The sequence below is a fragment of the Trichloromonas sp. genome (assembly GCF_041583255.1).
Classification (GTDB): domain Bacteria; phylum Desulfobacterota; class Desulfuromonadia; order Desulfuromonadales; family Trichloromonadaceae; genus Trichloromonas.
Window position 1 is genome coordinate 1 of record NZ_JBFHGD010000001.1, and the last position, 46,687, is coordinate 46,687.

39 protein-coding genes, 1 tRNA gene, 1 other RNA gene, 1 pseudogene and 1 riboswitch are annotated in these 46,687 nt (G+C 59.4%); of the genes and pseudogenes, 12 read left to right on the forward strand and 30 right to left on the reverse strand.

The genetic code is table 11. From position 1 onward, the window contains the following. Window positions 1–68 precede the first annotated feature (68 nt). Window positions 69–1,010, reverse strand: coding sequence for a class 1 fructose-bisphosphatase (locus tag ABYV89_RS00005; protein ID WP_432820856.1), 942 nt, complete (start codon window positions 1,008–1,010; stop codon window positions 69–71). A 170-nt stretch (window positions 1,011–1,180) separates the two neighbouring features. Between ABYV89_RS00005 and ABYV89_RS00010 the strand changes: the two genes are divergently transcribed. Then, window positions 1,181–1,540, forward strand: a complete 360-nt coding sequence (locus tag ABYV89_RS00010; RefSeq protein WP_432820857.1) for a hypothetical protein — start codon at window positions 1,181–1,183, stop codon at window positions 1,538–1,540. A gap of 62 nt (window positions 1,541–1,602) precedes the next feature. Here ABYV89_RS00010 and ABYV89_RS00015 read toward each other — a convergent pair whose 3' ends face one another. From ABYV89_RS00015 to ABYV89_RS00060, 10 genes are all read right to left on the reverse strand, one after another. Beyond that, entirely contained in the window at window positions 1,603–1,821 is a 219-nt protein-coding gene (locus ABYV89_RS00015; RefSeq protein WP_432820858.1) for a hypothetical protein, read from the reverse strand. Window positions 1,822–1,939: 118 nt separating this feature from the next. Then, entirely contained in the window at window positions 1,940–3,211 is a 1,272-nt protein-coding gene (locus ABYV89_RS00020) for a tetratricopeptide repeat protein (protein WP_432820859.1), read from the reverse strand. 129 nt (window positions 3,212–3,340) lie between these two features. Next, window positions 3,341–4,132 (reverse strand): TIGR00266 family protein, encoded by a 792-nt coding sequence (locus tag ABYV89_RS00025; protein WP_432820860.1) that lies wholly within the window; start codon window positions 4,130–4,132, stop codon window positions 3,341–3,343. A gap of 88 nt (window positions 4,133–4,220) precedes the next feature. After that, the gene (locus ABYV89_RS00030; RefSeq protein ID WP_432820861.1) at window positions 4,221–4,997 is read right to left on the reverse strand and encodes an inositol monophosphatase family protein; all 777 of its coding nucleotides are present in this window, start codon (window positions 4,995–4,997) and stop codon (window positions 4,221–4,223) included. A gap of 28 nt (window positions 4,998–5,025) precedes the next feature. Further along, entirely contained in the window at window positions 5,026–5,796 is a 771-nt protein-coding gene (gene cysZ, locus ABYV89_RS00035) for a sulfate transporter CysZ (RefSeq protein WP_432820862.1), read from the reverse strand. Between the two features lie 86 nt (window positions 5,797–5,882). Next, window positions 5,883–6,674 carry a radical SAM protein gene (locus tag ABYV89_RS00040; protein WP_432820863.1) on the reverse strand — a complete coding sequence of 264 codons (792 nt, stop codon included), beginning with the start codon at window positions 6,672–6,674 and terminating at the stop codon, window positions 5,883–5,885. Window positions 6,675–6,770: 96 nt separating this feature from the next. Continuing rightward, window positions 6,771–7,532 (reverse strand): TorF family putative porin, encoded by a 762-nt coding sequence (locus ABYV89_RS00045; protein WP_432820864.1) that lies wholly within the window; start codon window positions 7,530–7,532, stop codon window positions 6,771–6,773. Between the two features lie 159 nt (window positions 7,533–7,691). Then, a complete protein-coding gene (gene amt / locus ABYV89_RS00050) occupies window positions 7,692–8,999 on the reverse strand; it encodes an ammonium transporter (protein WP_432820865.1) in 1,308 nt (435 codons plus the stop codon). Between the two features lie 31 nt (window positions 9,000–9,030). Then, entirely contained in the window at window positions 9,031–9,369 is a 339-nt protein-coding gene (locus ABYV89_RS00055; protein ID WP_432820866.1) for a P-II family nitrogen regulator, read from the reverse strand. Window positions 9,370–9,661: 292 nt separating this feature from the next. After that, window positions 9,662–11,248: an ATP-binding protein gene (locus ABYV89_RS00060; RefSeq protein ID WP_432820867.1), complete on the reverse strand. Its 1,587-nt coding sequence runs from the start codon at window positions 11,246–11,248 to the stop codon at window positions 9,662–9,664. Window positions 11,249–11,506: 258 nt separating this feature from the next. On the opposite strand from ABYV89_RS00060, the gene ssrS reads away from it, so the two are divergent. Continuing rightward, window positions 11,507–11,686: non-coding RNA, 6S RNA (gene ssrS / locus ABYV89_RS00065), on the forward strand. A gap of 105 nt (window positions 11,687–11,791) precedes the next feature. On the opposite strand, the gene ABYV89_RS00070 is transcribed toward ssrS, so the two are convergent. Then, window positions 11,792–11,998, reverse strand: a complete 207-nt coding sequence (locus ABYV89_RS00070) for a hypothetical protein (RefSeq protein ID WP_432820868.1) — start codon at window positions 11,996–11,998, stop codon at window positions 11,792–11,794. A gap of 159 nt (window positions 11,999–12,157) precedes the next feature. Here ABYV89_RS00070 and ABYV89_RS00075 point away from each other — a divergent pair, with 159 nt between their 5' ends. Beyond that, window positions 12,158–13,333 carry a TraB/GumN family protein gene (locus tag ABYV89_RS00075; RefSeq protein WP_432820869.1) on the forward strand — a complete coding sequence of 392 codons (1,176 nt, stop codon included), beginning with the start codon at window positions 12,158–12,160 and terminating at the stop codon, window positions 13,331–13,333. On the opposite strand, the gene ABYV89_RS00080 is transcribed toward ABYV89_RS00075, so the two are convergent. From ABYV89_RS00080 to ABYV89_RS00105, 6 genes and pseudogenes are all read right to left on the reverse strand, one after another. Beyond that, the gene (locus ABYV89_RS00080) at window positions 13,283–15,010 is read right to left on the reverse strand and encodes a L,D-transpeptidase family protein (RefSeq protein WP_432820870.1); all 1,728 of its coding nucleotides are present in this window, start codon (window positions 15,008–15,010) and stop codon (window positions 13,283–13,285) included. The two genes, ABYV89_RS00075 and ABYV89_RS00080, sit on opposite strands and share 51 nt — an antisense overlap. Window positions 15,011–15,261: 251 nt before the next feature. Beyond that, the gene (gene mscL, locus ABYV89_RS00085) at window positions 15,262–15,687 is read right to left on the reverse strand and encodes a large conductance mechanosensitive channel protein MscL (protein ID WP_432820871.1); all 426 of its coding nucleotides are present in this window, start codon (window positions 15,685–15,687) and stop codon (window positions 15,262–15,264) included. 128 nt (window positions 15,688–15,815) lie between these two features. Next, window positions 15,816–17,423 (reverse strand): aldehyde dehydrogenase (NADP(+)), encoded by a 1,608-nt coding sequence (locus ABYV89_RS00090; RefSeq protein ID WP_432820872.1) that lies wholly within the window; start codon window positions 17,421–17,423, stop codon window positions 15,816–15,818. A 34-nt stretch (window positions 17,424–17,457) separates the two neighbouring features. Next, window positions 17,458–18,411: pseudogene (locus ABYV89_RS00095) on the reverse strand (aldehyde ferredoxin oxidoreductase C-terminal domain-containing protein); the annotation flags it as partial. Between the two features lie 12 nt (window positions 18,412–18,423). Beyond that, entirely contained in the window at window positions 18,424–19,284 is an 861-nt protein-coding gene (locus ABYV89_RS00100) for an aldehyde ferredoxin oxidoreductase N-terminal domain-containing protein (RefSeq protein ID WP_432820873.1), read from the reverse strand. A 43-nt stretch (window positions 19,285–19,327) separates the two neighbouring features. After that, window positions 19,328–19,552, reverse strand: coding sequence for a MoaD/ThiS family protein (locus ABYV89_RS00105; protein WP_432820874.1), 225 nt, complete (start codon window positions 19,550–19,552; stop codon window positions 19,328–19,330). 179 nt (window positions 19,553–19,731) lie between these two features. Here ABYV89_RS00105 and ABYV89_RS00110 point away from each other — a divergent pair, with 179 nt between their 5' ends. The 6 genes from ABYV89_RS00110 (at window position 19,732) to ABYV89_RS00135 (ending at window position 26,367) form a co-directional block, all read left to right on the forward strand. After that, complete coding sequence (locus ABYV89_RS00110) at window positions 19,732–20,541, forward strand: rhomboid family intramembrane serine protease (protein ID WP_432820875.1); 810 nt, start codon at window positions 19,732–19,734, stop codon at window positions 20,539–20,541. Between the two features lie 11 nt (window positions 20,542–20,552). Continuing rightward, a complete protein-coding gene (gene ybaK, locus ABYV89_RS00115; protein ID WP_432820876.1) occupies window positions 20,553–21,035 on the forward strand; it encodes a Cys-tRNA(Pro) deacylase in 483 nt (160 codons plus the stop codon). 63 nt (window positions 21,036–21,098) lie between these two features. Further along, window positions 21,099–21,926, forward strand: a complete 828-nt coding sequence (locus ABYV89_RS00120; RefSeq protein WP_432820877.1) for an SIR2 family NAD-dependent protein deacylase — start codon at window positions 21,099–21,101, stop codon at window positions 21,924–21,926. A gap of 26 nt (window positions 21,927–21,952) precedes the next feature. Beyond that, window positions 21,953–23,401: a nicotinate phosphoribosyltransferase gene (locus tag ABYV89_RS00125; protein ID WP_432820878.1), complete on the forward strand. Its 1,449-nt coding sequence runs from the start codon at window positions 21,953–21,955 to the stop codon at window positions 23,399–23,401. Between the two features lie 162 nt (window positions 23,402–23,563). Next, a complete protein-coding gene (phnD, locus tag ABYV89_RS00130; RefSeq protein WP_432820879.1) occupies window positions 23,564–24,502 on the forward strand; it encodes a phosphate/phosphite/phosphonate ABC transporter substrate-binding protein in 939 nt (312 codons plus the stop codon). Beyond that, window positions 24,502–26,367, forward strand: a complete 1,866-nt coding sequence (locus ABYV89_RS00135) for an ATP-binding protein (RefSeq protein ID WP_432820880.1) — start codon at window positions 24,502–24,504, stop codon at window positions 26,365–26,367. Before phnD ends, ABYV89_RS00135 begins: the two co-directional genes overlap by 1 nt. Window positions 26,368–26,424: 57 nt before the next feature. On the opposite strand, the gene ABYV89_RS00140 is transcribed toward ABYV89_RS00135, so the two are convergent. The 4 genes from ABYV89_RS00140 to ABYV89_RS00155 all read right to left on the reverse strand — a co-directional run bounded on the left by ABYV89_RS00140 (window position 26,425) and on the right by ABYV89_RS00155 (window position 32,312). After that, a tRNA-Arg gene (locus tag ABYV89_RS00140) sits at window positions 26,425–26,501 on the reverse strand. 11 nt (window positions 26,502–26,512) lie between these two features. Beyond that, the gene (locus ABYV89_RS00145; protein WP_432820881.1) at window positions 26,513–26,923 is read right to left on the reverse strand and encodes a DUF3617 domain-containing protein; all 411 of its coding nucleotides are present in this window, start codon (window positions 26,921–26,923) and stop codon (window positions 26,513–26,515) included. Between the two features lie 41 nt (window positions 26,924–26,964). Continuing rightward, the gene (locus tag ABYV89_RS00150) at window positions 26,965–29,904 is read right to left on the reverse strand and encodes a PAS domain S-box protein (protein ID WP_432820882.1); all 2,940 of its coding nucleotides are present in this window, start codon (window positions 29,902–29,904) and stop codon (window positions 26,965–26,967) included. A gap of 11 nt (window positions 29,905–29,915) precedes the next feature. Beyond that, the gene (locus tag ABYV89_RS00155) at window positions 29,916–32,312 is read right to left on the reverse strand and encodes a PocR ligand-binding domain-containing protein (RefSeq protein WP_432820883.1); all 2,397 of its coding nucleotides are present in this window, start codon (window positions 32,310–32,312) and stop codon (window positions 29,916–29,918) included. Between the two features lie 100 nt (window positions 32,313–32,412). Between ABYV89_RS00155 and ABYV89_RS00160 the strand changes: the two genes are divergently transcribed. After that, window positions 32,413–34,245 (forward strand): diguanylate cyclase, encoded by a 1,833-nt coding sequence (locus ABYV89_RS00160; RefSeq protein ID WP_432820884.1) that lies wholly within the window; start codon window positions 32,413–32,415, stop codon window positions 34,243–34,245. A 3-nt stretch (window positions 34,246–34,248) separates the two neighbouring features. On the opposite strand, the gene ABYV89_RS00165 is transcribed toward ABYV89_RS00160, so the two are convergent. Together ABYV89_RS00165 and ABYV89_RS00170 are read right to left on the reverse strand one after the other, a co-directional pair. After that, a complete protein-coding gene (locus ABYV89_RS00165) occupies window positions 34,249–36,855 on the reverse strand; it encodes an ATP-binding protein (RefSeq protein ID WP_432820885.1) in 2,607 nt (868 codons plus the stop codon). Between the two features lie 195 nt (window positions 36,856–37,050). Continuing rightward, a complete protein-coding gene (locus ABYV89_RS00170) occupies window positions 37,051–37,800 on the reverse strand; it encodes a carbonic anhydrase (protein ID WP_432820886.1) in 750 nt (249 codons plus the stop codon). Between the two features lie 271 nt (window positions 37,801–38,071). Between ABYV89_RS00170 and ABYV89_RS00175 the strand changes: the two genes are divergently transcribed. Next, window positions 38,072–39,535, forward strand: a complete 1,464-nt coding sequence (locus tag ABYV89_RS00175; protein WP_432820887.1) for an NAD-binding protein — start codon at window positions 38,072–38,074, stop codon at window positions 39,533–39,535. Between the two features lie 9 nt (window positions 39,536–39,544). Then, a complete protein-coding gene (locus ABYV89_RS00180; RefSeq protein ID WP_432820888.1) occupies window positions 39,545–40,717 on the forward strand; it encodes a cation:proton antiporter in 1,173 nt (390 codons plus the stop codon). Between the two features lie 19 nt (window positions 40,718–40,736). Here the strand turns inward: ABYV89_RS00180 and ABYV89_RS00185 are convergent, their stop codons facing one another. The 6 genes from ABYV89_RS00185 to ABYV89_RS00210 form a co-directional block, all read right to left on the reverse strand. Further along, entirely contained in the window at window positions 40,737–41,552 is an 816-nt protein-coding gene (locus ABYV89_RS00185; protein WP_432820889.1) for a ZIP family metal transporter, read from the reverse strand. Between the two features lie 461 nt (window positions 41,553–42,013). After that, window positions 42,014–43,969, reverse strand: a complete 1,956-nt coding sequence (locus ABYV89_RS00190) for a glycoside hydrolase family 15 protein (protein WP_432820890.1) — start codon at window positions 43,967–43,969, stop codon at window positions 42,014–42,016. A 120-nt stretch (window positions 43,970–44,089) separates the two neighbouring features. Next, window positions 44,090–44,533 (reverse strand): DMT family transporter, encoded by a 444-nt coding sequence (locus ABYV89_RS00195; RefSeq protein WP_432820891.1) that lies wholly within the window; start codon window positions 44,531–44,533, stop codon window positions 44,090–44,092. A 52-nt stretch (window positions 44,534–44,585) separates the two neighbouring features. Then, the gene (locus ABYV89_RS00200; RefSeq protein ID WP_432820892.1) at window positions 44,586–45,032 is read right to left on the reverse strand and encodes a hypothetical protein; all 447 of its coding nucleotides are present in this window, start codon (window positions 45,030–45,032) and stop codon (window positions 44,586–44,588) included. Window positions 45,033–45,100: 68 nt separating this feature from the next. Then, complete coding sequence (locus tag ABYV89_RS00205) at window positions 45,101–45,574, reverse strand: YbaK/EbsC family protein (RefSeq protein ID WP_432820893.1); 474 nt, start codon at window positions 45,572–45,574, stop codon at window positions 45,101–45,103. A 155-nt stretch (window positions 45,575–45,729) separates the two neighbouring features. Then, entirely contained in the window at window positions 45,730–46,248 is a 519-nt protein-coding gene (locus tag ABYV89_RS00210; protein ID WP_432820894.1) for a DsrE family protein, read from the reverse strand. 93 nt (window positions 46,249–46,341) lie between these two features. Beyond that, window positions 46,342–46,429: riboswitch (cyclic di-GMP riboswitch) on the reverse strand. Window positions 46,430–46,687: the final 258 nt, after the last annotated feature.

Consider the following 46,687-nt stretch of genomic DNA (forward strand, 5'->3'; position numbering starts at 1 on the left):
CTCAGCTATAAAAAAAGCCCCCGGCAGATACACTGCCGGGGGCTTTTTTTTTGAAACAATTGAAGAATTCATCCTTGTTTTGCGATAAATTCCTCGGCCCGGGCCACGTCGTCTTTCGCCCCGATAAAGACTGGCGCCCTATCGTCAATACTCTTCGGCTTCAGGTCAAGGATACGTTCCCTGCCGGTTGAAGCCGCACCGCCGGCCTGCTCGATCAAAAAAGCCATCGGGTTGAGCTCAAACAACAAGCGCAGCTTGCCGTTCGGAGCATTTTTCAGATGCGGGTACATGAAAATTCCCTTGCCCTTCATCAGCACCTGGTTGATATCCGGCACAAACCCACCGCTGTAACGCAGCTTGGAACCGCGAGCTTCGAGGTCCTGAACGAAACTTTCAGTACCAGCACTATAGAGATTGCGCTGGCCGCCGGGTGAGTAGATCCCTCCGGCGTTCGCCATGGTAACGTTCTCACGTATCAGGGTGTATTCACTCAGGGCATTCATGGCAAATTCATGCACACCATTGCCCGTGGAATAGACGAGGGTGCTGCGCGGACCATAGAGGATATACATGGCAGCCACCTGGTTGCGGCCAGGCTGAAACACATCGCCCCCCTCATAAATCGACACAATCGTTCCGACTGCCAGATTGACGTCGACCAGCGACGACCCGTCGAGGGGATCAAACGCCACCGAATACTTTCCTGCACTCTCGGTGGAAACGGTAATAATATCGGGACGCTCCTCCGAAACGATATTGGCTACCACGCCGGAGTGAGAAAGTCTTTTCTGCAGAATCCTGTCCGACAGAACGTCTAGAGCCAGTTGTTCTTCTCCATACAGGTTGGAGGTACCGGCCACGCCCAGGTCCCCGGTCCGGATCGAATGAACGATATACTTGGACGCGTCGGCGATTTCACAGATCAGACGGGTCAGATCGCGATTTTCGTCGGTCTCCCGCAAGTGCCGGCGTAAGTCTACCTGGAACTTGGTCTTGCCCGGTTCAGACATCAGCTACTCCTTGTTGTTAGTATAGTCCGCATAGAAATCGTTTAAACTCCGGCATATTAAATCAAAACAACGAACCCGGCAAGGACAAAGTCCTCCAAGTCGGGCTAACTTGACTTCCCCCCCTGCAATGATAGGCTTCTAAGAAGAAGCTCTCAGAGAAGGAGGATCAAATGCAAGAGGAGCAAAAACATCACGAAGAAAAAACCGAGAATCTGTGGGATACCACCCTGAAAACTTTCCATAACGTCACTAACCAGGCGAGCCGCTATACCCGGCAGGCCCAGAAAAAAATGGACCTGGCCTCCCTGCACAAAAAAATATCGAACGCTCACAGCGATCTGGGTAAATTGATTGACGAGTGCCGGAATTCAGGGATTGCCGACATCTTTGAAAACGTTGGAGTCAAGGCGGTGCTGCAAAACCTTGACAGCCTGAATCAGAGTGCAGCCAAATTGAACGAGGAAATTGAACTTCTCAAAAAAGAACCGCCGACAGATGCTTCCGACAAGTCGGAGCCAACCAGGCAATAATCGGCAGCGAGTTAACAACCCAAAAAAGGCCCCGTGATTCGGGGCCTTTTTTGATTGGCATCTTATCTCATATGTTTTCTCGGCCGGGGTACGCTGTGCAGGCGCTCATCCTTGTATTCCCGGTCCCACTTACGCATTGATTCGCGTATTCCGGTTTCAGCCTCGGCAAGTTCGGCTGCATGCCGGTCCATGATCTTAAGATCTTCATCCAATCGTTCAAGGTTTCTGTCGAAATCGGGTTGAGTGGTAAACATTTTTTCATCTCTGTTCACCTCGGTCATGATACCTCCTTCCACCAGGGGGCCCGCCTGCCCATTCGACCCTTTGTCGAAGGGGTTTTAGCGAGCTGATGCAACCTTTCTAGACTCGCATTATAGCATAGCTCCTGAAGACTGTCCGTCATGGAATGATTTGCAGCAGGCCATGAAGGTCAACCGCCTGCGCATGCCACTCGGCTTGCAGCACTTGGTAATCGACCTGGAACTGGCCGTAAACACCCTTTACCGCCAGGTCAATGTCACCGGTCCGGGCCGCCTCGACAACCAGGTCATTAAGGGTATGCCTGCCGTAACGATCGATCAGGTAGGCGACCATCAAATAACTCTGATAATAGGCGCTTCGAATGAGGTCTTCGTCCAGCCCTTCGAAAGTCTGTTCCAGGCGGGACCATTCAATAAATGGCTGCGGCATCTCCGCCACAGGGGGAGTAAAGAAACGCCGGCCGGCAACTTCGGCCAATCCTTCGTTCAACCACAGGGGAATCCGTCCACGGGCCATGAAATGGACCAGGACATGACTGTATTCGTGGTACAGCAGGGCCTTGAGATGGGGCGGCAGATGCGTGATGCCGCCAACCGGAATCCTGATTTTACCGTCATAAACACCCCCTGACCATGCCGGAGCGCTAGTCAACCTGTCGTAGACCTCCCGGGAATAAACCAGTACGGGAACCTGCACCGACGGATAGTAACCGAAGGCGGAGCCGAGTTCATTGTAGGCATCCTCGAGAACATCGAGGATCTCGTCGCCGAGGTTTTCATTGAGATCACCGTCGCAGGCAACGGAAAAATTCCCTCCCTGCGTACTGGCCATGCGCTCTTCAACGGGCAGCTCGCGGTTCACCCGCTGCAAAAGGTCTGCAATCCGGGCATCCTCGGGCCGGCGGGCGGATGCCTCCTCAAGCACCTGCCGGGCACGGTAAAGCTCCCCGGTGGAATAGTACAACTCACCGAGCAAAAAGAGAATATGCGGATCATTGTCGGACAGGGCCAGCGCTTCATTGAATTCGGCTTCCGCCCCCCCGGCATCACCTGCTTTCATCTGGGCCACCCCACTGTAAACCCAGAAACGAGGGTCTTCGGCGGCGTGTTCCTTACCCTGGCGGAAAAACTCGACAGCCCGCTCGTAGTTTCGGGTCCCCAGCATTTCGAGGCCCAGCTGCAGGTAGCATTCTGCGAGATTGCGGCGGATGACCGGTTCATAGGGAAGCGCGCGGGTGGCTTCGATCAGCTTGGGCAGGGCTTTTTGCGGAACCCCGTCGGCCAGATGCTGCACCGCCTCGGCATTGAGGTCTGCCGGTGAAACGGAGAACGCCAAGGGGGCCGGCAACAGGATAACCGCGGCCAGAAGAAAAAAAAGGACCGGGAAAAAGGAGACACCCCGCAGGATCATAATTCGTCCGAAAGAAGAATAAGACATAGAGTGACGCTAGCACAGCCCGGGCAACCAAAACAAGCCCCCATGAAAAAAGCCGTCCGGCATTTTGCCCGGACGGCTTTTGAATTATAAGGCTTAAACCGGTCAATCACCGTCCAGCAGACGACCAATCCCGCCCAGAACCGACCCTTCGCCACGACTGCTTCCGCCAGCGGACGGGGCATGGGCCAGGATGCGATCGGCCAGGCGGGAAAAGGGAAGGCTCTGCATCCAGATCCGGCCATGACCGCTCAAGGTGGCCAGGAACAGCCCTTCGCCGCCGAAAAACATGCTCTTGAGATTGCCGGCCCGCTCGATGCTGTAGTTGACAGTCGGTTCAAACGCGACCAGGCAGCCGGTATCGACCCGCAGGGTTTCTCCCTTGAGCTCGCGTTCGACGATAGTTCCGCTGGCATGGATGAAAATCATGCCGTCCCCCTGCAGGCGCTGAAGGATGAATCCTTCGCCGCCGAAAAAACCGACCCCGAGCTTGCGTTGAAAAGCGATCCCCACCTTGGTCCCGAGGGCGGCACACAAAAACGCATCCTTCTGGCAGAGGATCTCCCCTTTCATCCGCCCCAGGTGCATGGGAATGATCTTGCCCGGATAGGGGGCGGCAAAGGCGACATGGCGCTTGCCACCGCCGTTGCTGTTGCTGAAATGGGTCATGAACAGGGATTCCCCGGTGATGGCCCGCTTGCCGGCACTGAGCAGCTTGCCCATCAGGCCCTGGTCGCCGGCCGAGCCGTCGCCCATGCGGGTTTCGAAAACGATGCCGTCTTCCATGTAATTCATGGCGCCGGCTTCGGCGATCACCGTTTCGCCCGGATCAAGCTCGACCTTGACCATCTGCATGTCATCGCCGACAATTTCATAATCCACTTCGTGACAGGTCATCATCGCTCCTTGGTGGTTAGTCTCCCGTGCGGCTAATTCATTCCTTCAAATTTCGGTAACTTGTGCGACAAACTAGCCGCACGGAACACTAACGGGGCCAGCGCCCCTGCTTCAGAACGTCCTGCATCGGCTCATGAATAAGTCCGTTACTGGCCAGGCATTCCCGGCCATAGATATCGAAGGGCTGACCGTCAAAGTCACTGATGCTGCCGCCGGCCTCTTCGACCAGCAGCTTGCCGGCAGCCACATCCCAGGGTTTGAGTTTCATCTCCCAGTAGCCGTCGAATCGGCCCGCGGCCGTGTAGGCCAGATCGAGGCTGGCGGCACCGGCCCGGCGGCAGGCCTGGGCCGCCTGCTGAAAATTGACGAAATGGTCGTAGTTGTTCACCGGGCTTTCCTTGCGGTCATAGGGGAACCCGGTCGCCAATAGAGAATCGGACAATTTTCCAGTTGTTGAAACGAAGACCTGGATGTCGTTAAGAAAGGCGCCCCGCCCCTTTTCGGCGACGAACATCTCACCGTGGAAAGGATTGTAGATTACCCCGAGGCAGACCTCGCCTTCAACTTCGAGAGCGATCGATACGGCAAACCAGGGAAAGCCGTGGGCGTAATTGGTGGTTCCGTCGAGGGGATCCACGATCCAGCGGTAGTTCGAACCTCTGCAACCGTAATCGGCCTCTTCGGCGAGGATGTCGTGACGCGGGAAGGTCCCCCGCAGCACGCTGACGATGGCCGCTTCCGCCTCCCTGTCGGCATCGGTCACCAGGTCGACCGCTCCCTTGCGGGCAATAGAGAGAACCCGGCCGAACTTCTGCATCAACACCTGGCCGCCCTTGAGTGCCGCCTGAACAGCTATTTCTTTCATAAAAGCACCCGCAGCCCAGAGATCGTGATCATTCATCCCCCTCCAGTTCATCACACCACAACCGGGTTGCGCTGACGACGGCGAGCGGAATACAGACGAATTGCAGAAAGGGAATTGCCAGCAGGGCCAGCACCCCCATGCCGAAGCCGAGCATGGTCGTCTTACGGGAAAAGATGTACCGGCGCTGCTCGCCGAAATTCATGCGTTTGCGCGAAAAGACAAACCCCATGTATTCCACCACCAGGAAAAACAGGGTCAGCATAACCGCCAGTACCGAATAGGCGATGCTGCCGACTCCCGGAATCAGGTTGAGCAGCAGCAGGAAAAGCATCAAAAACACAAAAACGGAAATTTTCTTCACTTCGACAAAGAGCGTTCGCAGGGCGTCCTGCCAAAAACCCTTGAGCGAAAAGGGGGTATCATCCCCGGCCCCGGTGAGCAGCCGTTCGGTTTTTTCGGAAAGCAGATCGTTGAAGGGGGATGAAATCAGGTTGCCGACCACGGTGAAGGAAAAAAAGACCATTACCGCAGTCACCGCAACGGCCAGGATCCAGAGGAAATAATAGATCACGGCCCAGTACCAGGCCTCCCCCTGCGGGATCAGGTGAACGACACTGTCATTGAAGAAATCGAGGCCGAGATAAATCGAACCGGAGAAGACGAACAGGTTGATCAGGAACGGGATGAGGACAAATCTCAACAGCCCGGGGTGCTGCATGAGGAAACGGGCACTGCTGAAGAGAGAGAAAAAACCCCGTGAGAAGTTACTGACGGGTTTGACCGTTTGCGAAAAATTCATGCTGCCAGACTCCTGATAGAATAAATGACCCTGATGGGCGCGATTATCCTAGCATAAGGCTGAAACAATTCCAATGTACTAAGTCTTCAGAGGCTGCGGACAAAGAGCGTCCCACAGCCCCCGAACTGCTGGGTCCGCCAGGGGTTCGGCCGCCGGGCATGAACGCCCTGGCCAGCAAGCCATGCGTGCAGTTCGTCGATTTTTTCAGCGGGGGGGCTGACATAGACTGAATCCGCCACCGGGTTGCAGGTCAACAGATGCAGGGTGAGCTCCGGGAAGCGATGGAACAGGGGGATCAGGGGGAGTAACTCGGCTCGCTCATCGTTGACCCCCTGCAGCAGCAGGTAGTTGATCCCCACCTTTCGCCGGCGGCGCCGGGACAGGGTCGCCAAGGCCTGTTCCAGAACCTCAAGCAGACCGTCCAAGGGCGGAGCATGGGGTATCAGCTCCCGGTGGGTGGCCGAGGTGCCGGCATGCAGGGACAGCATCAGGCCATTGTGAGGCCATTGCAGGGCCTCCCTGAAACGGGCAAGGGGGCCGCCGGTCGTTGTCAGTGAAACAGGAAGCTTAACATCCCGGCAGCGCCCCATGAAGGCCAGCATGGGTGGGAAATTATGCAGCGGTTCACCGATACCCGAAATGGTGACCCGCAACGGCTGATACCCGGAAGACCAGGCATACTCAACCTGCTGCCACATTTCGGCAGCACTCAGGTTGCGCAGCAGACCGCGAGATCCGGAGGCGCAAAAGGGGCAACCGACGGCACAGCCGGCCTGGCTGGAGATGCAGAGGGTGCCACTGCCGTAATAGACCGCCTCGACGGAAAGTCCGTCAGCAAGCGGCACGAGAAATCTGGTATTTTCCGTCGCCTGGCTCATGCAACCCCTGTAAATAAAAAATGCCGCCACCCATTATAAACAGGTGGCGGCAATGTGTCGACAGGAGGCAAAAACTATCGACATTCAGGACGTTGTTTAGAAAGCGAAGGTTACGGTCACGCCGCCTACGGTTTCGCTGTCGATTGCCCACTTGGCTTCGGTGCTGATCGGCGCGGAGTACATGAAGGAGGGGCTGACGGTGAAGTTGTCGTTGATGGCATAATCAACTCCGACGCTCAGTTCGTAGTTATGCCAGTCGCTGTAATCCTGCCAGTCGTCGTTGGAGTCGTAATACCCGACAGCGTAGTCACTTTCCTGGTTGTAGCTGATCAGACCGCCCAGGCTGAGGGAAAGGCCCTCGGCAAGGTCAAAGCTGTGGCCAACCGCTGCCGTGAAGAACAGGCCGTCCTCGGTGCACTCATCCCAGTCGTAGTACGCGGTCAGAGTCGGCTCGAGAATGGTGTTGAGAGTAACACCAACATAAGCTTCATTGGTGTCGGCAAGACCATCGAGGTGGTAGTAGATGTTACCAACGCTCATCGAAACCTTCTCGCCAAGAGCAAAGGAGTAGTCAAGCACGATATCGGTTTCAGTCGCTTCGCCCGACTTGAACCCATCAGATTTGTCATCATCGGCCTGGATGTTGGTCCAGTAGCTCAGAGTGAAGCCCTTGTGGCTCAGATCCACTCCACCCTGCACAACACCGACGCTGCCGCTCAGGTCGAAGCCTCTCCAGAGGTACTTGTCAAAGAACCCGACATAAGCGTCGCCTTCGACTTCAATTGCAGCTATGGCTGCGGGGGCGGAAACCACGGAGACCATAGCCGCCGTCAGCAGAACAATCAGCAACTTCTTCATCTCATCTTCTCCTTTGTATTTTAGCTGAGGGAAAATCCAGATGACCCCCCTTGGAACCATCCGGGTTAGAATCTTGAATTAAAAGAATCTTACAGCAATCGTTTGGCAATCTGCAATCCCCCCCTGCCGCCATTCGGAAGCAGGGAGGGAAAACAATGGTCAGGAAATGTTGCGCCCCTGGAAGTAGGGATAGGCTTCCATCCCGATTTCGGTCACATCACAGCCTTTGTATTCTTCTTCTTCGGAAACCCGCAGGCCGATGGTGAACTTGACGATCAGCCAGACAATGGTGCTGGTGACTACCACGAAAGCACCGATGGCAGCGACGCCGATCAACTGGGTCATGAAGCTGGTCTCGTCATTGGTAACGGGAACGACCAAGGTGCCCCAGATACCGCATACCAGGTGGACGGAAAGGGCGCCAACCACGTCGTCGATCTTAAGTTTATCGAAAAACGGTACTGCAAGAACCACCAATACGCCGCCGACGGCACCGATCAGGATGGCCGCGCCCGGTGAAGGAGCAGCGGGACCTGCGGTAATGCTGACCAGACCGGCGAGGGCGCCGTTCAAGGCCATGGTCACATCAACCTTTTTGTAGAGAACTTGGACCATGATCATCGCGGCAATCATGCCGCCGCAGGGAGCGAGCATGGTGTTGATGTAAACATTGGATTGCTCGATGGCCGCTCCAGCACTGCCGAGAGACAGTGCGCTGGCACCGTTAAAACCAAGCCAACCAATCCAGAGGATAAAGGTCCCGAGGGTCGCCAGGGGGATGTTAGAACCGGGAATCGGATTGATCTTGCCGCCTTTGCCGTATTTGCCTTTACGGGCACCGAGAATGATGGCACCGGTAAGTGCTGCCCAGCCGCCAACCGAATGGACCAACGTCGAACCAGCGTAGTCGGAAAAACCCATCTCGCTCAGCCAACCACCGCCCCAGACCCAGGAGCCCTGAATGGGATAAATGATACCGGTAAGGAACACACAGAAGGCCAGGAAGGACCAAAGCTTGATGCGTTCAGCCACACAACCGGAAACGACCGAACAGGCGGCGCCGCAGAAGACCATCTGAAAAAACCAGTCCGAGCCGGCCGCATAACCAGCCGAATAATCACCGGCCAGGGCCGCTGCGTCATCGGCACCCCAGATACCGAAGCTGCCGATAAACCCGCCATCCACTCCGGCATACATCAGGTTGTAACCCATCAGGTAAAAGAGGATTCCGGCGATGCCAAACAGGGAGATGTTTTTCAGACAAATGGTGGCCACGTTCTTCGAGCGGACCAGACCGGATTCCAGCATGGCAAATCCGGCGGCCATCCAGAAAACCAACATCCCTCCAACGAGAAAGGAAAAGGTGTTGAGAATATATGCAAATTCGGACAACGGTGCATCGTCGGCCAGGGCCAGTGAGGGAAGAGCGAGCAGCCCGACCGCAATGAGGGAAACAATCCTTTTCATGTTCATACCTCCTGAAAGTCTTTGGGTAGGTTTAAAGGGAATCGGGACCGGATTCACCGGTGCGGATACGAACCGACTGATCCACCGGGCTGACAAATATCTTGCCGTCCCCGATGCGGCCGGTACAAGCTTCCTTCTGGACCGCGGTAACGATATCCGCAACCTGCTCGTCCGAGACAACCAGTTCGATCTTCACCTTGGGAATGAAATCGATCTGGTACTCAGCGCCGCGATAAAGCTCGGTGTGCCCTTTCTGGCGACCGAACCCCCGAACCTCGCTGACCGTCATACCGGCAATCCCCATGTCCGTGAGAACGCTCTTGACGTCGTCAAGCTTGAACGGCTTGATGATGCATTCGATTTTTTTCATGCGTACTGACTCCTTTCCAGAGATAAAAAAACAATAAGGCGCCCGTCCTTCCGCAAGGGAAGAAGGGGCGCCTTTGCCCAACTCTAGAACTCGCCGGAAACGCCGTTGTTTCGAAGCAGTTCTTAATATGCTTAGGAATCGGGTTAATCCTGGCACCCGAAACCGTTTGGCTCTTGTCTAATGAATTAGCACGGGGCGTGCCAAAAACATATTTCCTGTATTTTCGGTGACTTACACAGGCACACCACCTGCCAGTGCACAAAAAAAAATCACATGAATGGCTTGCTGTCCATTAAGTCATCATGTCTGCCAGGGGCAGCACGATCCGAAATACCGTGCCCTGCCCTTCGGCGGACTCAACCGAGATCCGGCCTTCGTGTTCACTGATGATATTGCGACAGATATAGAGCCCCAGACCGGTCCCCTCCCCTTCTTTCTTGGTTGAAAAAAAAGGTTCGAAAATCTGCTCCCGGATGGCTGCGGGGATTCCGCTGCCGGTATCGGCCACCAGGGCTTCAACTTCGGCACCGTTGATCGTCTGGGTCCTGACAGTCAGGGTTCCCCCCTTGGGCATGACGTGGGACGCATTCATGACCAGGTTGATGAACACCTGCTTGATCTTGTTCGCATCGGCCCAGACCAGGGGCAGAGCCCCATAATCCTCCACCAGCTGGACCGAATGCCGGGAAAGCTCGTAACGCACCAGGCGCAACACGTCGCGAAGCACTTCGTTCAGGTCGATCGCCCGCTTCTTGGTTTCCTGGGCGCGGGAAAAGGTCAGCAGGCTGCCGGTCAGGGCCTTGAGACGATCGACTTCACCGTCAATCCGTTCGACGATTTCCTTCTGAAAGGCCGGGATGTCCTCTTCGCGTAAAAGGAGTTGGGCCGCATAGGCGATAACGGAAAGGGGGTTGTTTATTTCATGGGCAATTCCCGCCGAAAGCCGACCGACTTCAGCCAGCTTTTCCGACTGCACCGTCTGGTCCATCAAACGCCTGAATTCAGTAATATCCTCGACAATCACCACGACGCCGGACATCCGGCCGCCATCCCTGAGAGGTGCCAGGCGGCGTTTCTGAAAACGCAGCTCCCCCTTGAAATTGCGGTGCTCGAGACGAATTTTTTCGGCGCCCCCCTTGTCCATCACGCGCAGCACCGAGTCCCGGAACCCCTCGCCAACAAGCTGCGGGAAAAGCTCGAAAAGATCTTTTCCGATGGCGGCGCTTTCGGCCACCCCGCTCATGTCTTCCATGGCGGGATTCCACGAAGAGATCCGCATCTTTGCATCGATGGTATAAATGCCCAGGTTGGCACTTTTGAAAATACGGTCGTTGAGTTGATGCAGCTCCCGATAGCGGCTCGACATGGAGCTGAGATTCTTATAAAGACGGGCGTTTTCGATGGCAATGGCCGCCTGGCAGGCCATGGTCATGAGCGGAGCGACATCGCTCTCTGAAAATGCGTTGGGCAGGGGGCTTTCGACGTTGAAAACGCCGATGATCTTCTCCCGGGCCACCAGGGGTACCGCCAGCTCGCTGCGGGCATCATGAATACCGGGAACATAATCCGACATCTCGGTCAGGTCGGCAATCAGGATAGGAGCTCCCGTAAGAACCACCCGCCCCATCACCCCCCGTCCGACATCGATGTCGCGGCGAACCGCATCCTCTTCGTAGCCATACGAAGCGACCGCCGTCAGCACCTGGCGGTCCTCGTCAAGCAGTCGAATAATGGCGTTCTCAAACCGGAATACTTCCCGCGAAATGCGCAGAATCCGACTCAACAACTCCTCCAGTTCGATGGTCGAAGAAAGTTCCTGGCCGATGTCAATCAGGGCCTGAAGCAGTTTTCCTTGCTGTCCGCCAAATCCGGCCGTCATTCTTTACCCCTTCCTCTGCTGCAAATTCCCCCGCATAACCACAAGGCACAACCCGTGCCATGCTGCAAACAGCAGCAATAACGCGGGACATCAGATTCGCGCGAACATAAAGAACGGAATCCTGCCCATCTTTTAAGTCTGCAAGCTTAACTTTTAAGCAGGCTCCAAGCAGATTTCTGGTATTTTTTACCTTTGGAATTGGGCATTTTTTGCTTGTAAGAGGAACAAGGGTATGGCTATACTGAACTCACTTTGAAACACTCTCTACCCTGCAAGTGTGGTCAGAACGCCCGAGCGGAATACTTTTCAACAGGGATCTTTTCAGGAGCGTTGTGTGCCAGCCCATCATTGAATGGGACGCCTGATATGCTTACAAGAGGTTCCACCTTTTTGGGACTCGCTGGAGGCCCAATGTCCCACGGCAGGCGTGGAGAGTTTTCAAAAAAAGCGCCCACAGATTCTGTGGCGCTTTTCTTTTTCAAGCAGTAAGAGCCGAAGCGGGAAAACCGCCTCGGCTCTTTTTACTAAAGACTGCCAGCAACTTCAATGCTCGGTCTCAACCTCTTCGACCTCGCCGGGCGACCAGGTAGTCACATCCTGACCGACCTTCACCAGAAAAGCCTTGGGCGTCTCACCAAGCAGGCATTGGATTACGGTTCCGATTTCGCCGGTCTTGAGGTTGCGTAACCTGGCCGGCATGTCCTTATGCTCCGTCCTCTGACAGGCATCGATATAGTCCTTTTGTTTCATAAGGTCCTCCATTCTTCATCATTTGTATCATTCTATCACAAAATGAAGGCACCGATGGCTGCGCAGGCGCAAGAATGGGCCGGCCGCCAGAAAAACCTCTCTTTTCCCACCCGACTGTGCTAATATTTAATGTTGAAATCATTAAGAAAGAAGGCATAGATGAACAACCTGTCTCCCTCCGATATCCAGCGCATCAACCTCCCGGGAAAAGAAATCATTCTGGTCGGCACAGCGCACATCTCTCAGGACTCGGTTGACACCGTCCGTCGAGTTATCGCCGAAGAAACGCCCGATGCGGTCTGCGTCGAACTCGACGAGCAGAGATATCAGGCCCTCAAGAACCAGACCCAGTGGGAATCGCTCAACATCATTCAGGTGATTAAAAAAGGGCAGGCGCCCTTCCTGATGGCCAACCTGGCGCTGGCGTCGTTTCAGAAAAGGATGGGACTGCAGACCGGCGTCAAACCGGGCGCGGAACTGGCCGCCGCCGCAGAAGCGGCCGAAGCGAGCAATATCCTCGTCCACCTGGTTGACCGCAACATCCGGACCACCCTGCTGCGGGCCTGGAGAAAAACCGGGTTGTGGAAAAAAATGAATCTGATTGCCACGCTGCTGGCCAGCATGTTCGAAAGCAACCAGATCGACGAAAAAGAGCTGGCCCGACTGCGTCAGAGCGACACCCTTTCAGCCATGCTTGAAGAAATGGGGACGATTTTGCCGTCCGTCAAGACCATCCTGGTCGACGAGCGGGATATTTACATGGCGCACCACATCCGCAACACCGCAGGGGACAAAATTGTCGCCGTGGTCGGAGCCGCTCACCTGCCCGGCATCATGAAACGGCTCGGCGAAGAAACTCCGGCAGCGATCATCGATGAAATATCCAGAATACCCGAGAAATCGACCGTCTCGAAACTCGTTCCCTGGATCATCCCGGCGGTGGTCATTCTGCTTTTCGTCATCGGCTTCTTCTTCGGCGACCAGCAGCGGATTGCCGACGCTGCCATGGCCTGGATTCTGGCCAACGGCCTGCTGGCCGCTCTCGGCACCCTGATCGCCTTCGGGCATCCCCTTACCATCCTGGCCGCCTTCATCGGCGCCCCCATCACCTCGCTCAACCCCACCATCGGGGCCGGCTTTGTCACCGGGGTGGTCCAAGCTTTCGTCGCCGCACCTACGGTCCGCGACATGGAACGGGTCGGCGACGACCTGGCCACCCTGCGCGGCTGGTGGGGCAACCGCATGACCCGCGTCCTGCTGGTCTTTCTCTTCTCCTCCCTCGGTTCAGCGGTCGGCACCCTGGTCGCTTTCAGCTGGCTCAAGGATCTGTTCTGAATTTATCCCTCCCCCGTAACGCCAGTCCTCCAGAGCCGTTTCCATGTCCAGGTCCCGCAGATAGAAATCCCGGCGGAAATTCACCATGCCATCCGGTTCGACCCAAGCCGTCCAGTACAAAAGCTGCACCGGCATCGAACGTTTCAAGGTCATCCGCAGCGGGGCATCCCGCTGCACCGCATCGAGCAACTCGGCGCAACTCACCCCCTGGGGTTCAAGCAGGTACTGGGCCAGGTCGAGCGGACGTTCGATGCGAATGCAGCCTGAGCTGAACAACCGTACCCGCCGCTGAAACAGGTGCCTCTCCGAGGTGTCGTGCAGGTAGATCGAAAAACGGTTCGGAAACATGAACTTGACCTGCCCGAGCGGATTCCATGGGCCCGGCTTCATTCGCAGCGCCCCGGGGAAATTGCCCACGTTCACTTTTTTCCAATCGATGCGGGCCGGATCAACCACCTCCTGCGTGCCGCGCCAGGAGACGATTTCATAGTGGTTTTTTTTCAACCAACCCGGATTCCTCTTGATGATCGGCAGCTTGTCTTCGCGCAGGATGGTCGGCGGCACATACCAGAAGGGCGCGAACTCCAGGTAGGTCATCTCTCCCGAGAAGACGGGGGTTTTCCGATACTCGTTGCCGACGACGACCGGCATCGACATGACCACCTGGTCATTTTCAACCACCTTGAGGGAGAAGTCGGCGATGTTGACCTGCAGGTATCGTTTTTCCAGATTCTTCGGCAGCCAGCGCCAGCGCTCCAGGTTCAGCTCAATCTGGCGGATACGCTCTTCGACCGAAACATTGAGTTCGGCCAGCGTCCTCGGACCAAGCACCCCGTCAGCCCCCAGTCCATGCCGCTTCTGAAACGCCCTCAATGCCCGCACCGCCGGCACATCCAGAAGATCGGGATCCTCCCCGGAAAAGACCGCGACCGGTTCAGTCATCAGCAACCGCGCCTTGAGCAGGCGCACCCGGCTGTCCCGTTCTTTTGGCCGGACCACCGCCCCTGACGGAACTTTCGGCCAGCCGCCCATGACCGCAAGCTGCCGATACTGTTCGAGCTGCTGCATCAGGCGCCGATACCCCGGATGCGCCGGCACCAGGTCGCTGAGTGCGGCCTGGAGCCGCTGCCGTTTCAGGGCGTGGTCAAGCAATTGTGCCGGATCCCCGTCCTTCTCCCGGCGGCTCTGCTGGCGAAGGCCGATAAAGGCCATACGCCCCTGCAGATGATCCGAGGCGTACCAGAGAAACGCGTCGGTCAGCAGCAGCTCAAGCCGGGCCATCCAGTGCGGATCAAACAGGAGGCCGTGCCGGGGGGAATCGTCCGCCAGCCTGAGCAGCGAGGCGAGCAGGTCAAGATGGTAATCCTCGGGGCACAAGCCCTCGGCTGAAGCCTCGCGCAAGGCATCCAGCAGGGTCTCTGCCAACGGCACCTCCCCCTGGTCGCTGACCCAGGCCGGAGTATACCCACGAGCCGAATAGAAATCCCTCAGAGAGGGATGCAGGCGAACCTGGGCCTGCCCCAGAGGCAACTGGCCCGGCTGGGGAACGGGTTCGAGCAGGACGCGCAGCTCGGCTTCGATCTGGGTAGCGAGCGAGGCGGAATAAACGGGGGGCGAAACAGACCACTCAAGGCAGACCAGAAGCAACAGCAGAAAAACAGCAGCGACACGACGCATTGCACATCCCTTCGGGAAAAGAAGACAATGCGTTAATGATACCTGTAATCCGTGCCGGCCGCCAGCCAATCCTGAAAAAATTACCAGTTACAACTCAAACAGCTGCAAAAACGCTAGAGCGCAGAAGATAGCGGTTAAAAAGCCCGCGAGCCCACCTTCCACCGGCGTTTTTGCGTCGCTCCCTGAATTTGCCAGAGCGGCAATCCTTGCTATCGGGCCAGCCGAAATGGTCATTCGGCAGGCCCGCTTAATCAGCCGCGCTTCTGCAGGGAATCCCGGATCTCGCGCAGCAGCAGCACGTCTTCAGTCGGGGCGACTGGCGCAGCGGGAGCCGCCTCTTCTTTTTTGCGCATGGAATTAAGTCCCTTGACCAGCATGAAAATGGCGAAGGCAACGATGATGAAATCGACGACAGTCTGCACGAAGGCACCGTAGTTGAGGGTCGCGGCGCCGGCCTCCTTGGCGGCGGCCAGGGTCGCATACGACTCCTCCCCCAGATTGACGAACAGCCCGGTAAAATCGACCCCGCCCATGAGCTTGCCGATCGGCGGCATGATGACATCGCTCACCAGCGAGGAAACGATCTTGCCGAAAGCGGCGCCGATAATGATGCCGACCGCCATGTCCATGGCATTGCCCTTGACGGCAAACTCCTTGAACTCCTTCATCAATGACATGAATAACCTCCATTTCCGAATAACCAGGTGTCCATGAGTAACTCCCTTTCAATGGATAACCTCTTTTCGGTAATTCGCAAGCAACAAAAAGCCCCCGGGGTATCCGGGGGCGAAGGAGCCTGTATCTCTCAAACTGGGGCACGTCTAGGGAGTTCCCCCCTGCACAGCACACCGTCGATCAACCGCCAGGCCTGAAGGGGACTGCCATCGCGCAGAGTTTCAGGGAGCAGTTCGACGGGAAAGTTCTGGTAGCTGACGGGGCGGAGGAAGCGGTTGATGGCCGCGGTGCCGACCGAGCTGAAACGGCTGTCGGTCGTGGCCGGATAGGGTCCGCCGTGGGTCATGGCGTGACAGACCTCGACGCCGGTGGGAAAGCCGTTAAAAATGAGCCGTCCGGCCTTGCGTTCGAGCACCCGCGCCAGAGCCGGGATGGTGGCCGAATCATCACCCGCCCCATGGATGGTCGCCGTAAGCTGTCCCTTCAGGTGGCGCGCTGCCGCCAGCATGTCGTCGTAACTGTCGCATTCAACGATAAGCGAGGCCGGCCCGAAGACTTCCGTTTCGAGGGTGGGGTTGGCGAGAAAGGTCGGGCAGTCGGTCCGCAGCAGCAGCGCCGCCGCAGCACACCCGCCGCGGCCTGGGGGACCGGTTTCCCCATTCTGCGCGACCCCCCTGACGGCCGCCAGCCTTGTCGCGCCCTCGTGAAAATTCTGCCGGATACCGGCATGCAGCATGATACCGGCCGGCTTGGCCGCCAACTCGGCCTCGACCAGGGAGGCGAATGATTCGAACTCCACCGACCGGATGGCAAAAACAACGCCGGGATTGGTACAGAATTGACCGACACCGAGGGTCAATGCCTCGACGAAGCCGGTGGCGATCTCCCCGCCCCGCTCGCGCAAGGCGCCGGGAAGCAGGAAAACCGGGTTGATGCTCCCCATTTCTGCAAAAACGGGGATCGGTTCGGGCCTTGTCGCCGCCTGGTCGAACAGGGCGCGGCCGCCGGCCAACGAGCCGGTGAAGGCCACCGCTTTGATCAGCGGATGCCGGGCCATGGCAATGCCGACCTCGTGCCCGCTCCCCTGGACCAGGGAGAAGCTGCCCGCCGGCATGCCGCACGTGCGGATGGCTGCGACGATGGCGCGGCCGGCCAGCTCCGAGGTGCCGGGATGGGCGGGATGGCCCTTGACCACCACCGGGCAGCCGGCCGCCAGCGCCGAGGCGGTATCCCCGCCGGCCACGGAAAAGGCCAGGGGGAAATTGCTGGCGCCGAAGACCGCCACCGGCCCCAGCGGCAGGTGCAGCATGCGCACATCGGGCTTGGGCAGCGGCGTCCGTCCGGGGTTGCCGCGATCGATGCGGGCGCCAAGCCAGGAGCCCTCCCGAACCAGCTGGGCAAAGAGCCTGAGCTGGTTGACCGTGCGCCCCCGCTCCCCCTCCAGACGCGCCTTGGGCAGGCCGGTTTCTTCCGCGGCCCGGTTCAAAAGCTGGTCACCGAGCGCGATCAGTTCGTCGGCGACGGCTTCGAGAAATGCCCCCCGACGTTCAAGATCCGTCGCCCGAAAGGCGTCGAAATCGCGCTCGGCCAGCTGCGCCGCCCGATCGACATCGCCCTCGGTCCCTTCGCAAAAAGCGGGAGACAGGCGTTCCCCGGTCGCCGGGTTGACGGCATAAAACACCCTGCCCTGTGAATCCGTACGTTCCGTCCCGATCATCTGCTGGCCGGTCAGGCTCATGGTATCCCCTTCCATTTATCAACCATCACAGCGACTACAGCTTGGGCATTTCCTTTTCAAAGACCGCCCAGACCCGCTTTTTCAGCTCGGCGAAGAATTCGGCCGTCACAAATGGAGGCAGCTTGACGTTGGGGTTGGGCTGGTCGAACACCTGGGCAGGCAACGCGTACTCCCCGTCGCCGTAGCCCTGCTTGCGTTCGAGGGCGAGGCCGAGCAGGTAAGCCCGGCGCACGGCGGCAGTCAGGTCATCGGCGGTTACCACAAGCCCGGTCGCCGCCTTGACCGAATCGACGATCAGCCTATGATTGATCCCCACGCCGACGAATTTGCACAGGCCGATCATGTCGTAGCCGACAATCAGCAGGCCGCTCTGGGTGATGGCGTTGACCCAGTAGTCCAGAGAGGTTTCCCCCTGCCGCACCAGAAGCAGGTAGGTGCCCATCGACATATGCCCGCCGGCGATGGCCCAGGGGTAGCCGGGGTTGGTTTCCGGCAGGTAGGCCGGCAGTTCCAGCCCCTTGACCTGGATGGCATAGCCGGTTTCGCCAAGCTTTTCGGAAAGCCGCTTGGAGCCCTGGCCGATCTCCGGGGCCTTGCCCGCTCCGGTCAACCGGACCAGTTCCTTGATTTTGTCGAACTGGCCGAAAGTAGCGCCGTTGAACAAGGGCTTGTCCGGGTGACGGCCATTGTAGTCGAGCACATAGGCGATGGTGGTGCCGAGCGAGATGGCGTCCATGCCGAAATTATCGGCCAGCTGAATCAGCTCGCCGGCCATCGCCCCGTGGTGCAGCCCCAGGTTGGTGCCGAACAGGTTGAGGGGTTCGAAGTCGAACTTGGCCAGGAACTCGCCCCGGCTGCCGTCCGGCTGCCGCCGGTAAATGTTGTTGTGGCAGCGGATGCCGCAGCGGTAACAGCCGGCCGAAGCGACATCGAGATCCTTGATCACGTTTTCGCGAAAGACGTTCTCGACCCCGTCGTTTCCCTTGGGCTGAAAATTTTTTTAGGGGACCGCGTAAAACGCCTGCAGCACCTCGTACGAGGCCCAGGTGCCGCCATTGCCCCCCTGGGATATCGGCTGAAACCGGGCCGACCCGCCCCCCTTGACGATCTCCTTGTTGATCTCGGCGATTTCCGGTGACGGCTTGGCCCGCTTGTCAGGGCCCTGCGCCACCAGCGCGAGGAGATTCTTGTATCCCATCAGGCTCCCCATGCCGCCGCGACCGGCAAAACGGCACTTGTCGTCGCCGGTCTTGAGCTGGTTTTCGGTGGAGAGCGCCACCGCCCCCATGAAGACTTCGCGGTAATTCTCCCCGGCCTGGCCGATGGCGGCAAAATGCGCCTCGGGATACTCGCCGTACAGGGTCATGATCTTTTCGTGGGTCGAGAGCCCGAGCAGATGCTCCGCCGGTTTGAGCTCCAGCCTGGGGCCGGACGCGCCCTCGGAAATGACCGCGTAGACGGGGGTATCAGCGCGCTTTTCGAAAATGATCTCGTCCAGCCCGGTCCATTTCAGCTTGTTGCCGAACTTGCCGCTGGCCGCCGACCACATGGCCGCAGGCAGCCCCTGGTCCGAATGCTTGAGCGGACTGTAGGCCGAAAAATAGGTGCGCATGCCGGTCATGATCTCCGAGCCGGTCAACAGCCCGGTGTTGACGATCAGCGGGTTGTCCGGGCAGTACGCCTCCTTGATCTCCCGTTTGGCCAGCAACTGAAAGGAGCGCCCGAATCCGCCCAGCACGTCCTCGAGGTTGCCGCAGGGCACATCCTCGAAGGTTGTGGCACCGGTCGCCAGATCAACGGTGCAGCGCTTGTAGAAGACTTGCGAGGGGCTTGATATCGGGTTGCTGGTTTCAATGCGCATAGTTCATCCTCAAATACGTGGGGGGAATGGACCATCCCTGCCGCTAACCGCCGGCCACCAGGGGAAAGATCGCCACGACATCGCCGTCGTGCAGAACATGCTCGATAGAGGCCCGCTGCTCGTTGATAATCACGATGTCTGCCTGCTCCAGCGGAATGCCGAGAGCGACGACCACAGCTTGCACCGTCGCGCCTTCGGGATAATGACCGAGGCCTTCCTTGAACCGGTGGACCCGGAAGGAGCCATAGAGCTTGACGGTAACCTGCATGACTGGTCTCAAGGTGAAAGGGCTGGCAATGGCCGACTGTCATTAATGTTCGCTTAACCGCATATGCAAGTTTGCCCGATTTCATGGTTGAATTCAAGCCTTCTCTCCCGGTAAACGCTTGAACCTTTCCGTTATTTCTGCAATATTCTTGACTATTCAATCAAGGAAGGAAATCACTTTTGGACTGGAAACGTTTTTTCGACAATCTCGGCATGAACGGCACCCGCTGGCAGTGGCGCATGATGCGCTGGGAGCGCAACATCAAGGGGCTGCTAAAAGGCCAGGCGCCGGCCGGCAGCTCGGAATTCTCGCTGACCAAGGCCATCATCTTCGTCAACCTGGTGCTCTTCTCGATGATGATCGTCCACGGCACCGCCATCGGGCTCGGCGGCCGCGTGCTGCTGTCGCCGCCGACCCAGCTGCTGCTCTTCTGGGGCGGCCAGCTCTGGCCGCTGGTGCTTAAATACGGCGAATGGTGGCGCTGCCTGACCTACGCCTTCACCCACGGCGGCATCATCCATATCGGTTTCAACATGATGGTGCTGTACCAGGTCGGCCCGCTGATCGAGTCGGAAATCGGCAAGGCCCGCTTCATCCTGCTCTATACCCTGACCGCCCTCACCGCCACCGGCCTCGGCTACCTCTGGCATCCGATGACCCCGGTGGTCGGCGCCTCGGGTTCCCTGTTCGGCCTGATCGGCTTCGCCATCAGCTATTATCACCGGATGGGGCCCCCTGGGCACCAGATCCGCAACTTCATGTCCAAGTGGGCGATCTATGCCTTCGTTTTCGGCCTGCTGGTCGGTGCCGACAACGCCGGGCACCTGGGCGGCGGGCTTGGCGGTGCGGCCCTCGGCCTGGTGCTGCCCATCGGCTACCGGGTGCGCGGCCTCGCCCCCAAAACCTTCAACCTGCTGGCGGCGCTCTGCCTGGCGGCCACCCTGGGCAGCCTGGCCATACTCGCCATCAACATCGTCAAAAACATCTGAACCGAGGATTTATGGCCAAGGACAAATTCCCCGTCACCCCGGCGATACGGATGCTGAAGCAACACCAGGTGGAATTTACCGGCCACCTGTATCCTTATGAAGAAAAGGGCGGCACCGCCGTCTCGTCACAGGAACTCGGCGTCGACGAACATGCGGTGATTAAAACCCTGGTGATGGAGGATGACGGCCGGCAACCGCTGATCGTGCTGATGCACGGCGACCGCCAGGTGTCGACCAAAGAGCTGGCCCGTCTCATCGGCTGCAAGTCGGTTTCTCCCTGCACCCCGCAAGTGGCCGACAAACACTCGGGCTACCAGGTCGGCGGCACCTCCCCCTTCGGCACTCGAAAAGCCATGCCGGTCTACCTTGAGCAAACCATTGCCGCCCTGCCCCGGATCTACATCAACGGCGGCAAACGCGGCTTTCTGGTCGGTATCGACCCGCAGGAGGTGATCCGCCTGCTGCAGCCGACACTGGTGAAGGTTGCTATATAAGAGAACAGAAGGCAGAGAACGGAAACGCAAGGGGTCCCTTCAGCCGACCCCAAGGAGGCCGCCATGACCACAGACCCTTACAAGCTCGCTGCCGAAACCATCCGTACCGCCCAGGCGCTGGTTATCACCTCGGGGGCCGGCATGGGGGTCGATTCGGGTCTCCCTGATTTTCGCGGCGACCAGGGTTTCTGGAACGCCTACCCGATGTACCGGCACCTCGGCATCAACTTCATCGGCGCCGCCAACCCGGCCAACTTCGAGGGCGACCCCGCCTTCGGCTGGGGCTTCTACGGTCACCGCACCAACCTCTACCGCAGCACCGTCCCCCACAACGGGTTTCACCTGCTCAAGCGCTGGGCCGAGGATTTCGGTCTCGACACCTTCGTGGTCACCTCCAACGTCGACGGCCAATTCCAGAAAGCCGGCTACCGTGAAGACCAGGTGCTCGAAGTGCACGGCTCGATTCACCATCTGCAATGCCTCAAACCCTGCACCATGGCGATCTGGGACAACCGCGAAGAGATTCCCGTCGATTTCGAAACCATGCGCGCAGGGCACATCCCCGTCTGCCCCCGCTGCGGCGGCGCGGCCCGCCCCAATATCCTGATGTTCGGCGATTATTCCTGGATCAGCAGCCGCAGCCATGGCCAGCAAATGCGCTTCGACCTCTTTCTCGACCAGCACCGTGACCAGCGGCTGGCGGTCATCGAATTGGGCGCCGGCACCGCCATCCCGACCATCCGCTGCCTGAGCGAACGGCTCGGCAATAGCAAGCAGGCGACGGTGGTCCGGATCAACCCGCGCGAACCGCAGATCGGGGCTCCGCACATTTCCATCGCCGCCGGTGCGCTCGAAGGGTTAAGCGGCATCGACCGCGCCCTGGCCGGGTGAGCATCCTGTTTGCAAACGGAGGATCTATGAGTAATTCCGCGCTGCTGACCGATCTTTATGAGCTGACCATGCTGGCCGGCTACTTCGAAAAAGGGATGCACGAAAAACCGGCCACTTTCGACCTGTTTTTCCGCGAAGCGCCCTATCTGGGGAGCTACGCCGTCTTCGCCGGCCTGGAGCCTGCGCTTGACTATCTCAGCAAGCTGCATTTCTCCGACCGCGACCTGGAGTACCTGGCGAGCCTCGGCATTTTCAAGCCGTCCTTTCTGGCCTATCTCAAGAATTTTCGCTTTCACGGCCGGGTCATCGCTCCCGCCGAAGGGACCGTCGTCTTCGGCCATGAGCCGCTGCTGACGGTCGAGGGGAGCCTGGCCGAAGCCCAGTTCGTTGAAACCGCCCTGCTCAACATCATCAATTTCCAGACCCTGGTCGCCACCAAGGCCGCTCGTTTAACCGTCACCGCCGGCGACGGCGAAGTCATCGAATTCGGTCTGCGCCGGGCCCAGGGCCCCGACGGCGGACTCAGCGTGGCCCGCGCCGCCTACATCGGCGGGGTCCGCTCGACCAGCAACGTGCTGGCCGGCCAGCAGTTCGGCATCCCGGTCAAGGGGACCCACGCCCACAGCTGGATCATGTCGTTTCCCGATGAACTGACCGCCTTTCGCGCCTACGCCGACTGTTTTCCCGACAGCTGCGTACTGCTGGTCGATACCTACGACACCCTCGAAAGCGGGCTTCCCAATGCCATCACCGTGGCGCGGGAGCTGCGCGAGAAGGGGCACGAACTGCTCGGCATCCGGCTCGACTCGGGCGACCTCGCCTACCTCAGCCGCGAAGCCCGCCGCAGGTTCGACGTGGCAGGCTTTGCCGAGGTCAAGATCGTCGCCTCCAACGACCTCGACGAGCATGTCATCCACTCGCTGCGCGACGAGGGGGGGCGAATCGACATCTACGGCGTCGGCACCCGCCTGGCCACCTGTGCCGGCGAAGGCGGCGGCGCCCTCGGCGGGGTTTACAAGCTGGTACGCTTTGACGACCAGCCGCGCCTGAAGGTCACCTCGGATAGCAGCAAAAGCACCATCCCCGACCGGAAGCATGTGTTGCGAGCCATCGACCCCGACGGCAATTTTTCCATGGACATCCTCTGCCGTGAGCATGAACAGCTGCGCCCTGGCGATCTCCTCTACGACCCCACCAACCCGGCCCGGCGCAAGCAGCTCCCGGCCGATATCCGCCTGGAAAACCTGCGCCAGACGGTGATGGAAGATGGCTGCATCCTGCACGATGCTCCATCCCTCGATCAGCTGGCCGACCACTGCGCCGCCCAGCTCAAGCGGATGCCCGCAGGCTCGCTGCGCCTGATCAACCCGCACCGCTATAAGGTCGCCATCAGCCCGCAGCTGCACCAGCTGCGGGAAGAACTGATTCATCAGCACGAGCGCCTGGACAGACTTTGCCCTGATGAAAGCAAATAGCAAACAGGCATGAGCCCGTCACAAAAGCTGGTTTTTTGAACCCAGAATCTGTTAGATTGTGTCTCGACATTGAAATCGCCGTAACCCCTTGTGCAAAGTCTGAAGCTGCGAGCCAATCCCCCCCCCCCGCAGGTTGCTGGTGCAGAGCAGCAGGAGTAAATCATGAACCGTCTTCGATGGGTATCGATCGGCATCAGGGCAATAGGCCTGGCGTTGCTGGTCATTGGCCTTGCCGGCTGCGAGCAGGAGCAGCCCAAAGCTGTCACCCTGGCCAACCGGGCCCCCCTGTCCGCCGACGCCCAGCCATCCAGCCGTACCAAACTGAATCTCGCCGTGGGCTCCATCATCACCCCCGAGCAGGGGTACGCCTATTATCAGCAACTGATCGACTACCTCGCCGAGTCTTTCTCGCTGGATATCACCATCGTCGATCCCGGCAATTATGATAAACTCAATTATTTGCTTGAAACCGGCAAGGTGGATGTCGCCTTCGTCTGCTCCAGCCCCTATGTCGAAGGACACCAGCGGTTCGGGCTTGAACTGCTGGCCGCTCCGGTGGTCAACGGCGCCCCGGTCTATTATTCCGACCTGATCGTGCCCGCGGGAAGTCCCGTTCAGACCTTGGCCGATTTGCGCGGCAAAACCTTTGCCTTTACCGATCCAAACTCCAACAGCGGCTCCCTGGTGCCGAAAGCCCAACTGGCCCGGATGGGGGTCACCGCGAAAGATTTTTTCCTCTCGACTACCTATACTTACGCCCATGACCGCTCCATTCATGCCGTTGCTGAGGGCTTGGTCGAAGGGGCCGCAGTCGACAGCCTGATCTATGATTACCTGGCCGCCACCGAACCGGAGCTGAATACCCGGGTACGGATAGTCGAACGCTACGGACCCTACGGCATCCCCCCGGTGGTCGCCGCCCCCCATGTTGCCGCCGAGTTACGGGAAACTGTCCGACAGGGGCTGCTGACCATGCACGAAACACCCAAAGGACGGGAGATTCTTCAAGCCATGCATATCGAACGGTTTGAAACCATCGATGACAGTGCTTACGAATCGGTTCGTCAGCTGCTCACCCCGGTCAGTCCGGACTCGCGCTGATGCCGTTGTTAAGGGGGTTGCGCCAGAAAATTTATCTTACCCTTGCCGGGCTGTCGGTTTTTTTCGGCTTGGCCCTGCTGCTATTCGTTAAATTCGAGTATTCGAAACAGCTCCGCACCGAACTGGAAAAACGGGGGATCTCCATCGCCCGTCACCTGGCCCGGCAAAGCATCGCCCCGATCCTTGCCCGCGATCACTTAACGATCAAGCTTGAGGCTATCCAGGCCCAGAAGACCGAAGAAGATATCATTTACATCTTCTATCGCAACCCTCGCAACGGCGAGGTATTTGCCCATACCTTCGGCGCTACATTTCCGATCGAACTGGCCGATGTCAATTTGCTCCCCGCGCAGCAAGACTACAGCATCGGCCACCTGGATACCGAACTCGGCCCGATCTACGACGTCGCGGTGCCGGTCGGACACGGCGGTCTCGGCCAGGTGCATGTAGGAATGTCGGGGCGACCGGTCACCGAAGCCATCGACCGGCTGACCTGGGACATCCTGCTGGTCACCCTGCTGCTGGCCGGCATCAGCCTGCTGTTCAGCTTCCCCCTCTCGGCGGCGCTGGTTCGCCCCTTGAGCCGTCTCAGCCTTGCCGCCCGCGAAGTCGCCGCAGGCCGGTTTGAACAGCAGATTGGCGTATCAGGGCGCGACGAAATCGGCACGCTGGCTCAGTCCTTTAATTTCATGACCCGTCAACTCCAGGCCACCCGGCAGGAACTCCTCGACCGCAACCGTACCCTAGCTGCTGAGGTGGAACGCCGCCAGTCCGCCGAAAAGGACCTCGCCTCCCAGCTCAAATTCATGGCCACCCTGATGAATGAACTGCCTGAACCGGTCTTCTACAAAAACACCCAGGGCGTTTATCTCGGCTGTAACCGGGCCTTTGAAGAGTTCATCGGACTCGCGCGAGAAAAGATCCTCAACCACAGGTCCCATGACCTGTTCCTCGAAACCGAGGCCGAAATTCACGAACAGGCCGACCGCGACCTGTTTAACAATCCAGGAACCTGTCAATATGAACTGCCGGTCACGACGGCGCAGAGCCGCCAGCGGCAGGTAGTCTGCAAAAAAACCACCTTTTTCAACAGCGCCGGGCGGCTCTCCGGGCTGGTCGGAATCATGATCGACGTCACCGCCGAGCGAAAGATCAACCAGTTGCGTCAGGATTTTGTCTCGACCACCGCCCACGAATTCCAGACCCCGCTCGCGGCTATCCTCGGTTTTTGCGAACTACTGGAAATGCCCGCCCACGAAATGACCGGCAACCACGACGAATGCGTTGCCATTATAAAAGAACGGGCCGAATTCCTCTCCCGACTGGTCGACCAGGTTCTCGATGTCAGCCGCATCGAAGCCGGCTGCAGTCTGCCACTGACCCTGGTATCCTGTCATCCGGAACGCCTGATCCAGAGACTGTTGCGCAACCAGCGGGACAATCAGCATCGTTTTGAAATCAGATTCCCGGCGGACTGTCCCCCCGTTCTTGCCGACGAAGACCGAATATCGCAGATCATCGAAAACCTGATCAGCAACGCGGTCAAATATTCCCCGCCCCAGGGAAGCATCACCATAACCGGAACGGTGGAAAAAAATATGCTGAGCATTTCGGTCGGCGATCAGGGCGTTGGACTCTCCGAAGACAAGCTCGAGCACATTTTCGACAAATTTTACCGAGCCGATACCAGCGAAACCGCGCCGACCGGCACCGGTCTCGGCCTTTACATCACCCGCGCCATCGTTGAAGCCCACGGCGGCCGGATCAGCGCCAGCAGTCAGCCGGGCCAAGGCGCCACCTTTACTTTTACCCTGCCCCAGGCAACACCCCAGACCAACGAAATCTCACCAGCGCCTTCATGCTGAAGCTGCGGCGACACCAAAAACGGCTTGGCCCGATACAGGCCAAGCCGTCTTTGTTACTGGCGCGCCGCGGAGGATTCGAACCCCCGACACCCAGATCCGAAGTCTGGTGCTCTATCCAGCTGAGCTAGCGGCGCCTATCGACAGACTATTTGCAGGCGCCGATGCGGCGGCCCTGCATGTGGTTGACCATCTGCATCCCCTGGTCCATCGACATCTTCATATCCCCCTCGAAGCTGTCGCCATGGTAGGTGACCTTCCCTTCGCCGCGGGAGGAACCTCCTTCCCCCTTGCAGACGATGCGCCAGCTGACGGTGTTGCCGTCGGTCCGCTGGTCGGTCAGGGTGCACTCGCTGTCCGGCTCCTCGTTTTGCGGCACCAGGTCTTGCTGGGTGATGCACTGGGTAAAGGTCATCGGCGGTATCTGGAACGGTACGCCGGGCATTTCGGTGGTGGTGGTGATCTCCCAAAGCCCCTCCTGCATATCGACGCCGCCGGCTTCGGCAACGACCGCCAGCAGCACCAGCAATCCCAGGCCCAACAGAGCGCTCTTCAACATGTCTGACTCCTTCTCATTTAAATTTATCCCTGTAAGTTACGTCAAGCTTCTGCGGCATCCCTGTCGTGCCTATGGGTTGCCGTCGGCAAATTGAATGAAACGGTCGTTCCGGTCCCCAGTTCGCTGGTCACCCAGATTCGGCCGCCGTGGGCTTCGATGATGTTCCTGGCGATCGCCATCCCCAGCCCCAGCCCCTGGGCCGCCGTATCGGAAGCATCCGCCCGGTAGAATTTGTCGAACATGCGCTCGACCTGGGCAGGGCTCATGCCGATGCCTTGGTCGGCTACCGACACCTGAAAAAATTCGCCGAGATCTTCACCGAAGACCCGAACCGGCCGTCCCTTCGGCGAGAACTTGGCGGCGTTGCTGAGAAGGTTTTCCATGACCTGGGTGAGCTTTTTGCGATCCATCAGAAACTCGCGGCAGGATTCCGGCAAAAGGAGTTCAAAGGAATGCTCGGACGCGGACTTGCGGTAGGAGGACACGATCGATCGAAGCAGCGTGCAGATATCCCCCGGTTCGTAATTGATGGTAATGACCTGCCCGGACTGGATCCGGCTGAGATCAAGCAGATCGTCGATAATGCCTTTGAGGCTCAGGGCCTTGTTGTGGATATGTTCGATCAGTTCATGCTGCTGCCCGTTGTCGGTGATACCGTACTCCGCGGCATTAAGCAGCACCTGGGAAAACCCGAGCACCGTGGTCAGCGGCGTGCGCAGTTCGTGGGCGGCGGTGGAAATAAACTCATTTTTCATCCGGTCGAGTCCGCGTTCGCGGGTGACGTCACGCAGGATGCTGATGACCCCGGTTTTTTCCCCCCGGCGTGTCATCACGGCGGTGGTGCGAACCTGGAGGACCTGGCTATTTTCCGGAAGCTCCGCCGCCAGTTCGAGATCGACCGCTGCGGCGTCCACATCCCCGGCCAGCACGGCTTCGATCTGCTGCAGAAGCAGCGGATGCCCGGCAAGCGTTTCGACCGGCTCGCCGATCGATGCCGACCAGTTCGCCTTCAGCAATTGCTCCGCCTGCCGGTTCATCAGCACCACCCGGTGGGCGAGGTCGGTCACAATCAGGCCATCGGCCACCGAGGCAAGGATGGTGTCAATCTTTTCGCGGGATTCCTCGGCATCGGCCAGGGCAACAAGCAGGGACGATTCGGCGTGCTTGCGTTCGGTGATGTCCTGCAGCAGGCCGAGATAATATAGGAGCTGGCCGGTGCTGTCGTAAATGGGGGTTACCGAGGTGTAGCCCGAGACGATGCTGCCGTCTTTTCGCAGGTAACGCTTTTCGTAGACGATGACGTCGCGCTTGCGCGCGTCTAGTTCGCGGTAGAGCTGAAGCGTTCGCTCGCGGTCGTCGGGATGGGTCAGGTCGATCATTTTGAGCCCACACATCTCGTCGACGGTGCAGCCGAACATCCGCGCATGGGCCGCATTGACCGCAAGCAGCACCCCCTCAGGCGAAACGATGCCGACCCCGGCTGCGGCATGTTCGAAAAATGAGCGGAACCGTTCCTCGCTTTCCAGCAGAGCATCGGCGGCAAGTTTACGCTCAAGGGCGTTGCCGACGATCTCGCCGATGGTACGCAGCATCGACAGGTCGTTGTCTTGCCAGATCTTCTCCGTACTCAGGGTGCTCAGACTGAGGCTGGCCACAACGTTTCCGGCGGCAACGATGGGGATCAGCAGAATAGAGCGGACACCGAGCCGCTGCCAGAAGGCCTGCTCAAGAGAGGCTTCCTCCGGCATCCGGGCCACCCTGGGGATATGGATCGACTGTCGACTGAAGACCATTTCGCTGACCCAGGGGATCTGCGCAAGGGGGACCTGCCGCATCTGCCCGATGTTGCGGGGAATCCCCTCGGAATACCATTCGTGGGTACAGCGGGCCTGCTGCTTTTCGGCATCGCAGACAAAAAAGGCGATACGCTCCACCCCGGCAAAGGCCCCCAGCTTGTCTATCACATAGTCGATGCCCCGATCGGCCTCAGTTGCGGGCAGGGCGACGAAACGGCTGGAGATGTCGGCGATCAGCGCCTCGAAGGCTTCGCGGTAACAGAGTTCACGCTCCCGCTCCCTGCGCTCGGAAATGTCCCGGACTGTCGCCAAAAAGGCCGGCTCCCCCTGGTAATCGAGGGGGCGGACACTGATCTCGACCGGGCTGATGCTACCGTCTTTGTGTACGTGTTCCGACTCGTAGACCAGCCCCTGCTTTTTACGGACCTCGACCATGCGCCGAGGAAACTCCCTGAGCTGGGCCGGGGAAAGCAGGTCGGCCACCCTCATGGCCAGAAGCTCCTCGCGGCGGTAGCCGAGACGGGAAGCCGCAACGGGATTGACTTCAAGGATCGCACCGTCGGGCCGAAGCAAAAAGATGCCGTCGTTGCTGCTCTCGAACAGGGATCGGAATTTTTCGTTTGATTCGGCCAACAGCTTTCGGCCTTCGAGTCGATGCAGGCGGTCGACCCCCATGCGGGTCAGCAGCATCACGAAGCGGGTGAGAAAGGTCATGCAGGCCTTGACCTGCGCGAAGCTGAAGATCGGAACCTTACCGAGATCGGCCAGGTAGGCAGCCTCATCGAAACCGAAACGCCGGGCCTGCGCACGGAACAGCTCTTCATCCGGCGGCTCATAGAGGAACTGGCCGGTAAAGAGGGTGGCCAGGTGTTGCCCCTCGATCAGGATGGGAACGGCAATGCTCATCAAGCCATTCTGGCAGCGGTACTCGTGGTAGCCCTCCTCGGCAAGGGTTCCGCTGGCGAGAACGTCATGAATGGCACGGTCACTGGCCCGGCAAAGACGGGCCGTTTCAGGATGCCGGCGGTGATACTTGAGGCACAGGTCCTGCCAGCCGACCATGAGCAGTTCGCTCCCCCCGGGGTCGAGGATAGTCACCATCATCCCCGAAGTAGCATGATGGCTTTCCAGCAGACTCTCCACCGCAGAGAGATCGACGATATCGGCAAAAGTATAACAATCCATGAAAACAGTCCTCAAATGCCTGGCGAAAAGGCCAGCGGTAAGGTAAACACGACCTGCGTACCCCGGCCCGGTTCGCTCTCGACCCAGATCCGCCCCTCGTGCCCATCGATGATGCTTTTAACGATGGACATGCCGAGCCCCAGGCCGCCAACCGCCGTGTTGGATGCGTCGCCGCGATAGAATTTATCGAATACCCGTTCGACCTGCTCGGCGGTCATGCCGATGCCCCGGTCTTCGACGCTGAAACGGAACCGACCGCCACAGACAGAGCCGGTTACTTTGATCGGTGATCCCGCAGGGGAAAACTTGGTGGCATTGCTGAGCAGGTTTTCCATCACCTGGACGATCTTTTTCTGATCGATCCGTACGATCGGGCACTCGTCAGGCAAGAGCAGCTCAAAAGGGTGGTTGTCATAGGTCTTGCGGTACGAATCGACGATCTGCCTGAGCAGGCCGCAGATGTCGCTCGGCTCGAGGTTCAGGGTCAGCATCTGACCGGCCTGCACCCGGCTCAGGTCAAACAGGTCATCGATGATGACCTTGAGACTTGAGGCTTTCTCCGCGATATGGCCCAACAGCTCCCGCTGCTGCTCCGGCTCGCGGATGCCGTAATCAGCCGATTGCAGCAGCACCTGGGTAAAACCGAGTACCGAAGTCAACGGCGTGCGCAGCTCGTGGGCGGCGGTCGAAATAAACTCGTTTTTCATCCGGTCGAGTTCCCGTTCGCGGGTCACGTCCCGCAATATGGTGATCACTCCGCTCTGCCCTCGCTGCGAAGAAAACACCGCCGCGCTGCGGGCCTGCACGACAACCGTGCCACCGCCGTTTTCACGATGCATCTCCAGGTCAAGCGGGCAGCCCTCATCATCGGCCACAAAAGCCGCTTCGATCTGCTTGCGCAGGCCAGCCGGCGCGAGCACCTCGGCAATCGCCCGGTTGATCGTCCGGTCGGAGCGGATTCCGAGCAGCTTCTCGGCCGAGCGGTTGATCAGCACCACCCGGCGGTCGATGTCGGTGACGATCAGGCCGTCAGCCACCGCCTTGAAGACCGCATGCACATTGTCACGAGCCTCTTCCGCCAGAGCCAGGGCCTCACGAACCGTCTCCTCGGCCTGCTTGCGCTCGCTGATGTCGGTTGAGATTCCGCACACGGCATAGGCCCGCCCCTCGCTGCTGTGCAGCGGAAACTTGACCGACAAATAGGTATGCACGCCATCTTCGAGGAGCACCTCCTCTTCGAACTGCAGCGGCGCATCGCCCTCCAGCACGGCCTGGTCATTGGCGCGAAACTTTTCGGCTTGGGCGGCGGGAAGCAGGTCGGGATCGGACAGATTGACCGCCTGCCCGTGGTCGAGACCGAACAGCTTCTCGAAGCAGCGATTGACGAACAGGTAGCGGCCGTCGAGCCCCTTCAGATAGACCAGGGCATTGGAGTTGTCGAGAATATTCTGCAGCCGCTGCTCGCTCTCGAGCAAAGCGATCTCAACCTGCTTCTGCTCGGTGATGTCTTGACAGGTTCCCAGCATGCGCAGCGGTTCGCGGTTGTCGCCTATCACCACTTCGCCCTGTTCGAGCAGGTAACGGATGCTGCCGTCCGGGCGGACAATGCGATGCTCAACCCAGACTTCACCGGTATGAAGCGCCTGATCGATGGAACGCCTGACCAGGGTACGGTCATCGGCAGGGACTTTCGCAAGCAGCGAGTGGTAGGTGGGAACAAAGGTCTCGGCGTCCAGTCCCAGGTTACGGATGGCCTGGGGGGAACAATGCAACTCGCCCGTCAGCAGGTTCCACTCCCAGCTGCCGAGCCGGGCGATGCGCTGGGATTCTTCGAGGCGAGCCCTGACCTGCTCATTCTCCTCGGCCGCCCGGATCCGCTCCAGCCGCTGCACTCCCATCCGCACCAGCAGGGCCACGAAGCGGGACTGGTATTCCAGGATCTCTGCCACTTTTTCCCGGGGGAAAATAGGCACCGACCGCAACGCCTCCAGGTAGCGATCCGAATCGAAGCCGTAGCGCCTGGCCTGCCGCACAAAGAAGCCTTCCTCGGGAGGGGTGTAAAAAAACTGGCCCAGAAACAGGTTGGCCAGGTGCCGGCCATCGATGACAATCGGCAGGGCGATATCGATCATACCGTTTTTGCAGCGGTATTCGACAAAACCTTCGGCTGGCAGAGGAGATCCCTGCTGCAGATGTTGCTGCATGAATGCATCGCTTTGCCGGCACAGGGCCGCCGTTTCCGGGTGGACCCGGTGAAAACAGGTACAGATCTTCTGCCATCCGGAGGCAACCAGCACCCGCCCGTCGACATCGATGATCCCGCAGGGAATCCCCGAAGCCTTATACAGGCTTTCCATCAACCCCTGAATTTCAGGGACATCGACAATTTCGGAAAAAAGGTACTCCATTAACTTCTCCGCATCCAGGGCAAACAGTTATAAAGTTTACCAAGGTCCTGGCATTATGCTAACCTGCTCGCATGCTTTATCCGAAAGAGACCTGCCAACCGTGAACAAGGCCATTCAAATATCGCAGCAGCTCCTGAAGGGGCTTGTCGCCTGGGGCATTGCCTCCCTGGCCCTGCAGGGGGTCGTCACCCTGTCGGCGGAACTCCTGCACATCTCCAATGGCAAGCCGCACCTGTCGATGATCCTCTCGGTCGGCCTGGCGATCGCAGTCTGGAGCCAGTTGAGCAAGCGCCCGGCCACGCCCCCGGCAGCCGATCGGGCCACAAGCAATGGCGGGGCTCCCCCCCGCCCCTCCGGCTGGAATACCGGGCAGGGCGAGCACTCCCTGCTGGACGCCCTGGGCGTACCCGGCTCACGTGAGGCCGACACGAACGGACCACCGACGGCCGAATTGCTGGCCGAATCGTTTCAGCTGCAGTTGAAACTGCTCCGCCAGGCCCACCAGTTGACCACCGTAGCCGTATTATGGATGGATTACCCCGGCAATACCCTGCAGCTGCGGGGAATCGACTCAGAGCGCACCGACCTCGCCCCCGGCCCGTATCCCATGGGCAGCGGCATTGCCGGCGCCCTGATCAAGGGACAGGACGAAATCGCCATGGCCACGGTGCGCCCCCCCCTGTGCGGGCTCCCCTATTACCGGCAACAGGCGGGCGTCGGCAGCCTGCTGGCGATTCGAATCACAGTCACAAAAGAGACCGACCGCATCGAAGGGATTCTCTGTGTCGATCGCCGCAGCGAAGAGCCCTGGACCGATGCCGAACGCCAATCACTGCGCCTTGCGGCCCGCAAGCTGGGACTTGAAGCGACCATGGCCGCGCGACTGCACTTCATGAACGAAGAGTGGACGGCCATCCGCCAGGTCTGCATCAGCATGCACGAACTTAACCGGGGGCTGGGCCTGGAAGCGGCTTTCCAGGCCACCATCAAGGCGGTCAGGTCGCTGGTGCCGGCCGACTTTATCGCCATCAGCCTGGTTCAGGGAACCAGCCACAGCACCCTCTGGGCCGAAGGAACCGGTGCCGAAAAAATCCTGGGGGTCGATTTCCCCATTCAATCCGGCCTGGTCGGCCAGGTGATCAAGCTGAACCACGCCCTCCCCGAGGGCGCGGTGTACGGCGGCTCATCGCCGATTTTCAGCGACGAGTACCGCTTTGCCGATTTCCGCTCGCTGCGGATACTGCCGCTGCGCAAGGAGGGCGAGGCACCGATCGGCGCCCTCACCGTGGCGAACAAGACCTCCCGGGCCTTTTCGCCGCAGCAGCAGGAACTGCTCGAGCTGATCGCCGCCCAGGTCGCCATCAAGATCGACCTGGCCCAGGCCCACGAAAAAATCAGCAACATGGCGATCACCGACAACCTGACCGGGCTGGCCAATCACCGGGCCTTCATGCACGGCTTCGAAATCATGATCAACCGCACCAAGCGGAACGAAAGCATGCTGTCCCTGCTGCTGTGCGATGTCGATCACTTCAAGGGGATCAATGACCGCTTCGGCCATCCGTTCGGCGACCAGGTGCTCAAACAGGTGGCTGAACGCCTAGGCCAGAATGTCCGGGTGGTCGACCTGGCCGCCCGGTACGGCGGCGAAGAGTTCGTGATTCTGCTTGAAGATTCGGACCGGGCCGGGGCCAAGATGATGGCTGAACGGCTGCGCAAGCAGGTTGAGAGCCTGACCCTGCAGCACAATCACGAAAAAGTTCGGGTAACCATCTCGATCGGCATATCCGTCTATCCCGTCGACGGCGAGGGCATCCAGACCCTCATCGACTGTGCCGACCAGGCGCTCTATCATGCCAAGGCCGGCGGCCGCAACTGCAGCGTGACCTGGGCATCCCTGCAGCGGGACCGGGCCAAGGCCTGCACCGCCTGACCCTCAACCGGCCAGCGGCAGGGTAAACGAAACCGCGGTCCCCTTGTTCAGCTCACTTTCGACCCGGATCGTCCCACCGTGGGCCTCGACGATATTGCGCGTTATCGCCATGCCGAGCCCGAGCCCGCCGACCGCCGTGTTGGTGAAATCCGCCCGATAGAACTTGTCGAACACCTTCTCCAGCTGCTGCGGGGTCATGCCGATCCCCTTGTCGGCAACGCAAATTCGGCAGGCATCGGCATCAAAATCGACCGTCAGGCGGACCGGGCCGCCGCCGGGAGAATATTTGACCGCATTGCTGAGCAGGTTTTCCAAAACCTGCCCGACCTTTCCCGGATCGACCAGCAGTTCGGCGGACTCTGCAGGCAACTCGGCCTCAAAGCGATATCCAGGATAGATCTTGCGGTACTGATCCACCAGCGGCAGCAAGATCTCGCCAATCGAACACCGCACCCGATTCAGCGCGATCATCCCCCCCGATTCCATGCGACTCAAGTCGAGAAGTTCATTGACCAGGGTTGAAAGACCCTCGGATTTCTGCACGATGATCTGCAGAAACTCCCGCTGCTGCTCTTCGGCAAGCGGCCGATCCGACAACATCAGTTCAGCGAACCCGAGAATTACGGAGAGCGGCGTGCGCAGTTCGTGGGCGGCGGTCGAGATGAACTCGCTTTTCATGCGATCCATCTCGCGGGACCTGGTTACGTCCTGCAGAATGGCCACCCCCCCGGCGCGCTCCTTCTCCTGGTTGAGCACGGCAAAGAGGCGCACCTGGAAAAACCGGACTTCTTTCAGTTCGGGGTGATACAGCTCAAGATCCTCTGCCGGCCGATCCTCCTGGCCCGCCAAAACCGCCGCAAGCCGGGAATGAAAGACCGGCAAATCGGCCAACCTGCGGGCTTCACTGCCGGCAACCTCCTTGAAGCGGACATCGAATAACCGCTCTGCCATTTGGTTCATGAGAATGATGCGCCCCTGGGTGTCGGTAACGATCAGGGCGTCGGCAATCGAACGGAGAATGGCGTTGATCTTGTCGCGCGCCGCTTCCGCATCATTCAGGGCATTTTTGAGCGCGCGTTCCGCCGCCTTCTGCTGGGAGATGTCCTTGTGGGTGCCGGTGAGCCGCAGCGGCCTGCCATTGCCATCCCGCTCGACCACCGCCCCGCGCCCGAGAATCCACTTCCAGTCGCCGGCCTTGGTGCGCATGCGGAACTCACCGGCAAAATGGGAAAACTTCCCGTCCATGCACTCCTGGTGAGTTCGGGTTATCCCCGGCAGATCATCGGGATGGACCAGGGCTTGCCACTGCTCGAAATCCTCGACGATCTCGGCCTTGGTGTAGCCCAGCATCGAGCACCAGCGTTCATCGACCAGGTTCTTGCCGGTAACCGCATTCCAATCCCACATGCCATCCTGGGACCCTTCGAGGGCCAGGCGCAGCCTTTCCTCGCTTTCGCGATACGCCATTTCAGCCTTTTTACGCCGATAATTGCTCAACAGCAGCAGCTGGGTCGAAATCAGCAGACCGACCAGCAGGCCGACCACCAGCCAGAAATCCCGCTTGTTCACCGGGTAAAAAGAGGGCGGACGGTGGATCACCACGCTGCCTTCGGGCAAAATGGATCGGGAAACAGCAAAACGCCTCAGCTCCCGGTAGTCGAACATCGGAACGTTGGCGGTGGACCGGATGACCGGGATGCCGTCCGGGTCTTCGCCGCGCAGAACCCGCAGAGCCAGGTCGGCGGCGAGCTGCCCCTGGCTGTCGCCGTTGACAAGGTAACCGCCGACGATCCCCTGACCGAGAAAAAAATCCCAGACACCGTACAGAGGAACCGGGCACGCCTCGCGCACCAACTGGCAGCTCTCGGCATAGGAAAGCACCCTTCCGTCCTGGTTGCGCAGGGTGGTGCCGAGAAGCACCAGCTGCCCGCCCGCAAGCCCGGCCAGCCGTTGCTGAATGACCTCCACCGGCAGGTCGTTCCAGAAATCGAAACGGACCTGCGCCTCAATGTCGCGGGCGGCGACGGCGATGCTCGCTGAAATCAGCCGTTCGCTGAGGGAATCGGTGCGACCGACCACCACCACCTCCCGGGTGCCGGGATGCAACCGCAGGGCCAGCTCCAGGTTTTCGCGATAGCTTGGCTGTTCGGCGACACCGGTAACTTGTCGCTGACCGCCCAGCATCGACGGCGCAAAGCTGTTGATCCCGCAGAATACGATGGGAATCCCCGCAAAGAGGCCTTCCCGGTGCCGCAAGGCCAGATTCAGGGCATCGTTGTCGGACACCAGGATCAGATCGAAGGAGAAGTCTTTCAGCTTGCGCTGCAAAAGGGCGTCGAATTGCTCGAAATAGGCCGGTTCAGGGTAGCGCTTGCTGTCGAGATACTCGACATGGATTTGAGTTTTCAGCCCCGAATCGCTGAAAACCCTATTCATTCCCTGCATGATGCTGTCGGTCCAGGCCATACCGGCATGATAGGAATGCAGCACAAGAATCTGGCGGGAGGGGTCATTTACGGCGGCCGCCGGGGAAGCTGCGGCCGGGGGCGCCGGCAGGAGCAGCCCGGCCAGGACGACCAGAAGACAGACGGGGAATAACCGAAATCGCATAGACCCTCAATCGAGGAAACGGGGGAGCAGGCAATTTGCCAAGTCTAGATTAAAATAGACAAAAACACCAGTCGCTACCGTCAATAATGAACAAAAAAAACTTATCAGACCCAAACCGTAAAACACGCCGGCCGTCCCAGTTTTTCTGGGACGGCCGGCTTGTTTCAATCCGATATTCGATATTTTTTCTGCAGATTACTCGGTAATGGTCCGACCGTTCAGCGGCTGCAGCGGACGATTGTTGGACGTATGCATGATGTGCTGAAACTTGAGAATCTGCGCGGGCGACGCGGTAACGGGAGTTTTCAGCACCATCCACTTGACCCCTTCGCTGCAGGGAGGGGTGGTCAGCGAGCCGTCGAAGCCGTAGTATTCCTTGCTTTCGGGCAGCATGGCCATGACGTTGACCGTTTCGTTGGAGGCGACCATGGTCGAGTTGGCCCGGGCCGGCATGAAGCGCCAGACAGTATCGACCACGGGGTTGGCGGCGCCTTCCTCGAACATCACGCCGATAACAGCGAGCTGGCCATCGTCCGACTTGTGCACCAGGTGGGCCTCGATCGGGAAGGATTTGCCCTCGATGACATTTTCACTGGGGTTGTGAAAGTGGAACTGGATCAACTTGTAGGTCTTGCCGGCGACCTCGATGGAGCTGCCGGTTTCGTAATTGGCCTGAATGGTGTGCCCGTTGTTGAAGATGGCCACGCCGACTTCGCCGTAGCTGAAATTGATGGCCGGCTGGTCGACATCGACCATTCCGGTCAGATTGATCGGGGTCTGGCTCTTGCCTTCCTTGCAGGCCGAGAATTCGGGCTTCAGATCCCCCCAATGCTCAGGCCCGGTATCCCCGGTATAGCCCCAGTGTGCTTCGCCATGCCCGGCGCCGCCGCTGGCGAATGCCGATGTGCTCAGACAAAGTGCCGCAAGTACCATCCATTTCTTCATTTTTCTCTCCTTCTTCGCGCTGGATATGCCCATTGGGCAGAATGACAAAAGCCCCCGCCGGAAACCGGGGCAGAGCGTACCACATTACCCACAATCCGTGAAGATAAAAAACCTGTAATCATTCATACAAGCCCGGCGATGCACTTCGGCTATTAATAAACTGACAAAATCCGGGATAAATTGTATATTTCTGTAAATTGGGTTGACTGGTTATTTCCCGGGTTCAAGCCGCGGTTTTCCTGAATTCTCCATCTCCAACAGGTAGATTTCCATGCTCACAGGCCGCCTCATCATCATCGGACTCGGCAACATCGGCATGACCCTGGTGCGCACCCTGTCCCGGGATTTCCGCCTGGTCTGCGTTGATGTCAACGAGAAGACCCTGCAGGCGGTGCGCAAGCTCTGGGGCGAATCGGTGGAAACCTACCAGGGCGACGCCACCAGCCGGCTGGTGCTGCAGAAGGTCGGCATCTCACCGGCCGACACCGTGGCCATCACCACTTCAAGCGAAGAGATCAACCTCGAAGTTGCCCGGGTGCTGCACCAGCATTTTCCCGAGGTTCGCACCATCGGCATCGGCATTACCCAGGCCGGCATCCAGGAGATGGCCTCGCTCGGCATCGAGGTTGAAGGGATTTTCGCCGCCAGCGCCACCGGAATGCGCAACCGGCTCGAGCACCGCAGCAAAACCGTGCACGGCATCGGCATCGGCAAAAACGAAATTCTCGAAGTCGAAGTTTCGCCCAGCTCCCGCCTGGCCAACAAACCGCTGGGCTGGCTGCGCCCGAAAAGCTGGCGGTTCGGCCTGATCTACCGGGACGGCAACATTGTCGTACCGAGTAAATCCGTCGTCCTCAAACCCCGCGACAAAGTGGTCATTCTCGGCGAACCGCGGGTACTCAAAACCGTCGCCGAACGCCTCTCGTCGAGTCTTTCCGACTTCCCCCTCGATTACGGCGATACCGGCCTGATCCTGGTCGGCGACCGGGAGACTCCGGCGTTTTTTTCCGAAATCGCTTACCTGGCCAGCACCCTGCCCCTGCGCCGCTTGATCCTGGCCGTGGCCGAAGGCACCGAAATCCCAGAATTGCTGCTGCAACTGATCGCCGACAAGGATCCCGTCACGGTCGAAATCAGCCGCACCGCAGCCCCCCTTGAGGTGGTCCGCTCGACCCTGGACCAGAGATCCTGCAGCCTCGGACTGTGCGTGATGAGTCCCGGTCTTCTCTTCAAACGCTTCTCGGCAGCGCGGGCCAAACGCCAGCTGCTGGACATTTTCGCGCAAGCCGACTGTCCCGTGCTGCTGGCAACCGGCAGCCACCCGTACGAAAAGATCGCCGTCCCCTGCCTCGACCAACACGCCAGCCACAACGCCCTGGAGTCGGCGATGGATATCGCGGCCGACATGTACAGCACCATCGAAGCGTTGCTGGCCCTGCCGTCCAAATACATTTCCACCGAAAAAGAGGGGGACGATTACTCCCTGCTGAAAAAAAACGTCTCCGACGTCGCCCTGGCCTACCGTTCGAGCATCCGCCGGGTCGAACTCACCGGCAATCCGATTCACAGCTTTTCCCAGGCACTGGACGGCTACAATCTGCAGGTCAACGAAATCAGCACGGCAAATGGCGGCAGCCTGCTGCATCGCATCTTTTACCCCGACGTCCCCTGGAGCATCGTTCGCCGTGCCAGGCCGAGTGCCCTGCTGATCCCGGCCATCGAAGAAGTCCTGTGAGGATTCGCCATGATTAAGCAGGAGTCGGCCATCCTCCTGGTGCTCACCGGCACCGCGGTGATTCCCTTTATCGCCCGCCGGTTCCGCATTCCCTCGTCGGCCCTTGAAATCGTCTACGGCTTTCTGCTGTTCAACTTCGTCATCACCCATCGCCCCGAGTGGTTCGAGGTGCTGCGCGAACTCGGCTTTATCTTTCTCATGTTCATCGCCGGCATGGAGCTCGACCTCGCCCGCGTGCTGCGCTCGCGCAAAGCCGTCTGGCTGGCGCTGGTGCCGCTGGCGTCCTTCATCCTGGCCCCCTGCCTGTTCGTCGCCATGGGGCAGCCCTTTTTTCTCGGCATCGCCGTCGCCCTGATTTCCGCCGGCATCGCCATCCCGGTGCTCAAGGAATCGGGGCTGATCGATAAGCCGGTCGGCCAGACCATCGTCAACGTCGCCCTCATCGGCGAACTCTTCTCGATCCTGGCCCTGACCTTTCTCGACGCCTTTCACAAGCACGGGATCACCCTGGAGGCGGGCCTCGAACTTGGCAAACTGGCCGCCCTGCTCGGCCTGGCCCTGCTGCTGCTCAAGCTCCTCTACCTGCTGGCCTGGTGGTTTCCCGAACGGGTCACCAAGGTGATGGAAAGTGAAGACCCGGTGGAAGAAGGGATTCGCGCCGTGGTCACCGTTGCCTTTTTCGGCGCCGTGCTCGCCATGCTCGCCGGCGCCGAGGCGATTCTCGGTTCGTTTCTGGCCGGCACCATCTTCAGCTACGTCTTCCGCAACCGGCGTCGCTTCGAAGAAAAAATCAACGCGGTCGGCTTCGGCTTTCTCGTCCCCTTCTTCTTCGTCGGGGTCGGTGCCCAGCTTGACAAAAACCTGCTGGCTTCGCCCGACGTCGTGCTGCAGGCCCTCTTTCTCACCCTGATGATTCTGGTCAGCAACCTGGTCACCCTCCCCATGCGCCGTCCCCTGGGCCTCGACCTGCGCGAGGCGGTCTCCATGGCGCTGCTGCTGTCGGCCCCCCTGACCATGATCGTCGTCGCCGGCACCCTCGGCATGCGCATGGGGCTCCTCAACTCGGAAACCAACGGCGCCCTGATCCTTACCGCCCTGCTCGCCAGCTTTGTCTACCCGTCGCTGTTCCGGCTGGTGGCCCGCAGCAAACCGGCCGAAAGCGGGATCACGCACCCCACTTAAGCCCCCCCCTCCAACCGACCTACCCCAACGCCACATCCAGAATCATCATCACCGAAAAACCGACCATGGTGGACATGGTGACCAGGTCGATATGAGCCGGGTTCTGCTGGGACTCGGGGATCAGCTCTTCGACGACGACAAAAATCATCGCGCCGGCGGCAAAACAGAGCGCGTACGGCAGGATCTCCTGCATCTGCAGGACGAACAGGGCACCGAGCACCCCGGCAATCGGCTCGACCATGCCGGAAGCCTGCCCGAGCATGAAACTCTTCCCCTTGCCCATGCCTTCTCGCCGCAGCGGCATCGACACGGCCGTCCCTTCGGGAAAATTCTGCAGCCCGATACCGATGGCCAGAGCCACCGCCCCGCCGATGGTGGCCGACGGCAGGCCGGCCGCCACGGCGCCAAAAGCCACGCCGACCGCCAGCCCCTCGGGGATATTATGCAGGGTGATCGCCAGCACCAGCAGGGTGCTGCGCTGCCACGAAGTCTTGACCCCTTCGGCCTTACCGACCGCCAGTCCCGGATGGAGGTGGGGCAGAAAACGGTCGGTCAGACGCATGAAAATACCGCCGCCCATGAAGCCGATAACGGCAACCAGCCAGGGCGTCATTCCCATGGTTTCGGCCATCTGAATCCCGGGGGCCAGCAACGACCAGAAACTCGCGGCGATCATCACTCCGGCAGCGAACCCGAGCATCGAATCCATGACCTTGCGGTTGACCGCCTTGGTGAAAAAGACCAGCGCCGCACCGGCCGCGGTGACCCCCCAGGTAAAGAGTGTGGCCAGAAGCGCCTGGGTGACGGGATGAAATTGCAGAATAAAATCAATCATAGAGAGCTTTCCGGATTAGTGTTGTTGACAGGCAGGCTTATGGCTGGGCCGGCCCCTCGCCCAAAGGCATCGGTCAGTTTTCCATTTCTCCGTCCTCGACTTCCATGCTGTCTAAATAAACCACCTTGTAATATCCCTTATCGCCTCTGATATAAATCATCGCCAGACAGTTTTCTTCACAATTCGCCTCTAACGCCCACCCATTCTGGGCCACCTTTGCTACTCCCGACATACCCCGGAACATCCCAAGCCAAAACCGCAATCGGAAGGAAGCATCGCTTGCCGCCTGAAAAAAACGCCGCGGTTTCAGGCAACCCCTGAACAGCGGCGGTATGAAGGTGCGTAAGCGAGTCTTTCATGCCCCCCCGGTCTTGCCGGCCAATTAGCAGCTACCCATGCATCCTTTTTTACCCCCTATCCGGCAGGGATGTCAATCCACAACCAACCAGCATCCACTCGCATCAGCGAAGGCTCTCCCGCATCAGGTGCAGAGCCAGCTTGAGGTTGGCCTGGGTCCATTGCAGGGGGGTATGATCGTTGGGAACGTAACGGTCGTTTTCAAGGTAGTAGGCCTCGGGGCAACGCAATTCGGGGATCACGCCATCGCCGGCGGTAAGCTGCCCGAGAGCCCTGTTGAGATAATGGACCTGGGTTTTGAAGTCGTCGGGGTCACGATCGTTCTCCTTAAATCTCAGCCCATGGATGGCGGAGATGATCGGATCGAAAAGGCACCACTGGGCTTCCTGGCCCAGATGAATGTGGGCATCGCGCTCGGCCACGGAACGGCTGAAATCACCGCTGCGCTGATCGGCCGGGTACTTGTCCTTATAATTCGGGCACCAGTACGAATCCCGAAGATAGCGGCGGATGCCGTATTCCCCCTCGAGGTTGTGCATGACGTCGACGAGAATTTCCCGCGTCTGGTCTTCGCTGACCACTTGCAGCGGATAGATGAGAAAGAGCAGGGCACTGTCGAACCGCCGGTGCGTCTCGGGCGGCCCCTGCCGGCATTCATGGGGAAGGATGCTGCCCAGTTCCCGCCGGCCCCTGGCGACAAGTTCGCTCAACAGTGAACCGTTCACCTGCCTTCTGCTCAGCATCGGACTGCCCCATAGCGACCGCTCCATCGCCAAGGCCGAAAACTCGACCAGCCCTGCCAGCACGGTACCGATGGACGAGGCGGAAACCTTGGGCGCCTCTTCCCAGTGACCGCTGTCGGCGTCTTCCCAGTAGCGGATCGCCCGCAGGTAAAGGACGATAGCACCGAGACACTCGAGTTCGGCGGAGCCGCAAATCAGCTTGCCGGCCCGTGCCAGCTTGCACCAGAACCAGACAAAGTATCCCAGCGCATCGTTCTGCGCGTGGGCCCAGGGCTGGTCTATTTCTTCGAGACGCTGTCCGTCGAAGCGTACATGTGGCCGGTTCATCGGGTCTTTGGCCAGTTCAGGACGCTTGATGATGTCATCAAAACGCCAGCGGTAACGCTGGAAATAGGCCATCAGGGTCGATGCGTTGCGAACCGCCGTATCGACATCCCCCCACCGGTAATGGGCATGGGCAATATGTACGTTGTCGCGTACCCAGACATGCTGGTAGCCCGAATCATCCCCCTCCGCAGCCGCCGCAGCCGCCGGAAAAAGCCCGTTGGGCAATCGGCGAAAAGCAAAGGTGCCGCGCTCATCGAGAAACTTTCGCAGCGCTTCGATATCTTTGAGCCGATAAGCGGGACTGAGGTAATGGTTGATTTTTTGATTCTGGACGCTCTCTTTAAATTGAAAAAGCGCCTTGAACCGGTGCCATCTGTTCGATACGAACTTGAAGGTGACGACCTGCTTGCCCAGTTCGCTGCGAAAAAAACTGGTGGCATCGATATCGCCATCGAGCTTGCGCAGTTCGGCGAGGATGGCGTAGGACGTTTCAACCCAGCGCGTCAGAATGGCGCCAACGAGCCCGGACAGAACCAGGGCCAGGCCCGTCGGCCAGGACGACATGGCCGGGCCGGCAAAGAGGCCGTGAACAAACAGGAAGGCGCCGACCACGGTCAGCAGCCCGGAAAGGCAATAGCTCGATCCGTACAGAGCCCAGTCTTCGAGGGAAAAAACGATGCGATGGGGGCCGACGAACGCCTCGTAGGGGTCGTCGGTTTTTTCGGCAAAGTAGCGGCCGATAAGGATGATGCGCAGGTTCAGGCTGCTGCAGAGCAGGTCGACATAGACCGCCACCAGCGGTATCAGCGCCAGCAGCAGAAGAAACCCGCCCTTATCCGCGGAGGTCAGTCCGAGCCCGGCGGCCCCCAGACCGGACACCAGCACCAGTTTCCATTTGAGCAAGGCGGAACGGACCTTCTGCGCCTCGATGATCTCCTCGGCCAACCGGGTGGCGCGGGCGGACTCCGTTGGCGGATTTTTTCCGGACATGGCACCCCCGCTTTCGAGGGGGAGCAGCGTGAAGCTCCCCGAAGTAGAAAGCAAGCTTACCGTAAAAGCGGGTTCTCTCAAGCGATGAAGAAATTTTGCGGCCGTTACGCAGCGGCGCTTTCAATGGCGAACCAGCACCACCCCGAGCAATAGAAAGAAGCCGCCCAGGATGCGGGATCCCCCGAAGGAATGGACGGGAACGCCGAACCAGCCGAAATGGTCGACCAGCATCGAGATGAAAACCTGGCCGGCCATGGCCGCGATCAGCATATTGGCGACCCCGATATGAGGGATCAGGATCAGCACGGTGGAGACGAAGAGCGCCCCCATCAGGCCGCCGCAGAGCAGGAACCAGGGAACCTGCCTGACCAGTCCGGCAGAGGGGAAACCAATCCCCGTCAGCCACAGGCAGCAGGCCAGAAAACCGGCACCGACAGTGAAGGAGATGAGCGAGGCCTGCAGCGGGTGGTGCAGAGCCTGCCCCAGGCGGGCATTGATGGCGCCCTGGATCGGCAGCAGACCGCCGACCAGAAAGGCGACCGCGATAAAAAATGCAGGTTTCACCGGGAGACCTCGAAATCAGCGTGAGGGGCTAGTGGTGCGGGACAATCGCGGATCACTCGGGGAGAAGCTTCGCGCGAACGGCTTCGGGGTCTTTGAGCAGAAAGGCGATGCGGTTGCTGTCGCCGGTATGCACGACCAGGTAGCCGCCGCCGGCCATAACGCGCGACTCACCGTGAAAGGAAGCTTCCACCGTCGCGTTACGGATATCGGCCAGGGGGATTACGATCGACGGGGTCTTTTCGAGAAAATGCTGGAAGTACAGGCGCAGGTCGCCGACCACCAGCACGCCGTTGTTCTTCACCTTCGAATAGCCGGAATCGGCGCCGCTGTAACGCGCGCTGGTGGCCGGCAGGCGGATCGAACAGCCGTCATCGTGAACCCGCCTTTCCAGCACCTTGACCGTCTTGGCCATGCGGGCACGAAGAACCAGGGCCGCAGCCGCCCCGACCAGAAGAAAACCGACGATCAGCGAAGCGATCAGGAGAAGAATATCCGCCATGCGCACCTTCCTGCGAGTAAGTTGAGACCGGCCTTTATCAAAAGCGTTTCCGGCCCGCTTGTCAATCCCTAACCGGCGATCGGGTCGCAAACCTCGACGGCGCGCCCGCCGGTTAGCGCGGCGAGTCGGAAAAAATCAACCGCTACCGCAGAGTGATCGTCGCCGGCGGCAGGATAGGTCACCGCAAAACGCTCAAGGGATGCGTCAAGCAGCACCGGCAGACCAGGCGGCAGCAGAAACGGGCAGACCCCGCCGGGGGCGTAGCCGGTGTAACGGATGACCTCGTCAGGGCCGGGGAAGCTGACCTTGCCGGTGAGCCCGGCGGCCTGTTTCAGTTTCGAGCTCTTGACCTTCACATCGCCGCAGGTAACCACCAGCACGGGCTGGCGGCCGACCAAAAGCAGGATGCTCTTGGCGATCTCCGCCACCGTGCAGCCGACAGCGGCGGCCGCCGCCTCGGCAGTGGGGGTAGGTTCGGCAAACTGCATAACTTCGAGCCCGAGCGGGGCCAGGTATGAGCTGACATCATCGATGGTCGGCATGGCACTCCGGATTCAAAAGGGTCCCTCTCCGTCAAGTAGAACAGGACGCATTATAGAACGATTTGCATAAAGCCCCAACACGGAATAACCGGTTGGGGCTTTATGTTTTTCAAAGTTTCATACGAGCACTGGAAAGCGGCTCGCGTTTCTGCTGTCTAAGGGATGCGGACCACCGCGTACCCCTGCATCTGGTAGCCGATCACCGAGACAAAGCCATTATCCACCCGGTCGATCCCAGGGATGATGGTGGCCTTGTCCACGCCCATCACCTCAGCGGCGTAGAGGCATACTTCCAGGGTCACTCCATCCTTCTTCATCTGTCGCAGCAAGCCCTGAAATTTCTCCACCTCTGCCCACTCGGCTCCGGTGAAGAGAGACTTGTCCGCGGAGAGCAGCTTCACGGCAGGCCCGTGAAAGACGATGGCAATATTGGGGGCCTTGGCAAGGGCCTTGACTTCGGGGGCCTCGTAGGCGTTTTTCACCGCCCAGAAGACGATGTTAGACTCATCGGGAACCCCCAGGCTCACGTCGAAGACAGCGTCATAACCGGTGACGCTTTTCAGCGCATTGTCGTACCCCGCGGCCAGAACGGGTGCGGCCATCAGGGCGACCAAGGCTGCTGTCAGGAATACACCAAAAATACGGCGGCCTATCTTGTCTTTTCCAGCAAACATAGCGAATCTCCTTTCCGCGTGTTTAAGCAGCATGCCTTACCGGGAACAAACGCTGGGCCTAAAAAAAGCCGGGTTCACCGAAATCTTTGGTCATTCGGCAGCTCGGCTGTCTTTTAAGTAGATCGAAGGAAGACCCGTGGCTTTCCGCCCCCGGCTTACGGCGGGTTTGGCTGTCTCGGTGACTGCCAGTGAGAGGTTATCACCAGCGGGTGAGCTGTCAAGGAATCATCGCGGGAGCAGAGACTTGGCTGCTCGCAATAGAATCCCAGCAAGAAAGAAAAGGCCCGACCTGTTGCCAGGCGGGCCTGTTAGCGGCGGGAGATTATCCGAATCTAAAGCGTCCCGCCCGATCGCTGTGCCCAGTCAAGCACGCAGAGACCGCAGAGACGTCAAAAGCCAACCTTTGCAGGTTCCCTGTGGCCCCTGCGAGCTCTAGCGC

Coding starts and splice junctions, on each gene's coding strand:
- ABYV89_RS00080 (WP_432820870.1), bottom strand. CDS start 15,010: ATGCGTCGTGTCGCTGCTGTTTTTCTGCTGTTGCTTCTGGTCTGCCTT.
- ABYV89_RS00040 (WP_432820863.1), bottom strand. CDS start 6,674: ATGAGCCAGGCGACGGAAAATACCAGATTTCTCGTGCCGCTTGCTGAC.
- ABYV89_RS00165 (WP_432820885.1), bottom strand. CDS start 36,855: ATGCGATTTCGGTTATTCCCCGTCTGTCTTCTGGTCGTCCTGGCCGGG.
- ABYV89_RS00155 (WP_432820883.1), bottom strand. CDS start 32,312: ATGGAGTACCTTTTTTCCGAAATTGTCGATGTCCCTGAAATTCAGGGG.
- ABYV89_RS00055 (WP_432820866.1), bottom strand. CDS start 9,369: ATGAAAAAAATCGAATGCATCATCAAGCCGTTCAAGCTTGACGACGTC.
- ABYV89_RS00125 (WP_432820878.1), top strand. CDS start 21,953: ATGAGTAATTCCGCGCTGCTGACCGATCTTTATGAGCTGACCATGCTG.
- ABYV89_RS00090 (WP_432820872.1), bottom strand. CDS start 17,423: ATGAGCCTGACCGGCCAGCAGATGATCGGGACGGAACGTACGGATTCA.
- ABYV89_RS00060 (WP_432820867.1), bottom strand. CDS start 11,248: ATGACGGCCGGATTTGGCGGACAGCAAGGAAAACTGCTTCAGGCCCTG.
- ABYV89_RS00145 (WP_432820881.1), bottom strand. CDS start 26,923: ATGTTGAAGAGCGCTCTGTTGGGCCTGGGATTGCTGGTGCTGCTGGCG.
- ABYV89_RS00150 (WP_432820882.1), bottom strand. CDS start 29,904: ATGGATTGTTATACTTTTGCCGATATCGTCGATCTCTCTGCGGTGGAG.
- phnD (WP_432820879.1), top strand. CDS start 23,564: ATGAACCGTCTTCGATGGGTATCGATCGGCATCAGGGCAATAGGCCTG.
- ABYV89_RS00120 (WP_432820877.1), top strand. CDS start 21,099: ATGACCACAGACCCTTACAAGCTCGCTGCCGAAACCATCCGTACCGCC.
- ABYV89_RS00170 (WP_432820886.1), bottom strand. CDS start 37,800: ATGAAGAAATGGATGGTACTTGCGGCACTTTGTCTGAGCACATCGGCA.
- ABYV89_RS00200 (WP_432820892.1), bottom strand. CDS start 45,032: ATGGCGGATATTCTTCTCCTGATCGCTTCGCTGATCGTCGGTTTTCTT.
- amt (WP_432820865.1), bottom strand. CDS start 8,999: ATGAAAAGGATTGTTTCCCTCATTGCGGTCGGGCTGCTCGCTCTTCCC.
- ABYV89_RS00020 (WP_432820859.1), bottom strand. CDS start 3,211: ATGATCCTGCGGGGTGTCTCCTTTTTCCCGGTCCTTTTTTTTCTTCTG.
- ABYV89_RS00210 (WP_432820894.1), bottom strand. CDS start 46,248: ATGTTTGCTGGAAAAGACAAGATAGGCCGCCGTATTTTTGGTGTATTC.
- ABYV89_RS00180 (WP_432820888.1), top strand. CDS start 39,545: ATGATTAAGCAGGAGTCGGCCATCCTCCTGGTGCTCACCGGCACCGCG.
- ABYV89_RS00135 (WP_432820880.1), top strand. CDS start 24,502: ATGCCGTTGTTAAGGGGGTTGCGCCAGAAAATTTATCTTACCCTTGCC.
- ABYV89_RS00025 (WP_432820860.1), bottom strand. CDS start 4,132: ATGACCTGTCACGAAGTGGATTATGAAATTGTCGGCGATGACATGCAG.
- ABYV89_RS00175 (WP_432820887.1), top strand. CDS start 38,072: ATGCTCACAGGCCGCCTCATCATCATCGGACTCGGCAACATCGGCATG.
- ABYV89_RS00105 (WP_432820874.1), bottom strand. CDS start 19,552: ATGCAGGTTACCGTCAAGCTCTATGGCTCCTTCCGGGTCCACCGGTTC.
- ABYV89_RS00070 (WP_432820868.1), bottom strand. CDS start 11,998: ATGAAACAAAAGGACTATATCGATGCCTGTCAGAGGACGGAGCATAAG.
- ABYV89_RS00100 (WP_432820873.1), bottom strand. CDS start 19,284: ATGCGCATTGAAACCAGCAACCCGATATCAAGCCCCTCGCAAGTCTTC.
- ABYV89_RS00185 (WP_432820889.1), bottom strand. CDS start 41,552: ATGATTGATTTTATTCTGCAATTTCATCCCGTCACCCAGGCGCTTCTG.
- ABYV89_RS00005 (WP_432820856.1), bottom strand. CDS start 1,010: ATGTCTGAACCGGGCAAGACCAAGTTCCAGGTAGACTTACGCCGGCAC.
- ABYV89_RS00045 (WP_432820864.1), bottom strand. CDS start 7,532: ATGAAGAAGTTGCTGATTGTTCTGCTGACGGCGGCTATGGTCTCCGTG.
- ABYV89_RS00205 (WP_432820893.1), bottom strand. CDS start 45,574: ATGCCGACCATCGATGATGTCAGCTCATACCTGGCCCCGCTCGGGCTC.
- mscL (WP_432820871.1), bottom strand. CDS start 15,687: ATGTCATTGATGAAGGAGTTCAAGGAGTTTGCCGTCAAGGGCAATGCC.
- ABYV89_RS00030 (WP_432820861.1), bottom strand. CDS start 4,997: ATGAAAGAAATAGCTGTTCAGGCGGCACTCAAGGGCGGCCAGGTGTTG.
- ybaK (WP_432820876.1), top strand. CDS start 20,553: ATGGCCAAGGACAAATTCCCCGTCACCCCGGCGATACGGATGCTGAAG.
- ABYV89_RS00010 (WP_432820857.1), top strand. CDS start 1,181: ATGCAAGAGGAGCAAAAACATCACGAAGAAAAAACCGAGAATCTGTGG.
- ABYV89_RS00075 (WP_432820869.1), top strand. CDS start 12,158: ATGAACAACCTGTCTCCCTCCGATATCCAGCGCATCAACCTCCCGGGA.
- ABYV89_RS00190 (WP_432820890.1), bottom strand. CDS start 43,969: ATGTCCGGAAAAAATCCGCCAACGGAGTCCGCCCGCGCCACCCGGTTG.
- cysZ (WP_432820862.1), bottom strand. CDS start 5,796: ATGAATTTTTCGCAAACGGTCAAACCCGTCAGTAACTTCTCACGGGGT.
- ABYV89_RS00015 (WP_432820858.1), bottom strand. CDS start 1,821: ATGACCGAGGTGAACAGAGATGAAAAAATGTTTACCACTCAACCCGAT.